The sequence below is a fragment of the Clostridium vincentii genome (assembly GCF_002995745.1).
Lineage (GTDB): Bacteria > Bacillota > Clostridia > Clostridiales > Clostridiaceae > Clostridium > Clostridium vincentii.
Genome location: NZ_PVXQ01000021.1, coordinates 1 through 57,671 on the forward strand (window position 1 = coordinate 1; position 57,671 = coordinate 57,671).

Annotated in this window: 52 protein-coding genes, 1 rRNA gene, 1 pseudogene and 1 riboswitch (1 of these 55 running past the window's edge); of the genes and pseudogenes, 48 read left to right on the plus strand and 6 right to left on the minus strand. The window is 30.2% G+C overall.

The annotated features are described in order from the left end of the window. Positions 1-10 precede the first annotated feature (10 nt). Both rrf and CLVI_RS10140 read left to right on the plus strand, forming a co-directional pair. Positions 11-127: ribosomal RNA gene (rrf, locus tag CLVI_RS10135) — 5S ribosomal RNA — on the plus strand. Positions 128-292: 165 nt separating this feature from the next. After that, positions 293-760: a hypothetical protein gene (locus CLVI_RS10140; RefSeq protein ID WP_106060016.1), complete on the plus strand. Its 468-nt coding sequence runs from the start codon at positions 293-295 to the stop codon at positions 758-760. 66 nt (positions 761-826) lie between these two features. Here the strand turns inward: CLVI_RS10140 and CLVI_RS10145 are convergent, their stop codons facing one another. Further along, complete coding sequence (locus CLVI_RS10145; protein ID WP_106060017.1) at positions 827-1,540, minus strand: EcsC family protein; 714 nt, start codon at positions 1,538-1,540, stop codon at positions 827-829. 360 nt (positions 1,541-1,900) lie between these two features. Here CLVI_RS10145 and CLVI_RS10150 point away from each other — a divergent pair, with 360 nt between their 5' ends. From CLVI_RS10150 to CLVI_RS17280, 4 genes and pseudogenes are all read left to right on the plus strand, one after another. Further along, positions 1,901-2,491: a sugar O-acetyltransferase gene (locus CLVI_RS10150; RefSeq protein WP_106060018.1), complete on the plus strand. Its 591-nt coding sequence runs from the start codon at positions 1,901-1,903 to the stop codon at positions 2,489-2,491. A gap of 40 nt (positions 2,492-2,531) precedes the next feature. Continuing rightward, a complete protein-coding gene (locus CLVI_RS10155; protein WP_106060019.1) occupies positions 2,532-4,007 on the plus strand; it encodes a protein adenylyltransferase SelO in 1,476 nt (491 codons plus the stop codon). Positions 4,008-4,287: 280 nt separating this feature from the next. Then, a complete protein-coding gene (locus CLVI_RS10160; protein ID WP_106060020.1) occupies positions 4,288-4,764 on the plus strand; it encodes a glutathione peroxidase in 477 nt (158 codons plus the stop codon). 32 nt (positions 4,765-4,796) lie between these two features. Next, a pseudogene (locus CLVI_RS17280) lies at positions 4,797-4,856 on the plus strand (thioredoxin domain-containing protein); the annotation flags it as partial. A 342-nt stretch (positions 4,857-5,198) separates the two neighbouring features. On the opposite strand, the gene CLVI_RS10165 reads toward CLVI_RS17280, so the two are convergent. Continuing rightward, entirely contained in the window at positions 5,199-5,987 is a 789-nt protein-coding gene (locus CLVI_RS10165) for an alpha/beta fold hydrolase (RefSeq protein WP_106060021.1), read from the minus strand. A 378-nt stretch (positions 5,988-6,365) separates the two neighbouring features. On the opposite strand from CLVI_RS10165, the gene CLVI_RS10170 reads away from it, so the two are divergent. From CLVI_RS10170 to CLVI_RS10230, 13 genes are all read left to right on the plus strand, one after another. Further along, complete coding sequence (locus CLVI_RS10170) at positions 6,366-6,902, plus strand: YczE/YyaS/YitT family protein (RefSeq protein WP_207655355.1); 537 nt, start codon at positions 6,366-6,368, stop codon at positions 6,900-6,902. Positions 6,903-6,987: 85 nt separating this feature from the next. Beyond that, positions 6,988-7,674 (plus strand): cytidylate kinase-like family protein, encoded by a 687-nt coding sequence (locus CLVI_RS10175; protein ID WP_106060068.1) that lies wholly within the window; start codon positions 6,988-6,990, stop codon positions 7,672-7,674. Between the two features lie 328 nt (positions 7,675-8,002). Then, on the plus strand, positions 8,003-8,767 hold the full coding sequence (locus tag CLVI_RS10180) for a DUF2089 family protein (protein ID WP_106060022.1): 765 nt from the start codon (positions 8,003-8,005) through the stop codon (positions 8,765-8,767). Between the two features lie 119 nt (positions 8,768-8,886). Continuing rightward, positions 8,887-9,777, plus strand: coding sequence for a GumC domain-containing protein (locus CLVI_RS10185; RefSeq protein ID WP_106060023.1), 891 nt, complete (start codon positions 8,887-8,889; stop codon positions 9,775-9,777). 70 nt (positions 9,778-9,847) lie between these two features. Next, positions 9,848-10,582 carry an MEDS domain-containing protein gene (locus CLVI_RS10190; RefSeq protein ID WP_106060024.1) on the plus strand — a complete coding sequence of 245 codons (735 nt, stop codon included), beginning with the start codon at positions 9,848-9,850 and terminating at the stop codon, positions 10,580-10,582. Between the two features lie 21 nt (positions 10,583-10,603). Then, positions 10,604-11,221: a hypothetical protein gene (locus CLVI_RS10195; protein ID WP_106060025.1), complete on the plus strand. Its 618-nt coding sequence runs from the start codon at positions 10,604-10,606 to the stop codon at positions 11,219-11,221. 76 nt (positions 11,222-11,297) lie between these two features. Next, positions 11,298-11,501, plus strand: a complete 204-nt coding sequence (locus CLVI_RS10200; RefSeq protein WP_106060026.1) for a hypothetical protein — start codon at positions 11,298-11,300, stop codon at positions 11,499-11,501. 327 nt (positions 11,502-11,828) lie between these two features. After that, positions 11,829-13,088: a dynamin family protein gene (locus CLVI_RS10205; RefSeq protein WP_170065640.1), complete on the plus strand. Its 1,260-nt coding sequence runs from the start codon at positions 11,829-11,831 to the stop codon at positions 13,086-13,088. A gap of 24 nt (positions 13,089-13,112) precedes the next feature. Beyond that, a complete protein-coding gene (locus CLVI_RS10210) occupies positions 13,113-15,395 on the plus strand; it encodes a dynamin family protein (protein WP_106060028.1) in 2,283 nt (760 codons plus the stop codon). A gap of 9 nt (positions 15,396-15,404) precedes the next feature. Continuing rightward, positions 15,405-15,926, plus strand: coding sequence for a hypothetical protein (locus CLVI_RS10215; protein WP_106060029.1), 522 nt, complete (start codon positions 15,405-15,407; stop codon positions 15,924-15,926). A 150-nt stretch (positions 15,927-16,076) separates the two neighbouring features. Further along, on the plus strand, positions 16,077-19,295 hold the full coding sequence (locus tag CLVI_RS17865) for an ATP-binding protein (protein WP_106060030.1): 3,219 nt from the start codon (positions 16,077-16,079) through the stop codon (positions 19,293-19,295). Then, positions 19,292-19,942, plus strand: coding sequence for a DNA/RNA non-specific endonuclease (locus tag CLVI_RS10225; protein WP_106060031.1), 651 nt, complete (start codon positions 19,292-19,294; stop codon positions 19,940-19,942). The genes CLVI_RS17865 and CLVI_RS10225 overlap by 4 nt, the downstream gene beginning before the upstream one ends. Before the next feature lie 2 nt (positions 19,943-19,944). Next, positions 19,945-20,388 (plus strand): immunity protein YezG family protein, encoded by a 444-nt coding sequence (locus CLVI_RS10230; RefSeq protein ID WP_106060032.1) that lies wholly within the window; start codon positions 19,945-19,947, stop codon positions 20,386-20,388. 61 nt (positions 20,389-20,449) lie between these two features. On the opposite strand, the gene CLVI_RS10235 is transcribed toward CLVI_RS10230, so the two are convergent. Continuing rightward, a complete protein-coding gene (locus CLVI_RS10235) occupies positions 20,450-23,410 on the minus strand; it encodes a DEAD/DEAH box helicase (RefSeq protein WP_106060033.1) in 2,961 nt (986 codons plus the stop codon). A 337-nt stretch (positions 23,411-23,747) separates the two neighbouring features. Between CLVI_RS10235 and CLVI_RS10240 the strand changes: the two genes are divergently transcribed. Next, a complete protein-coding gene (locus CLVI_RS10240; protein ID WP_146127323.1) occupies positions 23,748-23,960 on the plus strand; it encodes a hypothetical protein in 213 nt (70 codons plus the stop codon). Between the two features lie 405 nt (positions 23,961-24,365). On the opposite strand, the gene CLVI_RS17690 is transcribed toward CLVI_RS10240, so the two are convergent. After that, positions 24,366-25,997 (minus strand): DUF2075 domain-containing protein, encoded by a 1,632-nt coding sequence (locus CLVI_RS17690; RefSeq protein ID WP_207655356.1) that lies wholly within the window; start codon positions 25,995-25,997, stop codon positions 24,366-24,368. Between the two features lie 187 nt (positions 25,998-26,184). Between CLVI_RS17690 and CLVI_RS10250 the strand changes: the two genes are divergently transcribed. The 9 genes from CLVI_RS10250 to CLVI_RS10285 all read left to right on the plus strand — a co-directional run bounded on the left by CLVI_RS10250 (position 26,185) and on the right by CLVI_RS10285 (position 34,911). Then, positions 26,185-26,499: a nucleotide pyrophosphohydrolase gene (locus CLVI_RS10250; RefSeq protein ID WP_106060036.1), complete on the plus strand. Its 315-nt coding sequence runs from the start codon at positions 26,185-26,187 to the stop codon at positions 26,497-26,499. A gap of 152 nt (positions 26,500-26,651) precedes the next feature. Further along, the gene (locus CLVI_RS10255) at positions 26,652-27,203 is read left to right on the plus strand and encodes a GIY-YIG nuclease family protein (protein WP_106060037.1); all 552 of its coding nucleotides are present in this window, start codon (positions 26,652-26,654) and stop codon (positions 27,201-27,203) included. Positions 27,204-27,356: 153 nt separating this feature from the next. Beyond that, positions 27,357-28,115, plus strand: a complete 759-nt coding sequence (locus tag CLVI_RS10260; RefSeq protein ID WP_106060038.1) for an NERD domain-containing protein — start codon at positions 27,357-27,359, stop codon at positions 28,113-28,115. A gap of 115 nt (positions 28,116-28,230) precedes the next feature. Then, positions 28,231-29,358 (plus strand): YecA family protein, encoded by a 1,128-nt coding sequence (locus CLVI_RS10265; RefSeq protein WP_106060039.1) that lies wholly within the window; start codon positions 28,231-28,233, stop codon positions 29,356-29,358. Between the two features lie 319 nt (positions 29,359-29,677). Beyond that, positions 29,678-29,806, plus strand: a complete 129-nt coding sequence (locus CLVI_RS17980; RefSeq protein WP_278320519.1) for a hypothetical protein — start codon at positions 29,678-29,680, stop codon at positions 29,804-29,806. Between the two features lie 86 nt (positions 29,807-29,892). Next, positions 29,893-30,999 carry a DUF362 domain-containing protein gene (locus CLVI_RS10270; protein WP_106060040.1) on the plus strand — a complete coding sequence of 369 codons (1,107 nt, stop codon included), beginning with the start codon at positions 29,893-29,895 and terminating at the stop codon, positions 30,997-30,999. Positions 31,000-31,266: 267 nt separating this feature from the next. Continuing rightward, entirely contained in the window at positions 31,267-31,917 is a 651-nt protein-coding gene (locus tag CLVI_RS10275) for a hypothetical protein (RefSeq protein ID WP_106060041.1), read from the plus strand. Positions 31,918-32,167: 250 nt separating this feature from the next. After that, entirely contained in the window at positions 32,168-32,983 is an 816-nt protein-coding gene (locus CLVI_RS10280; protein WP_207655357.1) for an FTR1 family iron permease, read from the plus strand. Between the two features lie 254 nt (positions 32,984-33,237). Then, positions 33,238-34,911 carry an oleate hydratase gene (locus tag CLVI_RS10285; protein ID WP_106060070.1) on the plus strand — a complete coding sequence of 558 codons (1,674 nt, stop codon included), beginning with the start codon at positions 33,238-33,240 and terminating at the stop codon, positions 34,909-34,911. 56 nt (positions 34,912-34,967) lie between these two features. Here the strand turns inward: CLVI_RS10285 and dhaS are convergent, their stop codons facing one another. Further along, positions 34,968-35,522 (minus strand): dihydroxyacetone kinase transcriptional activator DhaS, encoded by a 555-nt coding sequence (gene dhaS, locus CLVI_RS10290; RefSeq protein ID WP_106060042.1) that lies wholly within the window; start codon positions 35,520-35,522, stop codon positions 34,968-34,970. Positions 35,523-35,908: 386 nt separating this feature from the next. Here dhaS and CLVI_RS10295 point away from each other — a divergent pair, with 386 nt between their 5' ends. From CLVI_RS10295 to CLVI_RS10320, 6 genes are all read left to right on the plus strand, one after another. Beyond that, complete coding sequence (locus CLVI_RS10295) at positions 35,909-36,625, plus strand: transaldolase (protein WP_106060043.1); 717 nt, start codon at positions 35,909-35,911, stop codon at positions 36,623-36,625. 13 nt (positions 36,626-36,638) lie between these two features. Beyond that, on the plus strand, positions 36,639-37,097 hold the full coding sequence (locus CLVI_RS10300) for a PTS sugar transporter subunit IIA (protein WP_106060044.1): 459 nt from the start codon (positions 36,639-36,641) through the stop codon (positions 37,095-37,097). Positions 37,098-37,111: 14 nt separating this feature from the next. Next, positions 37,112-37,402, plus strand: coding sequence for a PTS sugar transporter subunit IIB (locus CLVI_RS10305; RefSeq protein WP_106060045.1), 291 nt, complete (start codon positions 37,112-37,114; stop codon positions 37,400-37,402). A 3-nt stretch (positions 37,403-37,405) separates the two neighbouring features. After that, positions 37,406-38,776, plus strand: a complete 1,371-nt coding sequence (locus CLVI_RS10310) for a PTS ascorbate transporter subunit IIC (RefSeq protein WP_106060046.1) — start codon at positions 37,406-37,408, stop codon at positions 38,774-38,776. Between the two features lie 66 nt (positions 38,777-38,842). Continuing rightward, positions 38,843-40,933, plus strand: coding sequence for a BglG family transcription antiterminator (locus CLVI_RS10315; protein ID WP_106060047.1), 2,091 nt, complete (start codon positions 38,843-38,845; stop codon positions 40,931-40,933). Positions 40,934-41,133: 200 nt separating this feature from the next. Further along, on the plus strand, positions 41,134-41,931 hold the full coding sequence (locus CLVI_RS10320) for a hypothetical protein (protein WP_106060048.1): 798 nt from the start codon (positions 41,134-41,136) through the stop codon (positions 41,929-41,931). Positions 41,932-41,989: 58 nt separating this feature from the next. Here the strand turns inward: CLVI_RS10320 and CLVI_RS10325 are convergent, their stop codons facing one another. Beyond that, positions 41,990-42,448 (minus strand): helix-turn-helix domain-containing protein, encoded by a 459-nt coding sequence (locus tag CLVI_RS10325; protein WP_106060049.1) that lies wholly within the window; start codon positions 42,446-42,448, stop codon positions 41,990-41,992. 344 nt (positions 42,449-42,792) lie between these two features. Here CLVI_RS10325 and CLVI_RS10330 point away from each other — a divergent pair, with 344 nt between their 5' ends. The 13 genes from CLVI_RS10330 to CLVI_RS10390 form a co-directional block, all read left to right on the plus strand. Then, positions 42,793-43,017, plus strand: coding sequence for a hypothetical protein (locus CLVI_RS10330; protein WP_106060050.1), 225 nt, complete (start codon positions 42,793-42,795; stop codon positions 43,015-43,017). A 240-nt stretch (positions 43,018-43,257) separates the two neighbouring features. Then, positions 43,258-45,582, plus strand: a complete 2,325-nt coding sequence (locus CLVI_RS17870) for a PAS domain-containing sensor histidine kinase (protein ID WP_242980651.1) — start codon at positions 43,258-43,260, stop codon at positions 45,580-45,582. Positions 45,583-45,608: 26 nt separating this feature from the next. Next, positions 45,609-46,226, plus strand: coding sequence for an NUDIX hydrolase N-terminal domain-containing protein (locus tag CLVI_RS10340; RefSeq protein WP_106060051.1), 618 nt, complete (start codon positions 45,609-45,611; stop codon positions 46,224-46,226). A 143-nt stretch (positions 46,227-46,369) separates the two neighbouring features. Next, positions 46,370-50,029 carry an efflux RND transporter permease subunit gene (locus CLVI_RS10345; protein WP_106060052.1) on the plus strand — a complete coding sequence of 1,220 codons (3,660 nt, stop codon included), beginning with the start codon at positions 46,370-46,372 and terminating at the stop codon, positions 50,027-50,029. Then, entirely contained in the window at positions 50,022-50,630 is a 609-nt protein-coding gene (locus CLVI_RS10350) for a TetR/AcrR family transcriptional regulator (protein ID WP_170065641.1), read from the plus strand. Before CLVI_RS10345 ends, CLVI_RS10350 begins: the two co-directional genes overlap by 8 nt. Positions 50,631-50,742: 112 nt before the next feature. Then, positions 50,743-50,822: riboswitch (cyclic di-GMP riboswitch) on the plus strand. 147 nt (positions 50,823-50,969) lie between these two features. Then, complete coding sequence (locus tag CLVI_RS10355; RefSeq protein ID WP_207655359.1) at positions 50,970-52,196, plus strand: ice-binding family protein; 1,227 nt, start codon at positions 50,970-50,972, stop codon at positions 52,194-52,196. Positions 52,197-52,684: 488 nt separating this feature from the next. Then, positions 52,685-53,140, plus strand: a complete 456-nt coding sequence (locus CLVI_RS10360; protein ID WP_106060054.1) for a LytTR family DNA-binding domain-containing protein — start codon at positions 52,685-52,687, stop codon at positions 53,138-53,140. Between the two features lies 1 nt (position 53,141). Then, positions 53,142-53,840, plus strand: a complete 699-nt coding sequence (locus CLVI_RS10365) for a LiaF transmembrane domain-containing protein (protein ID WP_106060055.1) — start codon at positions 53,142-53,144, stop codon at positions 53,838-53,840. A gap of 247 nt (positions 53,841-54,087) precedes the next feature. After that, positions 54,088-54,567 carry a DUF6323 family protein gene (locus CLVI_RS10370; protein WP_106060056.1) on the plus strand — a complete coding sequence of 160 codons (480 nt, stop codon included), beginning with the start codon at positions 54,088-54,090 and terminating at the stop codon, positions 54,565-54,567. A gap of 6 nt (positions 54,568-54,573) precedes the next feature. Further along, a complete protein-coding gene (locus CLVI_RS10375) occupies positions 54,574-55,929 on the plus strand; it encodes a DUF6179 domain-containing protein (protein WP_106060057.1) in 1,356 nt (451 codons plus the stop codon). A 296-nt stretch (positions 55,930-56,225) separates the two neighbouring features. Continuing rightward, positions 56,226-57,098, plus strand: coding sequence for an aldo/keto reductase (locus CLVI_RS10380; protein WP_106060058.1), 873 nt, complete (start codon positions 56,226-56,228; stop codon positions 57,096-57,098). Between the two features lie 157 nt (positions 57,099-57,255). Continuing rightward, the gene (locus tag CLVI_RS10385) at positions 57,256-57,585 is read left to right on the plus strand and encodes a PadR family transcriptional regulator (RefSeq protein ID WP_106060059.1); all 330 of its coding nucleotides are present in this window, start codon (positions 57,256-57,258) and stop codon (positions 57,583-57,585) included. Beyond that, on the plus strand, positions 57,582-57,671 hold the 5' end (the start) of the coding sequence (locus CLVI_RS10390) for a DUF2812 domain-containing protein (protein ID WP_106060060.1). 453 nt of this gene lie beyond the right edge of the window; 90 of the gene's 543 nt are visible here — the first part of the coding sequence; the start codon lies at positions 57,582-57,584; the stop codon falls past the right edge of the window. Before CLVI_RS10385 ends, CLVI_RS10390 begins: the two co-directional genes overlap by 4 nt.

Genomic DNA, 57,671 nt, shown 5'->3' on the forward strand with positions numbered 1-57,671 from the left:
TTTCTGAAGATCTGGTGATGATGGCATAGAGGAAACACTCCTTTCCATTCCGAACAGGAAAGTTAAGCTCTATTGCGCCAATGGTACTGCATGGGCAACTGTGTGGGAGAGTAGGACGTTGCCAGGTAAGATAAAAAAGGATAGTTTATACTATCCTTTTTTTGTTGTATTAAATTATATTAAATGGAAAAAAGATAATAATATATTGACATGAAAATATGTTATAATTACTTTTGGCTGTTAAGGCGAAATATAATTTATTATGGATAAATAATTTTTTGGGAGTGATGTCATGGGATATAACGTTATAGATTTGATAAATAAAGCTATAAATATTTCAATTAGAAAAAAAGCTATATATGATAATATAAGACAACAAAAACGTGATATTCCCTATATGGAAATAGTATTAACGGTTTTAATAAAACAAATTCAGAAGACCATTGAATATTATGAAACATTGAAAAAAGAACTAGTAAATGAAAATTTTGAAGAAATTGATTTCGGAATATATGATAGAATTTCCTTTTTAATAAATGAATTCAATCAGAAGTTAAGCGAACCTCAAATTAATAATGTTAGAAATTTCTTAGAGTTTTCCCTCAATTTAGAAAAAAATACATATGCTTTGCTTATTGATATACAAGGCAGATTTGTTAAGAATACGAGTGATATAAATACAAAGACATATACAATATTATCGAATATGATTAGTAATAAAGCTGCTTTCATTTCAACTCTTGAAAAGATTATGAAATAAAGTTAACCTTCTCTGGCAGGAATATTAACTATAATATTGCAGCCAGAAGCCGGGTAGAAGTATTGCTTATAATATTCTCATACGATAGGCTTGAATAGCAGTTTCACTAAGTTTATCAATAAATTTAGCATTAACATAAGCCCCTACAAATGCTCCTATTCCAGGAATCATTTGTAAAAGTTTTGCTAGATCAATGTAATCTCGATATTCTTGCTGAAAATTCCTCCAATCAAAAGCATCAAAATCCTTAGGTAATGTACGATAATATGCTTCAAAATCTTCCACTTTATCAAATACTTTATTTACATTACTTTTACTAGAAAAGGCAAGTTGGAATATATATAATATATAAATTCTTTCTTTATAATCATCAGCATCAAATCCATAAATTGCAGCAATATCATAAAGAAATTTGATTTTAATGCTTAAGAGCAAAGGTAAGTCTGCAAGTGCTAAAAGGATTCCCCCGGCACCTGTTCCTGCGCCTTCTATCATAGCTGTATTTTTGTATATCTTAGCCTTTTGCGCAACTAATTCTTCTCTTTCTTCAAGGGATAGATTCATATAGGGCTTCTTAGTAGTATATTTGGAACCAAGTAAAACTACTTTAGTCATGTTTTTTATGGTTGAAGTCATCATTTCATGATATTTTTCAGGTAATATCCCATTAAATTTGTTTTGAATACCCTTTGATGCCTTTTCAACTATTGAAGATTTTTCTCTCATTTTTTTCTTCCATTTATTCAGTTCTTGCATAGCCATGTCATTATATAAATTCATAAAAAGCCTCCATAATAATTTATCTATTTTTTATAAAATATCTTTAGTTACAACTCTACCAGAGCTTATCACTATAGTATCACTAATAGAAATATTATGCCCATAGTCACATTGAAATAGTGGTTTTATTTAGAAATTATCAATAACTAAACCTAACAATTTTCTTATTCTCGCATCTATTTATGAGGTAGTACTTGCTTAGTTGTAAATTGCGGTAAGAATAAGATAGTCGTAAAAGCAGCACAATAAACATATAGACTGCTTAAGTTTAAATATTGAAATTGAATAATACTATATTTACAAAATATGCTACAATAAGGATATATTATAAGACAATAAAGTATATTTGGAGGTTATCTTATGAATTTGGAAGAACAAAAACAAGTAATTTTATCTGGAAAAATGTATAATGATTTAACTCAAGAATTAGTTCAAGCAAGAGAAAATACAGTCTTTCTTACAAATGAATATAATAATAATTTTGGTAAAACCACATATGAAAGAGAAGAAATATTAAGAAAATTATTGAAAAGCATTGGAAAAGGAGTTCATTTTGAACCGAATTTTAGATGTGAATTTGGTTTTAATATTACAATAGGAGATAATTTCTATGCCAATTTCGATTGTATAATGTTAGATGGTGGAGAGATAGATATCGGGAATAATGTTTTATTTGGGCCACGAGTTGGAATTTATACATCGAATCATGCAACTAATGCAAAAGAACGAGTAGCGGGTGGCTGTTATGCGAAATCTGTAAAGATAGGTAATAATGTATGGATTGGGGCAGGAGTGAATATAAATCAAGGTGTTACTATTGGAGATAATTCAATTATAGGGTCTGGTAGTGTTATTACAAAAAGTATTCCAGCAAATGTAATAGCAGCTGGAGTACCATGCAAAGTAATTCGAGAGATTACAGAAGAAGATAGGACTGGATTTAAAAGTTAATAGACAAAAGTTAATAGACAAAAGATGAAAAGGAGATAGAATGACAAATAGAAAAGAACTAATAGAAACAGGATGGAACTTAGAGAACAGTTATGCTTGTCTGCCGAAAATATTTTTTAGAAGTATTAAACCAACTCCTGTAACATCACCGAAGTTGATTATTTTCAATAATTCCTTGGCAACATCACTGGGGTTAAATGTCCAGGCGATGCAAAGTAAAGATAGTCTAGAGGTGCTTGCTGGCAATCAGATTCCCAAAGGTGCTTTGCCTATTGCTCAAGCTTATGCAGGGCATCAATTCCAGCATTTTACCATGCTTGGAGATGGCCGCGCTATGCTACTTGGTGAACAGATTACTCCCTTAGGCCAGCGGGTTGATATTCAACTCAAGGGTTCAGGTGAAACGCCATATTCCCGTGGCGGTGATGGTCGAGCAACACTTGGAGCGATGCTCCGTGAATATATCATTAGCGAAGCCATGTATGGCCTTGGTATTGCTACTACCCGAAGCCTAGCGGTGGTAACAAGTGGAGAGTCAGTAATTCGTGAAACTGATTTATCTGGTGCAATTCTAACTCGGGTGGCTGCAAGTCATCTGCGCGTTGGCACCTTTCAATACGCTTCAGAATGGGGGACTGTCGAGGATCTACGAGGCCTTGCTGACTATACATTGAAACGACATTTCCCAGACATTGACTCTGGTGAGAACCGCTATCTTTTCTTACTTCAGGAAGTGATCAAGGGTCAGGCTGCACTGATTGCTAAATGGCAGCTTGGTGGATTTATTCACGGGGTAATGAATACCGATAATATGACCATTAGTGGAGAGACCATTGATTATGGCCCTTGCGCCTTTATGGATGCTTATGACCCGACAACGGTATTTAGTTCTATTGACATTAAAGGTCGATATGCCTATGGCAATCAGCCTCATATTGCTGGGTGGAATCTGGCTCGATTTGCTGAAACTTTATTACCTTTGCTACATGCCAATAAGTCAGAGGCTATAAAGCTAGCCCAGGATGCAATTTCAGGTTTTACTGAGTTATATCATTATAATTGGCTAGCGGGAATGAGATCAAAACTTGGGATATTTAACGAAGAGCTACAGGATGAATCCATTATTGAGACTCTACTTAGTATGATGAAGAAGTATAGTGCGGACTATACCAATACCTTTCGTGCATTAACTTTTGATAAACCAGAGGATACGGTCCTATTTGGCACCCTAGAATTTGGTCAGTGGCATGAGATGTGGCAGGCGAGACTAAGCAGACAACAGGAACCAAAATCTTCCTCGAATCAGTTGATGAGGAACAGTAATCCTGCGATAATCCCTCGTAACCACCGGGTAGAAGCCGCATTAGAAGCTGCAGAGAAACAAGGAGATTACAGCGTAATGTACCAGCTTCTTGATGTTCTTGCAAGTCCCTATGCGCACTCCTCCGAACAGACTGATTACTCTACACTGCCTGAGGTATCAACTCATCCTTACCAAACCTTTTGCGGTACCTGAAATAGAACAAACAGGTTGAAATCAAAGTGTTTAGGTGCTTGTGAGTTTAAGTAAGATTAGAAATTTGCCTCTCAGACTTCGGTCTGAGAGGCTTTTTAGTGCAACCAGCATGGGCGCAGTAATCAAGAAAAAAAGACCTTTATTGATTATCTAAATATTCTAGTAAATAAAATTTATGTTGACAGCGAAAACAATAAAGTATAAGATAAAGTTAGAAATTAGATTGAGTACAATTAAATTTATAACAATGTTAAATTAAAATAAAAGGAGAGTAATTAATATGAATTTTTATGATTTTTCAGCAAAGAACATGAATGGACAAGAAGTTAAAATGGAAGAATATAGAGGCAAGGTAGTTTTAGTAGTAAATACTGCAAGTAAATGTGGCTTAACACCTCAGTTTACAGAGTTAGAAGAATTATATAAAGAATATAAAGAAAGAGGTTTTGAGATTTTAGGATTTCCTTGTAACCAGTTTGCAAAGCAAGATCCATCAAGTAATAAGGAAATTAGTCAGTTTTGCTTAATAAATTATGGAGTAACTTTCACAATGTTTGAGAAAATAAATGTAAATGGAAAAGATACACATCCATTATATGAATATTTAAAAAATGAAGCTAAAGGAATTTTAACTAAAGAGGTAAAATGGAACTTTGCAAAGTTTCTAATAGACTCAGAAGGAAATGTAGTAGATAGATATGCACCTACAACAACTCCATTAAAATTAAAAGATGATATTGAAAAGCTGTTAAAATAATAAGCTGCAGCTTATATTGATTAAGAAAAAATGAAATCAAAGAGGGTCTTGTTGTAGTAGACTTTTTTGCAGAGTGGTGCTCACCTTGTTAGATGTTAACTCCGATATTTGAAGACATACGCCCGTTCTATTAGATGTAGTTTAATAGAACGGGCGTGTGTCTGCTTTTTTATACTAGAATTAAGTAATTAAGTAATTAAGTAATTAACAGATTAAACAATTAAACAATTAATAAATTAATAAATTAAGAAGTTGTAGTAAACATCAGGCTTTGTGAGTTTTCGGTGGAGATTGGGAGTTAATAATTCATCTTGCAGTCTGATATTTTGGAAGTGAAATATAAGGACTGTTTAGTTAAAAATAAAGTTTAAAATGATTTAAGGGTTGGGAGAAAAATTTTTTCAAGAATGGAAGCTATAGATGGCAGAGAAGTTTCAATCACAGTTATCAAAAAAATCTTTCATTACTTCATTGAATTCCTCTGGAACATCCATATTAACACAATGACCGGCACCTTTAAACACAACTTTCTTGCTTACAGACTCACTTTTATGCCACATATCTATCGCTTCTAATTCCATTGGTATATCATGTTCACCGCATCCTATTAATAATCTATATTGTCTGGTCTGTAATTTGTATTTATTCACCATTTTATTCAAAGAAGCTAGATACATAAAGGATTTTTTAGGAAAACGAATATTCATTTGATAAAACTCTTCTTGAGCTCTTTCTGTAAATGCTATTATTTTTTTATTGCTTTTTGCAAACCACTTTATAGAAAATATAGCCTTTAGCATCATAAGTGACTGCTCTTTATTGTTACCTTTTTGCATAGCAAGATCAAAGTTATTAATATCATATCCTCCAAAGCAAGCTAAAGAATTAACTTTTTCAGGAAATTTATTCGCAAAATCCTGAATGATAAGAGAACCTAGTGAGATACCAATAAGATGAACTTTGTTTACCTGTTCCTTCTCTATAATTTGCAAAATCCAATCTGCCATATTCTCAATGCTGTCACCCTTTTTGGTTTTTACAGATTGTCCGTGTCCTATTAAATCCATGGTAACAATCTTATACTTATCTTTAAAGTATTCTACTTGCGTATCAAACATAGAATGATCAACAAAAGCGGCATGTAGAAACATCAGACATTCTCCTTGCTCATTTCCTGTTACATAATAATGTATTGGGGACTCATTCAATCTTTTTGCTTCCATTATAATTTACCTTCTTTCATATCTTCAAATACTTGTGTATACCAATCAGCATGAAATTTTAGAGCATCCACTCCATATTTTCTTCACTTTTTTATATTACTAATATTAACATATCGTTTAGTAATAAACAAAATTCCAGAGCAAAATAGTGGGACAAGTTTAGTTAAGTATAATTAAAATACAGAAAATTTCCAGATAATCAGAAGTTTGTATTAAGGTTCAGGATGTTTCTTTGATTCACTTTTTATTTAGGTGTATGATTATAGTAGTTATATTTCTAAAAAAAATTCTTGATTATTTATGAAATTAGAAATAGAACAATGGAAAAGGTAAGGAGAGTGAAGATTTAGAACGTTAATTAAGGAGTGAAGATTTGGAATGTCAATTAAAGAGACAATAAAACGTTATTTATTTTTTACTGCGGGGCTATTCATGATGGCAGTTGGGGTTGCGTTATCGACGAGATCTAATTTAGGAACGTCGCCTATTTCATCTGTTCCATACGTGTTGAGTTTAGGATTGCCTATGACAATTGGGCAATTTACTTTTATAATGAACTTAGTACTTATTGCTTTTCAAATTATTTTATTAAGAAAACAATATAAGCTGATTCAGCTACTTCAAATTGTGGTAGCTATTGTATTTAGCTATTTTACCGATTTTACAATGGAGTTATTTTCATGGATAAATGTAACCAATTATCCTGCCCAACTAGGAGTGTTTGCACTTAGTTGTTTAATCCTTGCTATTGGAGTAAGTATGGAAGTGACTGCTAATGTTGTTTTAATGGCTGGAGAAGGAGTCGTTAGTGCCATCTCAACCATTAGCAAGAAGGAATTTGGAAAATTAAAAGTCGCTTTCGATTTTACACTTGTGATTACTGGGTGTATTTTATCTTTCATTTTTTTTCCATAGACTAAATGGGGTAAGGGAAGGGACAATTTTAGCTGCTTTATTAGTAGGAACTATTGTTCGTGTTATAAACAAGCATTTGGAATTTATGGAGTCTGTATTTAAGGGACAACCTATAATGGTGAATACCGGTGAAATTGTAGAGAATACTGAAAAAACTCATGAAAATTTAGTTGTGACCATTAGCCGTGAATATGGCAGTGGGGGTCGTGAAATTGGTCAAAAAATAGCAGATGATTTAGGTATTACTTTCTACGATACCCAATTATTAAAAGTGGCTGCTAAAGAAACAGGATTTCCAGAAGAATTTATTGCAGAAAATGATCAATCCATACCCAATTTGTTATTAAATGAGTTAATAGCACAAGGATATGCATTTTCTAAACAGGAGAAAGCACCTCTAGATGCTATTTATGAAGCAGAAAAGAAAATCATTATAAATTTAGCAAATACCGAATCTTGTGTGATTATCGGATGTTGTTCAGATGTAATTCTAAAAGATTTACCTGGTAGTTTTCACTTGTTTATCCATGCAGATAAAGTAAAACGAATGGAGCGTATTCAATATGAATATGGAATACCACAAAAAAATGTTGAAGAAACACTACATAAAAAAGATCGAGCAAGAGAAGATTACTATCAAATGTATGCAGAACGCAAATGGGGACGAATTAAGAACTATGACTTAACAATTAACAGTGCAGCCTTTGGCATAGAAAAAACCACTGAATTAATTGAAGAAGCCATTAATAAGACTAAATTTAGATGTAATTAGCGCAGTAGGGTATAGAGTTGATGAAGATTTTAATATATTAATTTTAAGAGATATTTTTGCGATAGGAGGAATGGTATGTTGAGTAAAGATTATATTTAGTAAGTATGGAAAAAGAAAAATACCATAAGATAACTCCTCAATTTAAGGGGGTATCTTATTTTTAAGGAGAAAAACATGAAATAATACTGAAAACTAATGACCAGCTGGAGTGATAATCACTTTGGCCGGTCATTTTTGTTGTTGATGAACTAGTTGTGAATAAAATTACAAACTACATTGACAACTATAATACAAATGGATATTATAACCATATAAGAGGAGGGATTTTATGGTAAATGAATTAGTAGCTGTATGCCCAAGATGCAATGAAAAATTAATTGCAACACGACTTAGTTGTGGCAAATGTGACTTAGAGTTGAATGGTGACTTTCCTCTAAGCAAATTTGACTACCTTTGTGCTGAAGAACTTAATTTTGTGGAGTGCTTTTTAAAGGCTCAAGGTAATTTCAAAACAGTTCAAATTGACAGAGAAATGTCATACCCAGCCGTGAAAAAGAAGTTCAATGAAATTTTAGATAAATTGAATTTATCCCCTATAAAAAATGAAGAAAGGAATGAGGTTATTATGATAACAACAGGAGTTGTTCCTATCAAAGAAACCGATAAACTTGTTGTTCGTAAAATCAAAGAGAAGCTTAATGAAAATAAAGGAAGAGTATCCATTCCCCTTTATAATGGTGATCTGTGTAAAATTGGTTATGATCCAAATGGTAAAGGGCTAATTTCTCCAAAGATACCTGTTCCAAATCATCTTATTTGGGAAGTATTCGAGGCTGCTGTTGAAGTTGTCATTGAAAATGGTGGAAAGGCTATGAAAGGAAAAGCTCGATCAGGAGCAAAACTTGGAAGTGATGATTTACCCCTTGATTCTGTAGAAGGTTATATTGCCTATAAGGTGCATGGAATAGAACTTGGAAAGACTGCATTTGGACCAGGATTTGTAGTTGCAGCAATACTTGACTGGGCTGGAATTTGCAATAATGAACGAGGATTTCTAACAATCAAACCTGGTTTTATGATGGAATTGAAATAATAGTGAAAACCTCTCAAGCAAGGGGGAAAGTTCAACAATTCGTATTCAATCTTATTTATAATATGATCTTAAACTCAGTCATATAATATAAAATAAATTTAAATACTAAGGGGGTATATATGAAACAGTTAAATAATAAAAAGAAAATTATAATAGCAATTGCTATCATTGCTATTATTGCAATTGGAGCTGTTGTTTTTGAGGGTCAATATAGTAAGAGAAAAGCTGCTAATGAGTTTAATGATTACTTAAATACTGTAGAGGAAAATGCTGAAAATTATATTTTGGGAGAGTATGAAGAAGAATTTAATACATTAATAGTAAATTCTCAGAGGGCTATAGATATCAAGAATGAATGGCTAATAGGTGAGTTGCAACAAGAATTAGGGGCTCTAGAGGCTAAAATCATTGAAGAGAATCAAATTGAACTTGGAAAAACTTTAGAAGAATTGAAGGCAATTGATATATCAAAGTTAGGTGAGGATAAGACTAATGAAGTTTCGACTGGAATTAGTGAGATAGAACAATTATCTGAAGAAAATAAATTCAATGATGCTAATAAAATAGTAATTGAAGTGAAAGAGAATCTTGAAGTTCAGCTAGCGGCAATAGCTGAAACGGAAAATCAAGCAGAAATAAAAAAGGAAGCTGAAAGGCAAGCAGAAATAGAAAAGCAAAATGAAATAAATGCTAATTTAAGCAAAAGTAAGGAAATTACAGTTGATGAAGCTATGAATTTAGTAATGAAAGAAGACAAGGCTGGGTTAGATTGGGCTAATGAAAATGGTGCGAAGCTAATTTATCTACCTAATTGTTTTCCCTCATCTAAAGATTTTGGAATAACAGAGGAAACATATAATGCTTTTGTATATGATCCAGGGGACTCACCAGCACCTTATTTTGTTGGCAAAGAGACTGGAAATGTTTATAAAGGCCCAACTAATGGTCCGCTATATCTAGATGTAATTAAAGATGGAAAAGCTATTAAAAGATATATAGGCAAAGAGTAAAATATTAATTAAATAGAGATAGAAACAAGCGATAAAATAAGAAGAATAACTATCAGGATGAGGTGAATTAATGAGCATTTTATGTATAAATTGTAATCTAAATTCTAGTATAGAAGAATATAGGGAGCATTTGAATAATATCATAGTTAAAAAAAATCATAATTTATTAGATGATGAAGTAATTACTTTAAGTCAGGCACTTGATGATTTAGTGTATAAGTGTATCTTTTGCAATAGAATTATAAAGAATGTATCTAAATTAGATCTTAAAAATATATTTGGAAGACATACAAGTCTATATTACTATGGAGAGGAACATTTATTTATCAATCTGTACTTTTATATAAAGGCGGGGATAGAAAACAATGAACTTATTTATCTGGCTATGGAAGAAAATATTTATAATAAATTATTATGTTTTCTAAGGATTAATAATATTGAGACTGAACATATTAAATTAAGTATTGCAAAAGGATTAATTAAAATTAATAAAGATAGTGGATTAACTGGGTTAAAAGAACAAATCAACAAGATGGGTTTAGACAATGAAGTTAAAAAACATAATGGTGTCAGATGGATTGGACAATCCTCTTATTCTATTGAAAATAATTCGCAAGAGGATTTTTTAGATTATGAAAAAAACTTAAGCAAAGCTTTAAATAATGTTAATGCATCAGTACTTTGTATCTATGATGCTTATGACTATATGCATGAGGGTAAAGTAATTAATAAAACTGTAATGGAAGAATCATTAGAGACTCATTCTTATATTCTAAAGAATTTAGAGTTAGAAGGAATCCATTAAATTACTATAGGGGGTTAGGATATGCCTAAGAAAAAATGCCCAGCTTGTGGATTAACTGACACAGTGAAAATTATATATGGTATGCCAACACATGAGGCTTTTGAAGCAGCACAGCGTGGTGAATTTGTATTAGGTGGATGCTGTATTTCAGGTAATGATCCAAGTAGACATTGTAAAATTTGTGGACAAGACTTTGGTGGTAATGATAATTCTGCTTTACTTGAAATGACTCTCTTTGAGTTTTATGTGGGGGGATACTCTGGAATATCTCACTATATATTCGTTGATGGAAAACGAAAAAATAAAACGATAAAATATGCAGAAACTCCAGGTGGAATGTATGTTGATTTGAAACATCCAAAAAATGAAGTGAACCTTAATCCAAATATAATATTTAAAGAAATACAATTGAGTCCTGAGCAGTGGTTTACTTTTATAACAGAATTAACTAGGTTGGACATAACATGCTGGAAAGATAAATATTATGATAACGATGTATGTGATGGAACACAGTGGAATATAGTGATTAAGTTGCCTAATAATAATAAAATAAGTAAATGTGGCAGTAATGAATATCCGCCATATTGGACTAGATTTATTAAGATTATGAAGAAATATGTAGATGAAGATATAGAGTGAAAAGGAATGGAACATGCAGACTTGATAGTGAATACTATATAAAAATAGAGAAGAATTAACGTGAAAGGAGGACAAATTGAAGACTAAAAAGATTCTAAAATTATTACCTGGCGTAGCAATGGGTAGCCCGGTAGTTTGTGGAGTAGTATTTGCATCCAGTATTCCAGCTGCAATATGCATTGGAACTGCAGGATTATTATTAGTAGGAGGGTGGCATACTGTTACTAAAATAGGAAAAAAATTAATATTGAAACATACTAAAGAAATACCTAGCATTTAAGGTGATTGGTAAGAGATTTTAAATGAATCTAAGATATGAAAGTGCAAAACGCTTATCATATCTTAGATTTTTTTCAATTGTAATAGTGATAAGATTTTGAAAAGGCGAGTTCTTTGAAGCTCGTCTTTTTTTGTTCGCAAAGTTAAGCTTTTGTGGATGGAATCTATGGCAAAATATTGTTATTTTAGGTATAATTTAAATATGTTTTGTACCTATGTAAAAACTAAGGAAGATTAACAGAAATTAATGAGTATTATGGCTATAACCGAGACTATGAGGGCGATTTAGATTAAAATAGTGGCGAAATAATTAAATAAGGAGATGCAAATGTTAAAAAAGTATGGTATAGATGATTCGAAATTGTTTAAAGTTGTAGTAGTTGCAACCATGAGTAGTGGAAAATCAACTTTTATAAATGCATTAATTGGACAAGATATTTTATCAACTCAGAATCAAGCATGCACAGCTAGGACTATACAAATATTAGATAATGATAAATTAAGTACGTATAGGGCCTATGTTGAGTATAATGATGGAAAAAACCTGATAGTTGATTTGAAAAATAGAGATATAATAGACAGTTTTAATAATGACGATACAATAAAAGATATCCTCATTGAAGGAAACATAAAAAGAATAAGAAATAGAAATAGAGCTGTTGTATTAATTGATACTCCCGGAACTAATTTTTCAGGTGATGATACTCATCAAAAAGAAACATACAAGTTTATAAGTACCCTTGAAGATGGACTTATTTTATATGTTATAAATGCAACTCAATTTGGTGTAAACGATGATTTTAAACTTATGACTCATATAAAAGAAAGAATTGAATCATCAAATAAAAAATTGAAGATATTGTTTGTTGTAAATAAAATTGATGAATTTGATGTAGAAAAAGAAAGCGTTCAGGAAGCAATGAATTCAATATATAAATATATTGTAAGCAATGGAATTGAAAATCCTACAATAATTCCAATATCAGCATTGGCAGCTAAGCTGTTTAGACAAGGTATTAACGGAGAGAAATTGACTAGAAAAGAAATAAGAGAGTTTAAGGATTATTTTGATTTATTTAAATCAAATGATTATAACTTAAGCAAATTTTCAAAGATAGATAGTATAGAAAAGAAACATGTAGATATTGGTGGAGAGAGTTTCTATGAGGATGATTTATTAAGTGCTATTGATAATACAGGAATTATATTGGTCGAAAAAATTATTGAAGATTTGCTTGTTGATGAAACTAGTACATATATTCCTAAGGTTAATTTTTATGTAAATCAAAATAATTCTTACATAGATGATATTATTCACGAATTACTTAAAGTATATAATGATATTGAGGTTTTTGATGAAGTGATAGAACTTAAATCATATATTGAAAATAGGAACATTAATTATTCAGCATATGAAAAAATACAAAAAACTTATGATGAGGCACATTTGAAAAGTAAAGAAATAATGTTGAAATATGATATTAATAAAGGTGAAAATTATTATGAAGTTCCTAAAATAATAAAGAATGCTATCAAGGGAATTAAAAGAATTATTAAAGAGGATAGTAATATTATTTTTAATATATAGAAATTATGCGAGGAGAGGGAACATATGACAGAGATATACATAAAACATAATCCATATACAGTGGAAACAGAATTTAAAATAAATAATGAACCTGTAAGGAAAAATAGTGCATTTTCATCACAAAGCAAAAAAAGACTTCAGTATTGGCTAGAGAAAAGTGACAATAATTGGAATGGTATTGTAGAGGAACTTAGAAAAGCTACTAATGATACAGATTTCAATATAACTTTTAAAGGAAGAAAAATAGACTTTGAAGATTTAAAGCTTACAATTGAGAAAAATAAGGATACATTAAATATAAATTTAAATCATATTGAAACTAAGAATGATAAGGATATTCTAAAAAAAATTGATGGATTGATAACTGTGTTTAATAGTGGGCCTATTAAAGAATTAAAATCTGATGATGTAAGGAAGGCTTATGAAGAAGTTCAATCATCGAAATTCAAAGTTAATGTTATAGCTACTATGAGTAGTGGGAAATCAACATTAATAAATTCATTTATAGGGTATGAACTTTTACCATCAGAAAACCAAGCCTGCACTGCAACTATTGCAAGGATTACTGATAATGATGAATTAGAAAACTTTATTGCAGAATGCAGAGATGAAAGTGAAAAGATAATCTATGAAAAAAAAGTAGTAAAGTTAGAAGATATACAAACCTATAATAAAGATGAAGAGGTAACTTACATCGATATTGAAGGACCAATACCTAATATTTCATCAGAAAGTATGAATCTATTAATTGTTGATACTCCAGGACCTAATAATTCTAGAAATATAGGTCATGGAGAGTTAACTAAAAGTATAATAGCTGATAGAAAAAAAGGTATAGTTCTTTATGTAATTAATGCAACTCAATTTGGAATAAATGATGATAGTGATCTTCTGGAAATGATTGCAACAGCTATGAAAAAAGGTGGAAAACAATCTAAAGATAGATTTATATTTGCCATAAACAAATGCGATCAATTTGATTGCGAAAAGAAAGAGTCCATTGATAATTTGTTGATTTCAGTAAAAGAGTATTTATTGAAATATGAAATTAAAGAACCAAATTTATTTCCTGTATCAGCACAAACTGCAAAACTTATAAGAATGTATCAAAATGATAGAGAACTTACAAGAAAAGAGAAAAAGGATTTAGCTGCATATGAAGATTTTATAGAAGTAGAAGGATATCATTTTGATGAGATGGCTTCTCTTTCAGAAAGTTGTAGAATAAATTTAAAAAAGAAATTAGAAAAAGCTCAAAAAGATGAAAACAAATATGAAGAAGCACTTATACATACTGGAATACCTGCTATAGAAGAATCAATAAATGAATATCTAGAAAAATATGCTTATCCTATGAAAATAAATGATGCAATAAGTGAATTTAAAGGTATTGTTGAAGAACATAGTATGAAAATGAACTTAGATGAAAATTTAGCAAAGGATAGCAAAGAATACGAAAAAGTTAGAGAACAAATTAAGACTGCTAAGAAGAAAAAAGTTGATGGAGAAAAGGCGAGAAAGCTAAAAGGGAAAGTAGACAATTTTAAAATAAATAAGTTGATATTTAAATCAATAGAAAAAAAGATTGTAATTGCTTTTGAGAAGATTACAAGGAACTATAACGAGAAAGAAAATATAGAAGAAGAATATGCAAAAAGGGATATTGAAAATTTTAAAAATGAGATAGAAAAACTACAAAAAAACTTTGAAATCAATTTAAACATTGCGATTAAAGAATCTGTTATTGATGAAGGGGAACTTCTTGTAAATGAATATCAAAAGTATCTAAGTGAGTTAAAAGCGGAACTTAATATAGAAGGGTTTAGTTTTGAGAAAATAAGAAGCATACAAAAAATAGAAATTAATGATGTAGATAAATTAATGGATGATTATGAAAGAACTGAAGATGTAATGCAAGAAAATACATATAAAAATCAAAATATAAAGTGGTACAAGCCTTGGACCTGGCTACAAGATGCATATTATACGGTAAATGAAAAAGTGGGAGAGAAAAAACTTGTAAATTTAACCGCACTAATACAAGAATATATGCCTAAATTATTAAATTATATTGATAATAATATTGAAATATCAAAAGTAGAAGCAGAAGAAAAACTTGTGAAATTAAAGACTTATTTTAAAGAAGAATTAAATAAACTGGATAAAATTCTAGAAGAGATTATAGACGAATTAGATAAAAAAACCTTGAATGAAAAGGAAATACAAAACCGTGTTAAAGCAAATAAACAGATAAAATTGTGGGTCGACGATGTTAATGAATATATAAATAATATAATGAGCATATAGGAGGATATTATGAGTAATTTTAAACCAAATAACTTAGTTAAGGAATGCATAAATAATAAAGATATAAAGGGGTTAAAGGGAGCCTTAGTTGGTATAATTCTTAGTGATAGAAATTTTTCGAAAGGATATTTTGATAATACAGTAAGCTATATTATAGATAATTGTGGATCAGATATGATATATGAAAAATTTGATGGAGAAGATATTTTAAGCGTTAATATCAAGAATAGTAAAATTACAGAAGATGATTTTGCTGAAGCTGTATATAATTTAAAAGATAACTTTTGCCAAGAGAGAATTAATGATGTTAAAGCTATAAGTAAAGAAATATATGGGAATAAAGCCATTGGAGCAAATAAAAAAGAAGTTATATTTACAGAAGATAAGGATGGAAACAATCCTATAAAAAAACAGATAAGTCACCAAAGAGAAGTGAATCAAAAAGAAGAGAACAATTCGATAAAAGTTGTAGTAGGCATTGCAGTGGTGGCAGCAATTGCAGTAGCAATAGCAATGAAAGCCATGAAGTAGATAAAAATAAAATCTTAACTGCTGGTGATGAACTTAAAAAGGCACATAAAAGAGCTAGGGAGAAGAAAGAACAAAAAAAATTTCTTGAAGATGAACAAAAGAAGGATAGGAAAATTGGTGAAGATACTAATGAATTAACGGGGTGTGGATATGGAGTTAAAGGGACAAAATAAGAATGAATTGGATATAAGAAGAAATGAGGATCTAATTCAAGCATTTGCTAATGCAGATAACGTATTAAATAAAAACTATTTAAGAGTTTTGAATCAATTAGAAGTTGAAGACTTACCCATTGAACTAAGTAATATTAATATTATATCTAAAGTAAGATTTATGAGGATAAATAAACTTGTTTATAATAAGAATGAAGATGGATTAGACAAGCTAAGTACAGTTTTAAATTCAGCGTCTTTAAGTAGGGCATCAATCGCAACTATTATTTATAGTGATGGAAAAAAGATTGACTATTATATTGGAGTCATAAACAAAGATGAAGAAAATGATTTAACTCTTCAAGCGGAAATATTAAATGGGACATTTAAAGCGAATTTTGCAGGTAGTGAATTAGATAATCTAACAAATAGAAAACTTGAAAATTTATTTGATGATATTTTTGATGTTGAAGGCGAAAGTAAGATTATTACATCTGTATCTGGAGTAGCAGCTCTTAAATTAAATGACAATAAGGAAGCAGAAAATTATATTCAAGGGCTTGAAAAATTTGTTGATTCCATAAAGGATAAAAATTATACTGCAATTCTTTTAGCAGATCCTGTAGCTAGTGAACAAGTTCAGATAATGAGATCAGGATATGAAAGTTTATATTCTCAACTTACACCTTTTCTAAAAAGTGAATTATCTTTTAATGAAAGCGATGCTTTAACATTAACTGATGGAAATACTACAGGAATGACACAAACAGTTAATACAAGTATTAGCCACACACAAAATCACTCCGAATCTAATGGATGGAGTAAATCTGATAGCGTTGGCAATTCAAAAACTAAAAACGCAGGAGGAGCATTAGCTGCAGGTGGAGCTGCAATTGGAGCAGTAACTGGTACAATTCTTGGTCCAGTAGGCACAATGGCAGGAGTAATGATTGGCGGTGCAATAGGTGGAGCTGTTGGGGCTATAGGTAGCGCAATTGTTGGAAGTAATACTGCATCAAGTAATACAACAACTGGAGAAACACAGAACACTTCAGATTCCACTGGAGAAAGCACTCAGGAAGGGAATAGTAATTCTACATCTAATCAAAATAGTATATCAACAAGCGAAGGTAATACAAGAGGAAGAACTATACAAATAAGCTATGAGAATAGAAGTGTTAAGGGCCTGCTTGAAAAGATAGATGAACAATTAGAGCGTATTAAAAGATGTGAGGATTTTGGAACATTTAGTTTTGCAGCATACTTTATTTCAAATGATGCAGCTGTTAATGAGAGAGCAGCAAGTTCATATAATGCCTTAATGAGAGGCGAAAATTCATCTGTAGAATCATCATTTATAAATACTTGGTATGAGGGAAGATCTAATAAAAAGGTATGTAAATATCTACAGAAATTATCCCATCCCATATTTAAATTGAATTTATCAGATGATGAGCACATTAAAATATCACCAGCTTCTATAATTAGCGGAAAAGAACTTGCAATACAATTATCTTTACCTAAGAAATCTATTGTAGGATTACCAGTTGTCCAATGTACTGAATTTGGAAGAAATATATTTACATTATCTAACAGAAAAAGTGATGATAGTTTTAAGCTTGGAAACATATATCATATGGGACAAAGTGAAGCTACATCAGTGGATTTGGATAAGCAAAGTCTAGCAATGCATACTTTTATAACAGGCTCAACAGGCTCAGGTAAATCAAATACAATCTATAATATGTTAGAAAGCTTAAATAATAAAGATGTTAAATTTTTAGTAGTAGAACCAGCTAAAGGAGAATACAAGAACGTTTTAGGACATAGAAAAGATGTTACTGTTCTTGGAACAAATCCTTATAAAACGAAACTACTGAAAATAAATCCCTTCAAGTTTTCTAAAGAGATACATGTATTAGAACATATTGATAGATTAATTGAGATATTTAATGTTTGTTGGCCTATGTACGCGGCAATGCCAGCTGTACTCAAAGATGCAGTAGAAAGAGCTTACGAAGATTCAGGGTGGGATTTAGATCTATCAGAAAATAAATATAATGAAAATTTATTTCCAACCTTTGCGGATGTTTTAATTAAGCTAACCCAAGTAGTAAATGAATCAGCATTTTCTGACGAAGTAAAAGGAAATTATGTAGGATCCTTAGTTACAAGAGTTAAATCTCTTACTAATGGGATTAATGGAAGAATATTTGCTAGCGATGAAATAGATAATAATATTCTTTTTGATTCTAATGTAATAGTGGATTTAAGTAGAGTTGGTTCAGTGGAAACAAAGTCGATGATTATGGGAATACTTATAATGAGGCTTCAAGAACATAGAATGTCACAAGGTGGAATGAATTTACCATTAAAACATATTACAGTTTTAGAAGAAGCACACAATATATTAAAGAAAACTTCGATTGAGCAATCAGCTGAAGGTTCTAATATGGTTGGTAAATCAGTTGAAATGATATCAAATTTGATTGCAGAGATAAGAACTTATGGAGAAGGATTTATAATTGCAGATCAATCTCCAGGTTTGTTGGATATGTCAGCAATACGTAATACAAATACAAAAATAATATTAAGATTGCCAGAACAATCTGATAGAGAACTTGTAGGTAGAGCAGCTGGATTAAATGATGACCAATTAGTAGAATTAGCAAAACTTGAGACCGGAGTAGCTGCAGTATATCAAAATAATTGGTTAGAGCCTGTATTATGTAAGGTAGATAGATTTGAAAGCAAAGAAAAAGAATTCATAGAAAGAGAAGAGTCTAGTGAATTTAATAAATCCTTTAAGAAAGAATTAAGTAAAATATTACTGTCTAATCATGTAGGCGAAAAAATTGATTATGATATTGATGAATTAGAAGAAAGGTTATTAAAATCAAATTTTACGTCCAATTTGAAAATTAGTGTGATAAATATACTAAAAACGAAGGATTTATCTGAGTTAAAACATGTATCAAGAATAATTTCAATGTTATATTCTAAAGAAGAAGCATATAAATTAGCTAAAAACACAGAAAATATAGATGAATGGAATCAGATTGTTTTAGATAATATTGATCCTATTGTATATGAAATAAATGAAAATTATAGAAATGGTATTCTTCAATGTCTAGTAAGAGAAAATGCTAAGGACCATAAAGAATTAGAAAATTTCTATTTCAACTGGAGTAATTACATGAGGGGGAAGGTATTATGATAGAAGGACTTAGCATGGCATTAAAAGAAACTGTACAAGACGAATCATCTTTTACAGATTTTACACCTAGCTTTGATAAAGAATTACAATCTGATGTAATGTCTTTTGAAGATGCTGATAGACCCTTCAATTATGCAAATGATACTAACGATGTCTATGAAGAAAATGTTAGCAGGTATGATACGGATGATAATGGTAAGACTTATAAAGAGAATGGAGAATTATTGGCTAATGATACATATGAGATAAATGAATATAGATATGTAACAGATGATAAAGCCAGGATTATTAGTGTAGAGGGAGACCTACATCTAAGTAACACAGAACGAAAGACAATTAATGAAGATAATGTTGGTGGAGAAGACAAGAGGGAAACTGATGATAGAGGACATCTAATTGCTGATCGTTTTAATGGCTCAAACAAAATTGAGAATTTAGTTCCCATGGATGCAAATCTAAATAGGGGAGATTTTAAAAAGAATGAAAATTTACTTGCCGATGCACTTTCTGATGGAAGGGAGGTTACATTAAAGGTTGAACCGACTTATGAAGGAGACTCAAAAAGACCAACTTCTTTTACTGTAACTGACTCAATAGATGGAGCACAAAAAGTGGTTGTGTTTGCAAATGAAAGGAAAGGTGTCTAATAATGAATGAAAACAATTATAAATTAATTATTAATGAACTTATAAAAGTTATTCCAGATGGATGGGGAGATATTATTTTTTATGGAGAATTTGGAGAAGGTTCTTATTCCTTTGAATATTATGTTAAATTTGAGGATGAAGAATTTATTCAATGCTTTAAATTAAAAGATATTTCAAAAACCGATATTATGAGTGCTTTTGATAAGATAAATACGATTTTGAAACTTGAAAGAGTTGTATTAAGTGATGAAAAAAGATGGACAAATTGTACTTTGTTAGTAAACAAAAGTGGTAAATTTAAAATGGATTATGACTATACTGATTTAACAGAGAAGGCCTATGCTTATCAATCAGTATGGAAATTTAAGTATTTAAATATCACCCCCAGCTCAAATAATAAAAAAGCAAAAGAAGCTGTGGATGAGTATCTAAAAATAAATAAATAATTTAAAATTCCTTGTGAAAGAAGCCTCTATATTATAGAGGCTTCTTTAATATTATATAATCTTATGAAATAATGTAATCAAAAAGATCTTCGCGTATAGGGGTATATAAATGATACTGAATTTCCACTGCAGCCCTATTTACATTTTTCATGATAGTAGGGTTAGGAGATCCTATAGCAGTGATTTTCCCTAGATAATAAAATTCTTTTGATATTGTATCCTTTTTATCTTTTCTTACAAATAGACTCATTTCAACGCCATCTTTTTCGGCAGTATATACTTGTACAACATCAGCAGATTTCACAGTTCTTCCTGGCTTAGATATTGCGATTAATTGGCCTGAAGACTCAAATCTATCTTCATAATTTATAGAATCACTAATATCTGGAGCTTTATCATAATTAATAAATACTGGATAGGTTTTGGTTTTCTTATTGAATTTGTAACCCCCAATATTGGTGGCAACTTCGTTTCTTTCCCATTCTAATAATCTACATACATCCTCATAGGTATATTTATTATATAATTGAAAGCTTGTACCCATATAACGGTCACTATAAAACTTTTTGTATCTAACTATACCAAACTCAATTAGTTCTACAACAATTTCCTTAAAGTCTGGGTATTTCAGGCTCTCCATAAAAATATCTGAGATTTTATAGTCTAAGTTATGTTTTTCTAAGAAAATACACTCCTTATATGTGTCCTTACCAGTCCCACTAGGAAACTGATTTGTTAGTACGTTAACTACTGATATCTCTGTACTATCCTTAAAATCTATACCATATTCTTCTTTTAGAATATGTTTTAGCCTAAATATTAGATCAACATTATAATTCATGGCACATTTAATCATTTCTAATTCATGGACACGCTTTCCAGAAGCAAGCTTTTTAGAAATAAATTCTATAAATATTTCTTGGACAGGGCTAAGTTGAATAGTATATTCTTTTTCATACTTTGTTAAAAACTTGTGATATGAACCTAAGCTACTATTTTCAAAAATTCTTATAGGGTCAATAGAATCAAACAGATCAAAATCATTTAATTTAGGAATTCTACCTAACTTCTGTTTTAAACTGATATAGTTTTCCTTAATAAGTTTAATACCATTAAAAGTAGCTTTATCAATAGATTCAAAAATACGCTTTTTAGTAATCTCATCAAAATTTACAGTAGAGCAGCCTGGAATCACTCTAGTTCCCTCCATGACATATTTGCGAACTGTATCTTTATTATAGGTTTTGTCACCTGAAAGTGCGATAGGAATTAAAAAGTTACTATTATAATTTCCAACAAAATCTATAATAACTACATATTCTTTAGCGTTATTTTTCCTAAGACCACGCCCTAATTGTTGTACGAAAACTATGGTTGATTTAGTAGCCCGTAGCATAACAACTTGATTAACTGTAGGGATGTCTACTCCTTCATTGAAAATATCAACCGTTAATATATAATCTAAACAATTAGCCTCTTCATCTTGTTCTAAGCGCACAATGGCATCTTCACGCTCTTTTTGAGTATTATCTCCTGTTAATGCTACCGTTCTTAAGCCGTGTTTATTAAATTTATCAGATAATTCTTTAGCTTCTTTTTTATCACTACAGAATATTAGTCCTTTTACTCTATCTCCACAATAACCATAGAAATTAATTTTATGAAGAATATGATCAACTCTTTGGTCATCCACTAAATATTTAAAATCTGTATTATCATCTAATTCATTACCATCTACAGATAAATCTGTAATTCCAAAATAGTGGAATGGACAAAGTAAATCTTCCTCCAAAGCTTGTTGCAGACGAATTTCATAGGCTACGTTATAATCAAACATTTTAAAGATATCAAATTCATCAGTTCTTTCTGGAGTAGCTGTCATCCCAAGCAAAAATTTAGGCTTAAAGTAATCTACAATTTTTTGATAGCTTATAGCACCAGCTTTATGAACTTCATCTATAATAATGTAGTCAAATTCATCCTCAGAAAAGCTTAATAAAACTTCATCTTTAGATAAAGTTTGCACTGTTGAGAAGATGAAATCTTTATGTATATCTTTTGAACTACCTGAGAGGATGCCCATACTTTTAGTATCACCAAAAACATCTCTATAACTATCTAGGGCTTGTCTTGCAATTTGTTCTCTATGTACAATAAATAAAGCTCTATTTGGATTAAAATTTCTAATATCAAAAGCTGATAAATAGGTTTTCCCAGTACCAGTAGCTGAAATTAACAATGCTTTTTCAATTCCTTCTTTTCTTATATTGTCTAAAGCCTGAATTGCAGATACCTGCATCTTATTTGGCTTTAAGACATATTGAGAAATTCTTGGAACACTACTTTGTCGTAAAGACTCCTTTTGCTTTAAGTATATTTGCTCATAAGTTTCAAGCCACTCTAAAGTCAAATTATCAGCATCATCCCACATATCTTCAAATTCATTTAACACTACTTCTGTTAAAGAGCCTTCCTCTAAAGAAGATATTTTTAGATTCCATTCTTTATTTTTAGTTAATGCCGTTTGAGTCAAGTTAGAACTACCAACAATAAGGTCATAATGATCACTGTGTTTGAAAATATAGCCTTTAGTATGAAAATTATCTTTGCAATACATTTTGATACTAATATTAGAAAACTCTAAAAGCTTTTTTAATGCTTTTGGTTCGCTAAAATTTAGATAATCTGTAGTTAGAATTCTGCCTTTAACTCCATTTTGTTCTAATTGTTTAAAGGTTTCTAAAAGGGGAGTTACGCCACTACTTGTAATAAATGCAACAGATAACATGAACTCATTACATTTTGTAAGTTCAGACACAATATCACTTAAAACTTTATTTCCTTTTTTATAATCATTAATAAGAAGTTTAGGTCTAAGTGCTAAATTAGAGTCTACCAAATAATCTATTAAGCTGGTTTCATTCGCCTTTAAAATATCATTGGCAATGGGATGTTTGTTATTAGAGTTTATCTCTATAGATTTAGAAGTTATACTGTCTTGTATCTTAATTAAATTTGCCATACTTACACTTCCTTGTGGGGGCGGTTTTTGTAAATATTATAACATATGTGGGGGATTTTTACTTGGGAAATTATATGAAAGTATAGTATTATAACAATTAATATGATATACTAAAACTGTAAAAATTAAACATCAATCTATGAAGATTTAGGGTAGAGATTTAGCTCTATGACCCTATACCAACCTGCATTATGTAAGGTGGTTCAGCTAAAAACGATAAGGAGGTGAAAATAGTGAATTACTATCTTCTTATTTTAGGTAAGGAGATTTTTTGTTTTGTAAAAATTTAAATGAGGGAGTGGTTGTATTGAATACATCAGGAATTAACAGGAGTTATATGGCAAAGAATTTAAAATCAGAGGAATTTATTAATAGAGTTGTAGATATTTTAAGTAGGGAATTCGAAAATAATGAAGTTAAATTAGAAAAGAGAGATAAAAATAATTTTAAAATATCATTAGATAAGTATGAAGTTAAAATGACCAAGGGACTACTAGATAAGCTTAAAAGTCCTTATGGGATAGATAAATTTATACTGGAGGAACTTTAAAGGCAAGGGTTTGAAATTGATAGGAATAGAAGCCAGTATATTCAGTATTGCTTTGGGGTTTATTGAGAGGATAGGAGTGGTTGAAATACGGTATCTGTAGATGATATGTTTAGATGAGTTTGTAGGGACTTTAATAGTAATTTTGGATTCTAGGGCTACAGGCAAACATGAATGAATCAACACATGGGAAAATAATCATACTGTTGGCTGGTTTGTTCAGGCTAATGGGATTCAGAATAGAAATTTGATATTTGTTAGGCAGGTTGTTAGGGCTAGATAAGTGGTTTTTAAAGTTAAATAAGTAAGTAAAAACCCATCATACCTTCTGGAGTATGGTGGGTTTTTATATGTTTTATAGATTGAATTATTACATTATAAAGAAGGCCAGTGATTAGTTTATTTAGTTTATTTAGATTTTTCAGTTATAGTAGAGTCAATAATATCTTTAAAGTCAACATCAAGATCTGAGCTATACGTAGCAATATAGTTTTTGAAATATTCTTTTAATTCACTATCACAAATATAAATATAGGTTCCTCTTATTCCCCTTGTTAAAATAGTCTTATATATATTTAATATATAATTTTTAAGTTCTTCAGGATCACTAATGGTTCGTTTACCATTCTTATCATAATAATTATCACGATTTATTTGTATTTCGCCATTAGTAAAGGTTACTTCATTTCCAATAATTATACCAGCATAGTTAATATCATAACCTTGAGTTGTATGAATACAGCCTATTTCTTCTAAAGCATTAGGTGAATTGATCCAATCTTTTATTTTAGAATTCCATTTGAATTTAGAGTTTTCAATGATGATATCATATTCACTTGAATTTTTTTGAGATTTCCATTCCCAAGCATAACCAGCTATCATACGACATAATCCGAATTTTTCATCTTGGTCTTTTATTCTTTTGTGCATTTCATTTATATTATTAAATATAAACAATTCATATTCACCAAACTTTTTAGCTTCTTTTTGAGTTTGGTGCAGAATATTCTGTATGTATTCGATATAGTCCTCACCAGCTAAGACTCTCATTTGAGATTGTATTATATGCTTTTTAAATTTAATTTTTTCGAACTTTTCAGGCTTTACATCTGAAGGTTTTATTGATTGATTTTTATCATAGCATAATATCATATGTTTACATGATAATCTGATCCAATCTAGTTGATCCCCTTCCTTAATATCTAAACCTAGCTTTATGTTGCAGTCATCAAAAGATTTCATATTTACAATATTAACTCTTCTATTTAAACGGTGGGCTTCATCAACAATAAGAATATCAAAACTTTTACCAACAACCTCAGATGGACCTAAAACCATATTTGCTTTTAGACTTTTAACAGTTTTAAAAACTTTTTTTAATGTTGACCTTAATGATGTCATAGGAATAACTAGTCCGATTTTAAGATGTTTAGTTTCTTCCAACTCCATTAAATACTTCATTAAATAAATAGCAACAATAGTTTTGCCCGTTCCAGGCTCTCCTTGAATTAAGTGATTACTCTTTTCGGCATTTAGAATACTATCCACAATGTCATATACTACTAAAGATTGTTCATTAGTAAGAGCTTTATATGGAGAATATTTAAATAAATCACTATTACGTATTTCAAATAATCCATTAATCACAACACCCTTTGCTTTAAGTTCATCCCAGATCAGATCAAATTTTCTTTTATAATTATCTTGATTATAATAGTTATGGTTACTAAGACCACCATTACCATTTTGAAGAGCATATTTCCCATCAGCTGACATATGTTCAATTAGGAGAGATTCAATTTCTAACGTTGCAGATTTATTAAAATCGGCGTCTGAAATAATATCAATTAAAGTAAGCTTTTTTCTTATATCAATTTTATAATGCTCGTGGCTACGATGATAAACCCTTGTAGACTCTCCAATATAAGCCTCATTATTATCTCTGAGAATATAAACAACAGGCCAGTTAAGACCATACTTATATTTCTTTATTTCATCTAAAAATTCTTCTTTGTAATCAAAGGTCTTTATTAATCCCATGTTTCCCCCTAGAAAATTATTTATACCTTCATTATATAACTATTGGGTAAATTTTTCTAATATTAAATATTAAAGGAAAAGTTTAAGTGCATAAATAAAAATATGAGAATTATATTATTTTATAAAAAGTAATTAATGAGATATAATTGTATTAATATGATTATTAGATTAGAAAGGGGATAGAACAATGGAGGATATTAAAAAGAGAATAAGAAAATTTAGAAGTGATAGGGAGTGGGAACAATTCCACACACCGCAGAACTTAGCAAAGGCAATAAGTATTGAGAGTGGTGAGCTTTTAGAGAATTTCTTGTGGAATAATAATTTTGATAAGGATGCAGTTAGTGAAGAGTTAGCTGATGTGGTTATATATTGCTTATATATGGCTGACTCTTTAGGCGTAAAGATAGAAGATATAATAAATAATAAAATAGATAAAAATGAGAATAAATATCCAGTTGAAAAGGCAAAAGGTACAAGCAAAAAATATACAGAATTATAGTTGGATTGATATGATGAACCACACCATAAATAAGGGTTCAATCATCCGGAATTTTCGGATATCTAAAAAAGAAGGTAAGTAACTTTGATATATACAATAATAAAATGGCTTTTATTAAATGCTGCTAGTTTTGATTAAAAAGGAGGTTTAGTATGGATTCTAAAGATTTGTTAAATGAATTAGTAGGAAATATATTTTTACCAGAAACAGACTTGCCAACTAAATTACCAGATACAGCAGGAGCCTATCTTATATGTGTAAAAGGTGTTGATGTATTACCTTCAAAAATGAAAAAATTAGATTATTCACATATTAATGAGTTACCTGTTATTTATGTAGGAATTGCAGGTAGACCAACTTCAAGGGTCAAGAGTCTAAGGAAAAGAGATTATAAAAATCATTTTAGTGGAAAAGCTAGAACATCTACATTAAGGAAAAGCTTAGGAGTACTATTTGGTTTTCAAAAAGAGCATGAGAGTGAAGCAAACAACTTGAAATATAAGTTTATTGCTGAACATGAAGAGAAGCTATCAAATTGGATGAAGAATAATTTAGTAATGCATTTCGTTATAATTGATAATCCTATGGAGTTTGAATTATTTTTGATTAATACTTATGAACCACCATTAAATTTAAAAGATAATAATAGTAAAAAGAATAGAGCTTTTAGAAAAGATTTAATTCAATTAAGAACTACTAGATAGTGGTAGGCTATTAGTACAATGAAACCATAAGAGCTGTGGACAGAGTAATCCTGTTTAACTGCCCATCATTAGTGTCGTTTAAGATTGTATGAACATAGTGAACTTGTTAAGAGAAGCTATAAAATATTAGTGCAGTTAAGGAGAATTCACAACATGCCCACAATAATTGAATTACTAAAAAACTTCTGGTACATAATCCTCATAATGATAGTAATTGCCATATTAGACATCTTCAAGCCTAAAATTAAGGGTGTTTTAGGTGAGAAATCTGTAGCACTTATATTATCAGGTCTTGATAATACAAACTATAAGGTAATAAACAATATAATGCTACAAGTGGGTAATAGAACTACCCAGATAGACCATATCATAGTATCTAACTTTGGTATTTTTGTTATAGAAACTAAAAATTATAAAGGCTGGATTACTGGAAATGACTATGATGATTATTGGAGACAGACAATTTATAAGCGTAAAGAAAAGCTGTATAATCCAATAAAACAGAATTATGGGCATATCCAAGCTTTAAAAGAAGTTTTAAGGGATATACCAGATATAAATTATATTTCCATAGTAGCGTTTACTACAAATGCTGATTTGAAAGTTACAGTTAAAACAGATGTAGTTTATACTATCAATCTACTTAAGACAATTAGGAATTACAATAGTAAAACAATAAATAATTTAGGAAAAGAACAAATATATAGAAAACTAATTTCTTTAAATGTTGATAGTAAAGATACAAGGAAATCTCATGTGGAAGCAATTCACAAGAATGTATCTGAAAAGAATAATAAAATAAAAGGTAATATTTGTCCAAGATGTGGAGGCCAAATACTATTAAGGAAGGGGAAGTATGGCCAATTTAAAGGCTGTAGTAATTTTCCGAAGTGCCGATTTACAATAAAATGATGTATTAGAATTGTTAATAAACAACGTAATTATGCAAGATTGTAAATGGTGTGGTAAAATATAAAACAACTAATGAAAAAACATAATATATAGGATTAGAGAAAAGAGGTAGAAGATGAAGGATTTAATAAATGATGAATATACTAAATTGAGAAAAGAGATAATGATTTTTGCACAGCCGGTGGAAGAGATTAGATTATGCTTGAGTTTTTATACAAAGCCACAATTATCTGATATTGCCATTCGTTATGGAATTACAAATACAAGGGCAAAGAAGGCTATTGTAATTGACACTTTGGCAGATGCCATCGTAGAATTGTTATGTAATGACTTAAAGTATGAAAATATTGATGAAATTAAAAGGTTGTATACATTTTGTACAAATAAGGTGAAAACCGATGATATAGACACCGTTACGGATATGCTTAAGTATCGATATAAAGGATGGATGTATTTATTTACAACAAAGGGTAAGAAAGAATTCAATATAGTAGTTCCGGATGAAATACGAGTACATTTAGCAGAGCTCTTAGAAGACGAAGAAAAAATGAATGTGAATGCAAAATATCAGGAAATGTTAAAATATTCGAAAAGTTTAAATAACTTATATGGAGTTTATCAAAGGGAGCAGTTCCTAACAGTTTGGAATAAGTATCATGAGGAAGCACTGAATGTTTCAGAACTAGAAGACTTTTTAGTAGAAGCACAAGATCGTCTTGGGTTCTTTTTTACAGAAGGAGAATACTTGATAGATGGAGGCTTTTCTGATAACAGTGAGTATGAAAACTTACTAGATGAGGCGAAGAATAAGCCATATTACATGCCTGAAAAATCAGAAATAGATATGTATGAAAATGAAATAGTTGATGTTAACTCTGATTATTATAAGGCGGTAAAACAATACTTGAGGAAGAAAATTAAAGATGATGTAGATCTTGATGATATTCTTTTTGAAATGGAAACTGTTTGTGTATTTGAAGCTAGTACAAGTGAAATTATGAACTTGATTGATGAGTTTGGAGTTACCTTCCATGATCTGAAGGATGGGAATAATTTTATGAAATTGTATGTTGCTTGGCATAATCATACAAGGGTATGGTCAAATAGAGGATATACGCCAGCAGAACTAAGTGATTTATTAAAAAATGAATCCGGTGTACAGGTTAGTCAGACTAAAGTTGGAAGAAATGACCCATGTCCATGTGGAAGTGGAAAGAAATATAAAAAATGTTGTGGTAAATAATATAAATACATATATAAATGTACCAAACACCAGAGATTTTCTCTGGTGTTTTTTTTGCATAGAAGGGACTGCATTATCTTCGATTCAGTTAAGGTTTATTATATTTAGTTCAAAAGAGGCAAGAAGAATAGAAGATATCTTGAAAAGAAGATAAGATGATATCTTGAAAAGAAGATAAGAAGGTATCTTGAAAAGAAGATAAGAAGGTATCTTGAAAAGAAGATAAGATGATATCTTGATAACAAGATAAGAAGATAAGAAGATATAGGAAACTTCAGGCTTTGTGATTTTAAAGTAGCAAAAAATATCTCCAGGGCATATGAACATTGGCAGTGATATAACTGCTTATAGGATGACAATTGATTCTATTGGCGATATATCAGAGCTAATAGGAAGTATCGATGCAAACTTGACTAATGTCACAATATTAGAGAATATCAAGCAATAAAAATTTGACTTAGTGTTAACTCTAAGGGATATAATTAAATTAAATAGATTTTAATTAATTTATAAAGATCTTGGAGGTATTTTAATATGGAAAAATCAAAGGTGTATTTTACTAGTATGAAAACAACATCTAAGGAAAATTTGTTGCAGAAATTAAGACGTCTAATTAAAACAGCAGGAATTAGTGAAATTGATTTCGAAAAAAAATATGCAGCTATTAAGATTCATTTTGGTGAACCTGGAAACTTAGCTTTTTTGCGTCCGAATTTTGCTAAAGTGACAGCAGATATTGTTAAGGAATTAGGTGGTAAACCATTCTTAACTGATTGCAACACTTTATATGTAGGTGGAAGAAAAAATGCCATTGATCATATGGATTCTGCTTATGAAAATGGATATAGCCCCTTTTCAACAGGTTGTCAAATAATAATTGGAGATGGACTTAAAGGAACTGATGAAGTTCTAGTTCCAGTTGTTGGTGGAGAATATGTAAAAGAAGCAAAAATAGGTCATGCTATTATGGATGCAGATGTGTTTATTACTATGAATCATTTCAAAGGTCACGAATTGACTGGTTTTGGTGGTGCATTAAAAAACATAGGTATGGGTTGTGGCTCACGTGCAGGAAAGATGGAGATGCACAGTAGTGGAAAACCTAATATTTCACAGGACAAATGTGTTGGCTGTGGCATGTGTGCTAAAACTTGCGCACATAGTGCAATTACAATAACAGATAAAAAGGCTTCCATCAACCACGACAAATGTGTTGGTTGCGGACGTTGCATAGGTGTTTGCCCAATGGATGCTGTTAAGGCTGCTTCAGATGAGTCTAATGATATATTGAACAAAAAAATTGCGGAATATTCATGGGCTGTATTAAATGGACGTCCAAACTTCCATATTAGTTTAGTAATTGATGTATCCCCATATTGTGATTGTCATCCGGAAAATGATGTGCCTATTGTACCTGATGTTGGTATGTTTGCATCTTTTGACCCGGTTGCACTTGATGTTGCTTGTGCAGATGCAGTAAACAAACAGCCTGTAATTAAAGGAAGTCTTCTTGATGCGCATGGATGTAAACATAATGATCATTTTACAGATGTTAGCCCTGAGACAGATTGGAAAGTTGCAATTGACTATGCTGTAAAGATAGGCCTTGGTAGCAAGGAATATGAGTTAATTACAATTTAGTCTGGATATTTATTCATTAGAATAGGTAAACTATTCTTTGTGGTATATAACATATAATAAAGTATGCCCCCCTTAAAGAAAGGGGGGCATACTTTATTATGGTTAGACGCGATTGTTGCTTTTACATTTACTCAAGATATATAATCTTTAGAATAAAATTCAGATAAGTGACAATAGTAAAGACAGGGCTATCAAATGGCGGCGATGAATAAGAATATATGTTATTATAGTAATTAATCAAAATTTATTTTATAGAGGTGATTTAATTTGAAAAAAGTTATTAAAATATTATTAGGCCTTGTGGCGGTAGTTGCCATAGCGGTTATTGTATACATGGTTATTCTGTTTCCAGTACATGAATACAAAGAAGATACAGCTCAAACAGAATCCTTTGATGTGAATGATATGCTATTAAAATCCATGCCAAAGAATTTCTCTCTTGAGAATAAAAAAATTCAAACAACACTTAGTTTAACAGAAGATGAATTAAAAAGTTTGATTTTACCAGAAATCAAGAAGATGGGAAATGTAGATGATGCAGATATAATTATTGGGAGTAATACGATAGAAATATATGCTACTCAAAAAGTATTGAAATACTTTCCTACTGAAATAAGTTTGTTATTGAAGTCAGAAATGGAAGATGGCAAATCAAAACTTGTTTTAAATGATGCTAAGCTTGGAAAAATTGATTTAGATAAAGAAAGTATTTTAAATAAAGTTAAAGATAATAAGATTATGTTTTTTGATGTTCAGCCCTCAGATAATGAGATTATATTAGAGGATGAGGATCTAAAGGATTTAATTACAGTAACTGCAATTAGACTTGAAGATAAAAAAGCATCTGTTGATATTGAAGTAGAGTTAAATAGTATGGAAGATTTAATGAGGTTAATGAATTTAGTATCTGAGAAATAGAAGTGGGGTAGATCTTAAAAATCATACTTCCCTAAAAAACAATTAGCAAGTTAAGTCGGCCTATGGATTCCAGATACTATGGGGTTTTTATAATATCTTTTTTTTAGGAAAGGAAGCTACAATATTTGTAGCTTCCACATTTTTTTGTTCAAATAAACATATGATATATATATTGACAAAATTATAGTTGCCATTTATAATGAACTGATAACAATAATCAATAGCATACAAAAGAAGGAGCACAATATTTATGGAAAATTTTTTACCAGGACTAATTATGGGATTTAGGGAAGGCCTTGAAGCTTTCTTGATTGTAGTAATTATACTTCAATATTTGAAAAAGAGTAGCAATACTAGTTTTAGAAAAAATGCTTTTTCAGGAGCTTTATTAGGAATTTTTGCTTCACTAGGAATTGGCGGCATTTTATTTTTAATATCAAAATCTGTTAATAAAATGGATGAAGTATCTAAGCTATGGGAAAGTTCAGCAAGTATTATCGCACTAATATTAATAACTAGTTTTATCTACTGGATGATAAAACATGGAAGAAATATGGTTACGGAAGTTCAAAATCAAGTTAAATCTAACCTTTCAGCAATAGGGATCTTTAGTATTACCTTCCTTATGGTTGCTCGTGAAGGTGCTGAAATTGCTATATTTGTTTTTGCTGGTAAATATACTTTACTATCAATACTTACAGGTATTTCTGCAGCATTACTTTTCTCCATATTAATTTATTTTTCTTTAATAAAGGTAAATTTAAAGATATTATTTAATATAACTTTAGTATATTTAATCTTACAAGCTGGATTTTTGCTAGGTTACGGCATTCATGAAGGATTGTCTGCCTTAAGTTCCCTAAATATTATTGAAAGTACAAATCCTATATTTACTAAAGCTTTCGACGTTTCAGAAACTATATTCTACCACAAAGAAGGTATAATAGGACTTCCACTTTACGTTTTATTTGGTTGGTATTCAAAACCGGAAATAATACAATTTGTTGTTCAATATGTTTACACCTTCTTCATGTTTTTTGTTTGGCATAAAGAATTAAAAAAATAGTAATAAATATTAAGTGCCACTAGAGGGAGCTTAATATTTCAGGTTGTAGACAAAGCCAGTATAATTTTTAATTATACTGGTTTTCTTTATACCTAGTTATTTATATAATATAAGCAGTGTGTATGGTTTTAAGACAGTTCAGCAAAATTGATTGTACTAATTGCCTTTGTTTGGATTTATATTATACATATAGCAAGCAATTAACTTGTTAAATAAAAATTTCTGTAGGTTCATAGCTTATGGTATATTTTCAAATGGAGGCTTTAAAAATGAAATTTAATTTTGATCAAACAATTGATGTAGAAAAAACAAATGCTTATATGGTTGGTGCTGGACTTGCATCAATGGCAGCTGCAATATTTTTAATTAGAGATGGACATGTTCCAGGAAAAAACATTCATATATATGAAGAGTTAAACATCACAGGTGGAAGTATGGATGGAAATGGTAATACTGAGGATGGTTATGTAATCCGTGGTGGAAGAATGTTTGATAGAGAAGCATATACTTGTACTTTTGGAATAATGGAAAGTATTCCTTCGTTAACTGATCCTAAAGTTTCAATACTTGATGAATTTAATGCTTTTAATAAAAAAATACATACTCATGCAAAAGCTAGACTAATAGATAATGATGCTAACATATTAGATGTGTCAACTTTGGGGCTTGACCGCGAAGATAGAATGGCATTAATGGATATAATGATTAATTCTGAAGATTCTTTGGGCACAAAAACTATTAAAGAGTGTTTTCCAGAAGCATTCTTTAAAACAAATTTTTGGCTTCAGTGGACTACACTCTTTGCATTTGAAACTTGGCATAGTGCGGTTGAACTCAAGAGATACCTTCATAGGTTTATACAAGAATTACCACGCTTAAGTGATTTATCTGGAATACGTCGTACACCATACAATCAATATGATTCAATGTTATTACCTATGACAAAATGGTTAAAAGAGCAAGGTGTCAATTTTGAATTAAACTGTAGAGTACTTGATTTAGAATTTAAACCATCAGATACTGAAACTACAGTTACAGCATTCAAATGTATAAAAGATGGAAAAGAAACTAGAATAGAAGTGGGAGAAGGAGACCTTGCTTTTGCTACTATCGGTTCATTAACAGCTGGTACTAGTCTCGGATCAATGACTACAGCTCCAGTAATTAATGATAAACACGTAGGTGGAGCATGGGATTTATGGGAAAAAATAGCTGTTGGACGTCCTGAATTTGGTAATCCAAAGGTTTTTGATGAACGTGTTGAAGAGTCAATGTGGGAGTCTTTCACAGTAACACTTAAAGATCCAACAATGTATAAAAAAATAATAGAATTTTCAGGTAATCAGCCAGGAACTGGGGCTCATATGACATTTAGAGATTCTTCATGGCTCATGACAATAGTTCTGCATAATCAACCACATTTTCTTAGTCAACCTGATGAAATACAAATTATATGGGGCTATTCTTTGTTCCCATATGCAAAAGGTGATTTTATAAAGAAAAGAATGGTAGATTGTACTGGTGAGGAAATATTATCTGAGGTATTATATCATCTAAACTTTAAAGAGGATATGAAGAAAATTATTAAAACATCTATTTGTATACCATGTATATTACCGTTTACAACAGCACAATTTTTAACTAGGGTAAATGGTGATAGGCCTAAAAATATTCCAGAAGGTTCAACTAACTTAGCATTACTTGGACAGTTCTGCGAAATAAAAGATGATGTGGTATTTACTATGGATTATTCTGTAAGAGGTGCACAAATTGCTGTTTATAAATTCCTAAATCTAAATAAAAGACTTACACCTATTTATAAAGGACAGAATGATGTACGTGTACTACTTAATTCTGCACTTGAAATGATGAAGGATGATAATCTTCGCGAAGAAATAGGTGCAATTAAATCTATGCTATTAAAATAATTTAATAGAGGTTATCCTCCAGGTTTCCATAAAAAGAAACTGCAGGATAACCTCTATTAATATCTAGATAAAATACCAATCAAACTGCCTTCAACAACGTTTTGAATCTTGGAATCCATGATTTGTGGTGACTCTTTCATGCCAGTTTTAATCCACTGAACGATTACACCTACAAAAGCATGGGTATAAAAATCCACAAGAAATTCTTTATCCTCCTCTGAAATATTCTTCGCTAATGATACATCATTAACAACTCCCATAATAAGTTCGCCACTAAATTCAAAGAAATATTCATCAAAAGCATTTTGACCAGGTGTGTTAAGTGCATTAATATAAAAGGATTTATTCTCTATTAGGTAGCACAAGGTTCGGTGCATTCCATCAGTCCAATTTTCATAATGCCTGCAGTTAGCGATACATTCTGTAACTTCAGTGTAATAAATCCAATTCACAAGGTCGAATTTATCTTTAAAATGATAATAAAATGTTTGCCTATTAAGGTTACAGTTGCCCGTAATACTTCGAATAGAAATTTTTGACAAAGGAACTGTTTCCATTAACTTCTTTAAGGATGAAGCAATAGCCTTTTCTGTTACTGTAGATTCAGACATAATAATCACCTACCTAAATTAGTTTTAATAATAAGTATAGCAAAATCTCGCTATACATTTTAATCTTTCCTTATAAATAATCTTAAAGAGGTTAAAACGCCCCAATCATGAAAATAGAAGCTGTAGTTATTATATTATGACCAATTTTATAACTTATCCTATTATACAATAGGGTAGCAGATAAAGCTATTTCACATACTATTCCTAATTTTTTTGTTCTAAATTTAGTATATATCTTAACTAGTTTGCCTCGTAGAATATAACTACTATTGTTCAATATCATTGATGTTTTCTATTTCCTCTATAGGGGAAATGATTAGAACTTTTACAGACGGCATTATTATCATATAATAAATTAAAGAAACAGATTAGAGGAGGAATTTTAAATGATTAAAGATTTAAAAGTTAAAGTATATGCAGATGGAGCGGATTTACAATCAATGGTTGAAGAGTATAAAAAAGGATTGGTAAAAGGATTTACTACAAATCCTTCATTAATGAAAAGTGCAGGGGTTACTAGTTACAGAGACTTTGCTAAATCAGTTTTAAAAAACATTAAAGATATGCCAGTTTCATTTGAAGTTTTTGCAGATAGTAAGGAAGATATGATAAAGGAAGCTAATGAAATTGATAGTTGGGGAAAAAATGTTTATACAAAGATTCCAGTTGTCGATACAAATGGAGTTTTTAATGGAGAAGTTATCGAAGTATTAAATGATTCTAGCGTTAAGGTAAATATAACTGCAGTATTCACATTACAACAGGTAGAAAATATTTTGAAAATTATAAATAAAGAAACTCCAGCTATAATTTCTATATTTGCAGGCAGAATCGCAGATACAGGAGTAGATGCTTGTAAAATAGTAAAGAAAGCTGTTGAGATGTCAAAGGAATATCCTTATGTGGAAATACTATGGGCAAGCTGTAGAGAGGTGTATAATATATTCCAAGCGGAAGAGGTAGGCTGTCACATAATAACAGTTCAAAATAGTTTGCTTAAGAAAAATAATCTTTTAGGAAAAGACTTAAACGAGTATTCTGTAGATACTGTAAATGACTTCTTTAAGGATGCAAATAGTTTAGGATTTTCCATTTTAGAATAGAGAGGATTATATTATGATAGAAGAATTATTAAAAGAAGAAATAGTTGATTTAAATGTCCAAGCTATAGATTGGGTTGATGCAGTTAAAGCGGCAGGAAATTTACTAGTTAAAGACGGTAAAGTTGAGGAAATGTATGTAGATGCCATGATTAATACAGTTAAGCAAATGGGAGCATATATTGTTATGGCACCTGGAGTAGCAATGCCTCATGCAAGACCAGAAGCTGGGGTTAAGGAGCTTGGCATATCTGTTATAACATTAAAGACGCCAGTTCCTTTTGGAAATGAAGGGTTTGATCCAGTAAAGCTAATTTTCTCAATTTGTGCTAAAGATAGCAAAGAACATATAAACTTATTACAGGACTTGAGTTGCATTTTAGATGATAGTGAATTAATAGAAAAATGTGATACATGTAGAACAAAAAAGGAATTAATTGATTTAATTATAAAAGTATATAAAAAGAATAAATAAAAGGGGTGACGAAAATGAAAATAATAACTGTATGTGGAAATGGGATAGGAAGTAGTCTTATGCTTGCCATGAAAATACAAGAGATATGTGATGAGGAAAACATAAAAGTGGATGTGGAATCTTGTGATGTTACTGCTGCCACAGGAAAAGTGTGTGATATGTTCGTAACAGTAAAAGAATTAGCAGTTCATTTTCAAGCTGATAAGACTGAGATCGTAAGAAGCTATATAAATAAGAAAAAGATAAAAGAAGATGTTTTAGACGCTATTAAGTTGAAATACGAAATAATAAATGGGGGGGAATAGAATATGGAATCTATTTTAAGCTTTGTAAAGGATTTCTTGAGTCAACCGGCATTATTAATGGGGATTATGGCTTTTATAGGACTAATGGCATTGAAAAGACCAGCACATAAAGTTATGACTGGAACATTAAAGCCTATTCTAGGATATTTAATGTTAGGAGCTGGAGCAGATTTTATAGTTGCTAATTTAAATCCATTAGGAGAAATGATTCAAAAAGGATTCAATATAACTGGTGTTATACCAAATAATGAAGCTATAGTATCAGTTGCACAAAAAATACTTGGTGTTGAAACTATGTCAATACTTGCACTTGGTTTAGTAGTAAACCTTTTAGTTGCTAGATTCACAAAGTTTAAATATATATTCTTAACTGGACATCATAGTTTCTTTATGGCTTGCTTATTATCAGCAGTTTTACAAACAGCTGGATTTACAGGTGGGGTATTAGTTGCTATAGGTGGAGCTTTCTTAGGAATAATAAGTGCTATATTACCTGCAATAGGGCAGAAGTATACATTAAAGGTTACTGATGGTGATGATGTAGCTATGGGTCATTTTGGTAGCTTAGCATACTATATTTCTGCTTGGATAGGTGGAAAAGTTGGTAATCCTGAAAATGATACAGAAAAAATTAATGTTCCTGAAGAATGGAGTTTCTTAAGAGATACAACTATTTCAACAGCTTTAACTATGATGGTGTTTTACGTAGTTGCTGCAATAGCTGCAGGCCCTGAAGTTGTAGGCGAATTATCTGGTGGAACTAATATGATCTTATTTGCATTAATGTCAGCAATGAAATTTGCAGTAGGAGTGACTATTGTTTATGCAGGAGTTAGAATGATATTAGGAGATTTATTACCTGCATTCCAAGGAATTGCAACAAAGATAATTCCAAATGCAGTTCCAGCAGTTGATTGTGCAGTATTCTTCACATATGCACCAACAGCTGTAGTTATTGGTTTTGTTGCTAGCTTTATAGGCGGAGTTATAGGTATGGTCCTCATCGGATTTGCTGGAGGAGTATTAATAATTCCAGGACTAGTTGCACATTTCTTCTGTGGAGCAACCGCAGGAATATATGGGAATGCTACTGGTGGTAAACGTGGTGCTGCAATTGGGGCTTTTGTAAACGGTCTTTTAATAAGCTTTATACCAGCATTGTTATTACCGGTACTTGGAAGCCTAGGTTTTCAGAATACAACATTTGGAGATTTTGACTTTGGTGTTATAGGTATAACTATTGGAAAGTTATATGAGTTCTTTGGTAACTTTGGAGTATTAGCATTATTAGGTATACTTATATTAGTAGTAATTGTTCCTAATTTTATGAAAACAAAATCAGAGGTAATAAATAATAACAGTATTGAAAATTAAGGTAAGAAAATTATAATTTAAAGCAAGGTGTAAAATCCTTGCTTTAACTTGGTTAGGAGGTATTTAATGTTAAATAGTAGATGTATTGAAACATTAGAATTATTGTTAAATTCTGAAGAATTAATAACAGTTGATGATTTATCAAATAGATTTTCTATATCTAATAGAATGATTAGATATGACATAGATGGAATAAATGATTTTTTAAAAGAGAACAATATAAGCCCGGTAATTAAAAGACCTAATTTTCCATTAAAATTAATTATTAGTAAAGAGGAAAAGGATAAGATATTATATTTAATTAATAACTTAAATACGCAGATATATATTTTATCTACAGATGAGAGAGTTGGAATGATTTTATATGAATTATTAAGTTCAGAAAAAGAATGTACTTATAGTATTTTGCAAGAAAAATTATCTGTTAGTAAAAGTACTATAGTGTCTGATTTAAAAAGGGCACGAGACTGGTTAAAAAATTATACTATAGCTATAAATAAATATAGTAACAAGGGAATTCTTATAGTGGGAGAGGAAAAGGATATTAGACATGCACTTACTAATTTATTAATATCTAATAGTGATTACAATATAATAGAAATATTAGAGAAAATTTATTGTAGAGAAAATACGAGTATCTTAAATAAAATTCAGAGTACAGATCTATCTACAGATAATATAGATTACATAAAAAGAATAATAGAGGCCTTAGAAGAAGAGTTTGGATCATTTTCAGATGATGATTTCATGAGCCTTGTAATAAATCTATTTATTATAATAAATAGATCTAAAATTAAGAAAACAAATACCAATAGCGGTTTTTATAATGTAATAGAAAATGATTATAGGAAAGAATTCTTAGCAGCATATAAAATAGTTCAACAATTAGAAGAGAAATTCAGGATTGATATAGATAAAGAAGATATTAATTATTTAGTTACTAGAATATTATCCTGTAGCAATAATAACAATAGTGATATATTTAATTCCATAGATTATTATGAAGCATGTCTAATGGCAGATTCAATTATTATTAACATAAACAAAGAATACAAGGAATCCTTTAGTATGGATATGAAGACATTTGAATCATTTTTAAATCATTTAAAAGGCCTAATATTTCGATTGAAATTTAAAGTAAAGACAAAAAATCCTATAATGGATCTGATATTAACAAATTATAAAGATGAATTTAATTTAGGAAAACGTTGTTGTGAATTTATAGAGAAAAAATATAATTGTGAGTTAAGTGAGGATGAATTAGGATATATAGCTATGTATATATGTGCCACTTTGGAAAGATGCAAAAAAACATCTAAGGTGAGAAATATATTAATAGTTTGTTCAACTGGATTTGCAACTGGAAGATTACTCGAAGCTAGAATTAATAAGAATTTTGATGTAAATGTAATAGGTGTTACCGCCATACACACAATAGATAAATACTTAGAGAATGAAAATATAGAACTTATAATATCTACGATAAAAATAGATGAGAATTACAGAGTTCCAACAGTTGTAATATCTCCAACATTTAGCAGGGATGATATAAATATTTTAACAGAAATTTTAGATTATAAGCCTAAACAAGAAAATACAGGAATAACAAAAGATATACTAAATATAATATCTGATAATTGTATAATAACAGATAAAGACAAGCTTATAAAAGATCTAAATGACTTTCTAAATGTGGAGACTAAAAAGGGTATAAAGCTGAGTGAATATTTACAGGTTTCTGATATTCAACTAAATTTAGTAGCTAGTGACTGGAGAGACGCGATAAGATTAAGTGCTAAACCTCTCCTTAAAAGAGCAGTTATATCGAATGACTATGTGGATGCAATAATAGAAAATGTAAATAGATTAGGTGCGTATATAGTAGTAGACGAAGGAATAGCAATTCCACATGCAAAGCCAGGTAAAGATGTTACTGCCTTCGGTATTACTATAACTACATTTAAAGAACCTATACAATTAGGTGACCATAAAAATGTAAGATTATTTATTACTTTAGCGACTATAGATAAAGAAAGTCATATTGAAATAATAACTCAAATAATGAAATTGATAGAAGATGAAGTTTTTGTTCAATATTTATTAAATAGTGATGATGAAGAAGCGGTTTATAGAAAGATACAAGAATTGAAGATATAATATTGAAAAGCAATAATCGGATAAAGTGTATGTCACTTTTACCGATTGTTTTTCTTTGTACATTTAGATTAGGATTAGGTGAAATCTCAAGCATAACAAGGTAGATGGTGAAAGTTATGTTATGATTAGCATGTAAATGAAACATAATATAGTACACGATTAAAAGTAATAACTAATTAAAAGGGGACTTAGCTAAAAATATGTCTAAAGAAGAGGTTGAAATGAATAAGAATAATAACGATAATACTGATGTTGATCAAGATAAAGGGTACACCGTTAAAATGGAAAAAATTATAGAGGAAGATTACCCTATCACAGAGGAAGAAGAGATACAGGAAGACTATACGATTAGGATGGAGAAAGTTATAGAGGAAGATCATACTGATAAGATAGATAAAGAGACTAAATGGACTAAATTTAAGGAACTGGTTGGCAAAGGGCTTACTAATTGTGCAAAGAAAATCGGGAAATATATTGCTATTTGTGGAAAGAAAATTAGGAAATATACTATTATTTGTGCAAAAGAAGTTGGAAAATATACAGTTATTTGTGTGAAAAAAGTTTCTGAATTTACTTCTGCTTGTGCAAAAAAAATATCTGAAACTAAATTTTCAGGTATCATGAATGCTAAGTATAATGAAGTATATGGTAAAGTGCGTGAGGCCTTAATTAAGATTGATTGCAGGTTAGATCGCACCAATGAGACTAAAGAAGTAAAAGTAGTAGAAGAACCTAAAGAATCAGAAGACTCTGTTACTACCTTAAAAGCAAAGAATGTAACAATTAAAAAGACTAGTACCTTATTTATATTGATTTTAAAAAAGACTTTTGCATTAGTTAAATGTATTGCTGTGTTCATTTTGAATACTGTTATTATACTTTGTATTTTAGTTGCAAGAGTTATATATTATCTTGCTAAAGAAATCATTTATGCTATTAAAGAAATAGTGCTGAGACTCAAAGATGATGTTACTACATGGTATCAATCAAAGGTATAATAATGCAGAAAATAAATTAAAGAAGAAAAAATAACAAGGATATATATCTTTGTTATTTTTATTTTTTTGTATTTCTCTTTTTATTTGTAAGTTTTGCTACACCTAATGCAAATTCTATGGCAGTTAGAAAACTATCAACTGCTGCAGGTGAAAGCTCACTGCCATCATTAAAGATAAAAGCTGAAGGGTTGTTTTCTAATTCAGATTTTATTTCGTCCATCCTTTGGTCTAATGATATCTTGTCTGTTGTAGTCAGATTTTCTTCAAATTCTTTTTTATCAAATTGATTTATTGGAATGTAATCAGCTGCTACCATTAATTGTTCAAGAGTTATATTGTTTTGTGCATTATGTGCGATTTTTTTCAATGTGGCAGGAGTTGGAATTTGGGAGTTTTCATTGTTTAATATCTTAGATAAGTTCCCTGGACTTATACCGCATGTTTTAGCAAACTTAGTTAAAGATCGGGTTCCTCTGGCTAGTTTAATTAATTCTATTAGCTCAGGAAAAATAGGCATATAAGTTCAACTCCTTCTACATTATAGGTATATTATATAGCAGGAGTTTCATCTATGCAATATTAATTACTAAAAAATGGAAAAATAACTCTTGCATTTATTAATACATAGGCGCTATACTTGGTTTATAACAGAAACGTTTCATTGATGAAGGGGAGGAGGAAATTATTGATAAAGGTAGATAAATACTAAAAAGCCTGTATATAGTAACTTTAAAGAGAATATGACTAGATAGAAAATACAATGAATATACCTATTATTAGAGTAGATAAAGTAAATAATTGCTAGATTCTTGTATGAATGAAATGGGTGTATTCTGTATTTATTTGAGAGGGGTAAAGATTATGGGAGATAAAAAAGCTGCTATTTTTAAAATTGACAATGAGATGGAACTTATTAAAACTAATATTGCTTTAGGACATAGAGATTATAGGTTTGATATGGAGAGACGGGAGTTATTAAAGAAGAGTTCAAAGACACAGGATAATATAATTAACAAGATAGCTAAAGCTAATAGGGAAAAAGACTTTTCCATGATTTTGTTTAATGATAATACCAGAGAAAATTAATTATGCAAAGAGGAGATAGTGGAGACGTCTTAAGATAACTGGTGTTTTTTGATGAATTAATATCAAATATCTTTTGATCCTCTACTATTTTGGGAAATAGCAAATAATTTGCACAATATGAGTATATTTGTTAGAATTTAGTTATTAAGGTAATTTAATTAGAGGTAAGCATTATATAGATAATTAAAAAAAAGGCACTAGCGCTTGATTAAATTAAAAGAAAAAAATGGGGGCTATATAGTGAAAAATACTTTTAATAACGGAATAAAACAAGCTTATTTATATTCGTGTAATAGCATTATAACAAAGGTTAATAAAAATTTTATTGATTTAACGGGCTTCACAATAGATGAGGTCCTAGGTAAATCGCTTATAGAAATAGAGGTTATGCTGAAAATTAATTCGCAAATTACAATTGATAATATAGATAGTAAGTATTCAGGATATATATTCACAAAGTCTCATGCTCCAAGAGAAGTGACTATATCACTTTTACAAGGCAGAGAAATAAACGAAAAAATATACACTTTTGTTGAGAAATTAAATTCCAGACTTGAGGACAAGCTTATTTTTGTGGAACAAACATTTATGGATAACATTTCAGGGGCAGCTATTTATAGTGTCCCTGATTTAATATTACTTAAGGCTAATAAAAAATATCTTAATTTTATGTATCCGCCTTTTAATAGAGAAGGAAATAGTATAGGTAGATATATTAGTGAACTTGTAATTGGATTTATAGGAAGTAAATCTGAAGTTGTTTGGAATGATGTTCTTAAAACACAAAAGACTAGCCACATAAAAGAATTTGAATTTCATAGGTTTGCAGGAGGCATAGTTTATTTTGATTCCTGGAAAACACCTATATTTGAAAAAGGAAAGATGAAATATATATTTGCAACTGCTATTGATGTTACGGAAAGAGTTTTAAAAAATCAAAATATAGAGACCAAAAATAAGATAATAGAGGAACAAAAAAATGAACTTGAATCTATCATAGAAAATATATCTAATGCTATCTCTATTTTCAATAAAAAAGGACGGTTTATATCATTTAATAAATCAGCAAAAGAGATGTATCCTAATTCAAATAAATATCTAGACAAGGTAAGTGATGGCTATACCAAAGCTGAAATTCATGATATCTATGGAGAGAAAATTGACCTAAAAAATACCCCAGCTTGTAGAGTTATGAGGGGTGAAAAATTTAAAAATATGAGAACAGTAATAAATTTCCCACACAAAACATTACAATTAGATGTTAGTGGAATACCTATTTATGATAGGAAAGAAAAATTTGCTCTAGGGGTGCTCTGTAGTCGAGATATGACAGATGATTTTAATAAGCAAGAAGTTATCATAAGCAAGTATGAATTAATGAACAGAATAATAGATACTTTTGATTTGCCTGTTGTTAGGGTATCATGCCCAGAATTAAAAATTGTAGGTATTAATAAGAAGGCATTTAGTATAACTAAGTCGCTAAAGCCTGATATTATATCAATGGATCAATTAAAAGGAAGTACCATTGAAGATTTATATAAACCGTTAAAACCATTTGATATAAGTAAATATCACAAGTATATTGATCAAGTGTTAAAAGAGAAGAAAACTAAATATTTGAATAAAAAAAGTCATTTAATAAATGGAAAACAGGTATATTGGAATATTATCCTTGAACCTATTCTTGAAGTAAATGAAGAAATACAAGAGATATTAATTGTAGTAATAGATGTTACAGCTGAAACAAATTCTAATTTAGTCATGGAAAACACATTGAAATTACAGGGAGAATTTCTTGCGAATATATCCCATGAACTTAAAACTCCACTAAATGTTATATACTCAGTAGTTCAGTTATTTAGCATGTATTGCAATAGTGATTCGCTAGATAAAAATAAGAAGCCAATTATTAAATATATAGAATCAATGAAGAAAAATTGCTATAGATTATCTAAGCTTATTAATAATATAGTTGATTCATCAAAAATTGAAGCAGGTTTCTTTGAATTGAATTTATCAAATAATAATATAGTAGAAGTTATAGAAGAAATAGTGATGTCTGTAACTAATTTTACTGAGATTAAAGGCTTAAATATTATTTTTGATACTGATACAGAAGAAAAAATTATTGCGTGTGACCCAGAGAAGATAGAGAGAATAGTATTAAATCTTATATCAAATGCAATAAAATTTTCAAATCCTGGTGATGAGATATTAGTAGATATTAAGGATAAAGATGAATTTGTTGAAATATCAGTAAAAGATAATGGGATTGGTATTAAAGCCAAAAACTTGGGGATAATATTTGATAGATTTAAGCAGGTAGATAAATCTCTCTCAAGAAATGCAGAAGGCACAGGGATTGGATTAAGTTTAGTTAAGTCTATTGTAGAATTACATGGCGGTAGTATATCTGTTGAAAGCGAATTAGGGAAAGGAAGTAAGTTTACAGTTTTACTTCCTACAAAAGAAATGGGACAAGAAAATATGTTGCCTCTTAGTAACCTGAAAAATATAAATGAAACGATAAAAGTGGAATTTTCAGATGTTAATTTATATTAAAAACAATATATTAAGGAGGGATAAATGTGGAACCAAAATGGCTTAGTTGGGCTAAACAGCTACAATCAATATCACAAGCAGGATTGACATATTCAAAAGATAAGTATGATATCGAAAGATTCCAACAGATTAGAGATTTATCAGCGGAGATATTAAGTGAATATACCGGAATTAACAATGAAAAAATAAAAGATTTATTCTGTAATGAAACTGGATATCAAACACCTAAAGTAGATGTTCGAGGGGTTATTTTTAAGGATGATAAGATATTGTTAGTTAAAGAAAGTGTTGATGGATGCTGGTCAATGCCTGGGGGATGGGCAGAAGTTAACTTATCAATAAAAGAAAATGTAATAAAAGAAGCAAAAGAAGAGGCAGGAGTAAATGTAGTTCCAAAAAAATTAATAGCAGTATTAGATAGAAATAAAAATAATGTGCCTGTATTTGCTTATGGAATATACAAAATATTCGTACTTTGTGAGTTAATAGATGGTGACTTTGAAAAAAATATAGAAACTGAAGAAAGTGGATTTTTCTCTTTAGCAGATTTGCCACCACTATCGTTAGAAAGAAATTCAAAGAAACAAGTAGAGATGTGCTTTGAGGCAAAATCACAAGATAACTTTTCTACCATGTTTGATTAGCAATATTAAATTAATTAGGAGGGGTTAACCTTACTTTTTTTTTCTTTGAATTCAACAAATTTTATTGAATTATCATATTTTACATGGTAATATATACAAATACCGACTGGTCAGTCGGATTGTATTTATTAGGGGGAAATGTGATGCTTTCAAAGTTTAGTGTAAAAAAACCTTTAACTATTGTTGTTTCTGTGATATTAGTTGTTATTTTAGGTATAATATCTTTTACTAGTATGACTACTGATTTACTACCAAAAATAGATTTGCCTTATGTAGTAGTTATGACAACGTATCCAGGAGCAAGTCCTGAAAAAGTTGAGATTGCAGTTACAAAGCCATTAGAACAAGTTTTATCAACAACTAGTGGTATTAAAGGAATTAATAGTGTTTCAAGTGAGAATTCAAGTATGCTTATTCTAGAATTCAATCAAGAGGTAAACATGGATAGTGCAATGATTGATCTTAGTGGAAAAGTTGATCTTGTTAAAGCTCAATTAGATGTTGAGGTTGGATCACCAATGCTTATGAAATTAAATCCAGATATGCTTCCTATTATGGTAGCTAGTATTGATGTAAACAACCTAGATATTAATGAGACATCTAAGCTAGTTAAAGAAGAAATTATGCCGGTATTTGAGAGAATTGACGGAGTCGGTTCAGTTGAAGCTACAGGTTTATTAGAAGAGAATATTAAGGTAACATTAGATAGCAAAAAGATTGATGATCTTAATAATAGAGTTTTAAAGTCTGTTGATTCTAAGCTAGCTGAAGCAAAAGCTCAAATAGATTCTGGAAAGGCTAAGGTAGCTGATGGAAAAATTCTATTAGCTAAGGAAAGTGCAAGTAAAACTGAGCAACTTGTAGATGGAAGTATGGCTTTAGAAACTGGGAAAGATCAACTTGAATCCGTACTTACAGACTTACCTAAACTACAACAGGATTTAGAAACTCAAAGGGCTGAGTTAGTAATTCAAAAAACTACACTGGAGGCATTAATTAAGTGGCAAGAAGAAAACGAAATACCTGTAGTGGAGGAAGAGAAAACTGCTTTAGCTCAATTTAACGATGGAATTAAAGCTATAGATGAAGGTTTAGTATCAATTAAAGAACAAAAACCTACTTTAGATGCAAAACTCAAAGAAATAGTATCCAATGAAAAGAAACTAGAAGTTGGAAAACTTACTTTGAATCAAGAATTAACTAAGGCTGCTGTAACTTTATCTACTGCTGAAGCAGAGTTAGAAAAGGCTACAAAGGAATTTGAGAGTGCACGAGATGAAGCATATGAAAAAGCTAATTTAAGCGGTACCATAACTAAAGATATCATAAGTAAATTATTAATGGCTCAAAACTTCTCTATGCCAGCAGGTTATATAAAAGAAGGAAATGAACAATATATTGTAAAAGTTGGAGATGAATTTACAAGTTTTGAAGAATTAAAGAATTTAGCACTTTTTAACATAGATGTTGATGGAATAGGGGAAGTTAAGATTGAAGATATAGGGACAGTTGAATACGCTGATAATGCAGAAGAAATGTATGCTAAAATCAATGGAAATGATGGAATTATTCTTTCTTTTCAAAAGCAAAGTACTGCATCTACCTCAAAAGTTTCTAAGAAAATAAATGAGAATATAGAGACATTAATGAATGATAATAAAGATATGCACATTACCCCTTTGCAAGATCAAGGAGTATATATTGATGTTGTTATCGATTCTGTTTTAAACAACCTTTTGCTTGGAGGAATTCTTGCAGTTATTATACTACTTATTTTCCTAAAGAGTATAAAACCAACTATTATTATAGCTTTCAGTATTCCTATAAGTTTATTGTTTGCTGTTACTATGATGTATTTTAGTGGTGTTACTATGAATGTTATATCTTTAGCAGGACTGGCCTTAGGGGTAGGAATGTTAGTTGATAATAGTATAGTTGTAATTGAAAATATCTATAGATTAAAGAATCAAGGAATGAGCTCGGCAAAGGCATCTGTAAAAGGCGCAACACAGGTGGCAGGAGCTATTGCTGCATCAACACTAACTACTATTTGCGTGTTTTTACCAATTGTATTTACACAAGGTATTTCTCGTCAATTGTTTAGTGATATGGGACTAACTATAGCATATTCACTTATAGCAAGTTTAATAGTAGCTTTAACTTTAGTACCAACCATGGCATCAACAGTTCTTAAGAAAGATATAGAAAATGAAAACAAATTTTTCAATAAGATTGTTCATGTATATGAAAAGGTATTAGCTGTATCGCTTAAACATAGAGCTATAGTATTAATTACAGTTGTAGTTTTACTTGCAGGTAGTGCCGTATTAACTATTGCGAAAGGAACTATTCTAATGCCAGAGACAGATAGCACTCAAATTTCAGTTTCTATGGAAATGCCTAAAGGTTCTGATTTAAATGAAACTAGGGAAATGAGTAATACTTTAGTAGATAGAATAACTTCCATCCAAGACGTTGAAACCGTTGGAGCTATTCAGTCTGGTGGTATGGATACTGCATTACTTGGTATGTCAGGTGGAAAAAGAAATGTATCATTATATGTATTACTAAAGGAAGATAAGGATTTATTAAGTAAAGAGGTAGGGGAATTAATCGCAAACGTCACTTCGGATTTAGATTGTGACATAACAATAAATACATCAACAATGGATATGTCTGCACTAGGGGGATCTGGAGTTGAGGTGATAATTAAGGGAAATGATTTAGATAAATTAAGAGAAATAAGTAGAGATGTTACAGAAACAGTAGAGGGAACAGAAGGAACTAAAGAAGTTTCGGATGGATTAGGAGAATCAACCGCTGAAACGCGTATAACAGTAGATAAAAACAAGGCCATGAGTTATGGATTAACAGTAGCACAAGTATATCAAGATATAGCCATTGCAATTAAAGATGAAACTAAAGCAACTACATTAAATGTTTCAGAAAAGGAGTATCCAATCATTTTAATAGATGATCAAGAGAGCAAAATAAACAGAGAAAGCTTAAAATATCATACCTTAACTGTAACTAAGGATGGTGTGGAAGAGGAGATATCATTAAGTGATATAGCTACAATAGAGGAAGCAGAGAGTCTTTCGTCAATTAGGCGTGAATCACAGGTTCGTACTTTATCAGTTAAAGCAGCTATAGATAATGATCATAATGTTGGGCTAGTAAGTGATGAAATCGAGAGAAAATTAGAATCCTATGATGTACCAGAAGGTTATTCAGTAGAAATCGGTGGAGAAAAAGAATCCATAAATGATGCATTTACTGATTTAATTAAGATGATTGCATTAGCTATAATTTTCATATATCTAATTATGGTCGCACAATTTCAATCACTATTATCACCATTTATAGTACTGTTTACAATTCCATTAGCTTTTACAGGGGGATTCCTTGCACTACTTATTACAGGATTTGAATTAAGTATGATTTCTATGCTTGGATTTTTAATGCTCTCAGGGATTGTAGTTAATAATGGTATAGTTTTTGTAGATTATGTTAATCAATTAAGGCTTGAAGGTATAGAGAAGAAAGACGCATTAATTCTAACTGGAAAAGCTAGAATTCGTCCCATTCTAATGACAGCTTTAACAACTATTCTTGGATTATCTACATTAGCCATTGGAATAGGCATGGGGGCAGATATGATTCAGCCTATGGCTATAGTAACAATAGGTGGATTAACTTATGCAACTATGCTTACATTATTTGTAGTTCCAATAATGTATGATTTACTCCACAGTAAAGAACTGAAAGTAATAATAATAGAGGAGGAAGATAAACGTGTATAATACTAGCTACTCTGAAAAAGAAATATTGATATTTAATGGGGTAACTAAGTTAATAAATGAAGGGGTAAGGCTTCATGCAATTAAGGTATCTGATATTGCTGAAGCTGCAGGAATAGGTAAAGGAACAATTTATGACTATTTTAAATCGAAGGAAGATATTTTAAAAAAGTCATTAATATATAGTATGGATATGGGGATTTCTGAAGTGTTAAGTAAAATTAATAGGGTAGATGGATTCGAAAAAAAATGCTACATACTTTTTGAAATAACAGAAGTCTGTGTACGAGATTATCATTCTGCCGCTAACCCCTTATTTTCCAGTATAAGCCCCTACGAATTTAATGAATTAATAAATAATGATATAGAATGGGTAGATGAAAGAGATAAACTTTTAAGAGAGATTGTAAAATCCCTTGTATTATTAGGGTTTAATGAAGGATTTATTAAAAAACAAGAGGATAAAGAATATGCAATTACTGTTTTTGTAAGTGTATTTATGGGGTTTCAGAATATAATAAGTTGCAATACTAAAAACACTAGAGACGATATTGAAGCAGCTAAAAAGAGATCTTATAAGCTACTTATAAAAGGATTAAATTAAATTCACAAATAAGCTTCAAAAATTATTAGAATATATAAACAATGTGACAATATATTGCAATATACTCCAATATATAGTATGTTTAGAGTGTCTTAAGATTATCTTAAGCTTTTCCGATCAATAGCAAACTTATCGAAAGGTAAGGACGCAAAGCTAAAGGGCCTTTCAATTGAATGGTAGCCAGCTGCCGAGCTAAAGCTTTTTTTTCTTGCCCAAAAATAAGAATTTTAGCTCCATAGAACGGTTGAGTTTTAATTTAAGGTTGAAAGGAGTGAATGCTAACTTTACAGAAATCTAGAATTACAACTTTTTAAAGAAAAACAACTTAGGAGGAGAATTATGAAGAATAAAATATTCAAGAAATTATTAACAACTTTTTTAACGTTAGGTATGGTATCGCTTTCATTTAGTTCTGCATTTGCTTATGTGCCAACAGTTCTTACATCAGGAAACACAGGGACTGAGGAAAATGATACACAATTAGTGGTGACAAAGCCTGTAAACCTTGGTACTTCTGGAGATTATGCGATTCTAGCAAAAACAGGAATTTCTACTGTACCTAATTCTGTTGTTACTGGAAATATAGGAGTTAGTCCAATTGATTCAACTGCAATTACTGGATTTTCTCTAACTTTGGATGCAACTACTGAATTTTCACATTCAGCTCAACTTATAGGACAGGCGTATGCTCCGGATTATGCGTCTCCAACTCCTAGCAAACTTACTACAGCAGTAAGCAACATGGAAACAGCGTACACAGATGCTGCTGGACGAGCTCCTGATTATACTGAATTGTATACTGGGGACATTAGTGGTCAAACACTTACAGCTGGTGTTTACAAATGGGGTACCGGTGTTTTAATAAATTCAGATGTTACACTTAATGGTGGAGAAAATGATGTTTTCATTTTTCAAATAGCTGAAGGAATCACCCAAGCTAGTGGAACTAATATTATCCTAGCAGGTGGAGTACAAGCCAAGAATATATTCTGGCAGGCAGCTCAAACAGTTTCTATTGGCAGTGATTCACACTTTGAGGGAATAATACTTGGTAAAACAAATATTTCTTTAGGAACTAATGCATCAATAAATGGTAGACTGCTTGCACAAACTGCAGTTACTTTAATTAAGAGTACAGTTGTAGCTCCCGCCAATACTGTAGATGTAACTACAATGTCACAATTAGAAGAAGCATTAGCAGCTGGCGAAACAGACATTACAATTGCTAAATCAATTCCTAGCGGTATGTCTCAAGTTATAATTCCATCAGGAACTACACTTAGAGATTACTGGAAAATTGGTTTTGGTAATGTAGTTGTAGTAAATTCAGGTGCTAATTTAAGATGGGGTGCTGGAACAGTAGACAACCTATTAGTAGGTGATGTTAACAGTAGTGCACTTATAAAATTAACAACTGGATCAACTCTTACTATTACAGGTGCAGAAAATGATAAAATTGAACTATATGTAATTAATGGAACGGCAATATATAAGGGTTCTATAATAACTGGTATAGTTGAAATTCCTGATGAAAATCAAAATGTAACTGATGTTACAACTATATAAGTAAATACTATTATTCGTAAATTAGTATATTAAGAGAAGCTTGCCCTCGATATGGGGGACAAGTTTTTTTAGTGTAATAAAAACAAATACAATTTATTACATTACATAATTGGTTTATAAGAACAGTTATGTAATGTTGAGAATATAATAAAGTATAAAGTAAAAAAGGGGGTAAATAATATGTCAGGTAATAGATGTTGTAGATGTCGTAGATGCTGCAGGAATTGTAGGTGTCGTAGAGGTTGTGGATTCTTCCCATTTTTCCCGCTTTTCCCACTTTTATTTTTCTTGTAATTCATAACTTCACTAAAAATAGTGGCTCCCAATTACGATGGAGCTACTATTTTTTTATATTATATTGAAGAACAATTATTTAGCAAGATCTGTATAAAAACATACCACTTATAAGCAATAACTAACTACTTACTGTTATTATATTTACAATGGAAAAAATAGTTAATATAATAGAAAATGTGGAGAGTGAAAATATGAAAATACGAATTGAAGTAAATAATAAAATTAAAGAAAATGAAGTTATTATTAGATGTAGTGAATTAAGTGAAGATGTCAAAAATATTAAAATTATGCTTGACGATATGTTATCACACAAGAAAAATATAACTTTTTACAAAGGTGATGCTGAGTATTATCTGTCCTTGGAAGAAATTTTATTTTTTGAAACTGAAGAAAAAGGGATTTGCGCACATACCATAAACAATATATATGCCGTAAAATATAAGCTTTATGAACTTGAAGAATTCTTGCCAGGATATTTTATGAGAGTTTCAAAATCAACAATTTTAAATACAAATCATATTTACTCCATAACACGTAGCATATCATCATCAAGTAAGGTTGAATTTCAAAATACTCATAAACAGATATTTGTTTCAAGATATTATTATAGACCATTAAAAATTAAATTATTAGAAAGGAGTAAATAAGATGAAAAAAGAGAAGGCTTTTTGGGGATTGGTACTTATATTAGGAGGGATTTTCTTGATTATAAGTAAGCTTGGATACTTTCCTGATGTAAATGTATTTAGTATATTGTTAACAGTTTTTTTAGTAGTAGTTATTGTGAAAAGTTTGCTTAAAATTAATTTTGCAGGTATTCTATTCCCCATTGCATTTATTTGTATAATATATGATAAACAATTAGGGATTACAGATATTACACCTTGGACTGTATTGATTGCAGCACTACTTGGTAGTATTGGTCTCTCTATGATTTTTAATAAACATACTAAATGGTTTAATACCAAACATAATGATGATGATTATAAGTTTGAGAAAATTGATGTAGAAGACGAAAGTAATGTTAGATTTAAGACTTCATTTGGTGCTAGTATAAAATATATAAATACAGATGAATTTGAGCAAGCAGATTTTAATTGTTCTTTTGGAGCTATGAAGGTATATTTTGATAATGCAACTATGAGTAACGACAATGCTATAGCTAGGATTAATGCTTCTTTCTCAGGAATAGAATTATATGTACCAAAAACCTGGAATGTTGAGAATAAAACTAATGTAACTTTAGGCGCTGTTAGTGAAAAAAATAAGAATGATCAAATACCAACAAATACTTTAATATTAGTTGGTGATATTACTTTTTCAGGAGTAGAAATAATCTATATCTAATTAAGAAGAGGGAAAAATATGATTTTATAATAGAATGTTATTATGTGGAAATATTTGAGCTTAATAGGGTAAAACTTAAAAAAAAGAGTATCTTCGAAATTGAAGATACTCTTTTTACGTTAAACTACATTGACAATAAAAATTGCCAATGCTATAATAAACTATTGTGACTGCAATATGAGCGTATTTATTAATTATAGCATACTTGGAGTCACATGTCAATAAATATTTTAAAGGGGTTTTGAAATTGAAAGAAATTATCAATTTATTTGAAAATAACTTACTAGAGACGCAAATATTTAATGAAATATTTAATGAAATATTTAAGTGTAATGAACTTACAAGTGAATATGGATTAATGCTTCATGATGAGGATGTAAAAGAAATTGTTAAAACAAGAAATAGAGCACTAGAAAAAAGTGGGAGAATAGAATTTAATGGTCAAATCATAAATAAAATTATTATATCCTTTCGTGATTCCCCATATATATCACAATATAATTACAGTGATACAATAAACGAACTTGTAGAAATTTTTTATAATTATAAAAATGAAACTTTAGATTATATAAGTGATGATGAATTAATAGAAATCATGAAGGAGCATTTTGATAACTATTGCCAAGGATCATTAGAACTTTTAGAGGGAAGAGTATTATATAAAATCTCTGATAATATAAGACGTGGAGTGAAAGATTATACAAATATTGATAATGAAAAGGACTGATAAGTTATGGGTAAGAGTAAAAACATTCAAAAATATAGTTTTTCTATAGAGAATAACGTCAGTCAGGAATATTTTTTTAAGGATATTTTGGTGATTTGTTATGAGAAAAAGTTATTAGATGATATGAGTTTAAATAGGATATCTTATGAAAGAATAGAAATTTTAAAAGTGCAATTGAAATATTATACAAAAGATGAAAGCAGTTCAGTTATGGTAGAGGTAGTAGAAAGTATAATGCAGTGTATTGATTATACAATGGGAATTTATTTGAAAACTTTCGATAGTATAGAATTAATAATAGAGGAATTAAAGAACTTAAGTTTAGCTTATATTCTAAAAATGGGGCACGATTTAATCAAGAAAAAGACAGTAGAGAGCAAAAAGCTGCTAGATAAAATTCATGATAATAAGCTTAAAGTTGATAATTATTCATATAACGATACTATAGATTATGGTATTCCATTGTTTTTCAAAGAATATGAAGACTGTTTTGCAGCTCATGAGACTCCAGGATCAATAGATTATCAACTTTACATAGATAATATGAATTATATAGGTATTGAGTATATAAATAATTATTTAGAGACATTAACCTTAGAAAATGAGTTTTGTTATAACTTTGATATTTATGAAATTAATGAATTATTAAAAGGATATGATATAAATTGCGAATTATTACTTATAAACATATTTGAACTAGTATTGATTAATGCAGTAGGTTTAATAATTTGTGGTAAATCTTTAAAAAATCTTAATATTAATAGTATAGATAGAGAACAGATAAGTAATAAGTTAGGCAAATTATCCTTAGAAGAGTTAGAAGGAGAGTTGTTAAAATATGCAAAAAGATGCTGTGAAAGTTTAGAGATTAAAAACGAAGTATTAATAGATTATATTAGAAACTCTACATTAAAAATAACTTCATTGATAAATAAAAGCATTGAACTTAATAAATTAGAAACAGTATTTATATCATTTTATGAAGATAATGATAATGAATTTATTGAATATATAGATGGTAAAAAATTAAGCAACCCTGTATTTAGAAAATTAATTAGGAAAATTAGAGAATGTTCTTCAATTCAGGATAAAGTTGCATTAATTAAAAATAATATTAAGAGTCTAGAAGATTTAGCGGATATGTTAGATGCTGAATGCTTATTTGAAGATGAATATATTATATGCTTCAAAAGCTTATCACAAATGGAAATTATTCTTCTATCAAAATATGTATCTAATTTAAGTTTGGAAAATGAATATGAAAGAGAATGGTATTTTGAATTCACTAAGTATATTTTAAGTTTAAGTGAAAAAGAACAAGTGACAATTATAAATCTTAAAGAAAGAATACACTTAATTTAAGTAGATAAAACTAAAGAAATCGTAGAATATGAGAAGGGGCCTGACAAATAATTTTAAATTGCAGCAGTAAAATATGCACCGGTGAAGGAAACTTGCAAAATTGGCGTTTTACAGGGATTCAAATTTTTTTGGAGAAGCTCTTGACTTAGAGTTAACCTTATATGTTATAGTTTACATGAGAATAAGGTGGCAGAGTCAATAATAAAAAAATAAATATAAAAAAGGGAGGATTAACTGGTTTAAGTGATGATGTGAAAAATTGATTTTATTCGATTTTAGAAACCAGGATTGATTTTATGGATAAAAGAAAGTTTGGTAATACAGGTTTTGAGATTACCCCAGTAGTATATGGAGGGATTGTTTCAATGAGAGATGGTCAGGAGGCGTCTGACCAATATGTATCATGGGCTATTGATCGTGGAATCAACTATTTTGATGTCGCTCCAACCTATGAAGATGCGCAAGAAAAACTAGGGATTTCACTTATGCCCTATCGTAAAAATATACATCTTGCCTGCAAAACAGGTTGCAGAATGAAAGTGGATGCGCAGAAAGAATTTGAAAAGTCTTTTAGTTTGCTTCACACTGATTATTTTGATGTATATCAGATGCATGCACTAAAAAAAGAAGAAGACGTGGATAAAGCATTCGGTGTTGGTGGCGTTATGGAAATGATGGTAAAAGCAAAGGAACGTGGCTTGGTACGAAATTTAGGAATTACCTGCCATAATGAAGCAGTTGCTCTAAAAGCAATGTCACTTTATGATTTTGATACTGTGCTATTTCCTTTAAATTGGCATATGAATATAGGCCATGATATGGGAACACAATTATGTAAAACGGCAAAAGAAAAAGGTATGGGTCTGCTTGGTATGAAAGAATTGATAGAACGTGCCTGGTTTAACCCAGATGAACGGGAAAACTCAACCTTTCAAAAATCTTGGTGCAAACCAATAGATCTCGAAAATAAGGAATTGCGCCTTGCCGCAATGAAATATACACTTAGTCTTGGAGTAGACACCTTGATTCCACCCGGAGATTTTACGAATTTTTCATTTGTTGTTGAAAATATTGAGGAATGTTTGAAGAATCCTTTGACTGAGGCTGATTTAACATTTTTAAAACAATATTATGAGAAAGTTAAGGATCATCCTTTCTTTAAAGTATAATTTTACCCCAGAGGTGTTTATGTAAAATAAAATAGCAATAGGAGCAGTACTAACCATAAGCGGTTTTACTGCTCTTATTTTTTGGAAACTATTGACAAGTATATCGGTGCCCGTTACAATACATATATCGGAAGATGATATAACGGAGGAAGATATAATGAGCAATATTAAAGGGAATATAGTACTAACTGAAGCTGTTTATTACATTCTTTTATCACTCTATGTTCCAATGCATGGATATGGAATAATGCAAAATATTATTGAATTAAGTGAAGGCAGAGTTAATCTCGCAGCCGGAACGCTTTATGGTGCAATTAACACTTTGCTTGAAAAAGAATTTATAATAGCACTTGCTGGCAAAGTCAATTCACGTAAAAAGGAATATGAAATTACTGAATCTGGCAAAGTGGTTATAAAAAATGAAATTGAAAGACTGCGTGAACTTATTAAAAATGGCAAAAAAATTGCAGGGGGCATAGAAGAATGAGATACACAGTGCATAAATGGTTTTGGGTATGGGATTTTGAAAAAGAGGAGAACTGGTTAAATGAAATGTCAGTAAAAGGACTACAA

Bases quoted from the DNA above. Each gene is read 5' to 3' on its own strand.
- CLVI_RS10260 (WP_106060038.1), top strand. From the start codon at position 27,357: ATGCCCACAATAATTGAATTACTAAAAAACTTCTGGTACATAATCCTC.
- CLVI_RS10355 (WP_207655359.1), top strand. From the start codon at position 50,970: ATGAAGAATAAAATATTCAAGAAATTATTAACAACTTTTTTAACGTTA.
- CLVI_RS10170 (WP_207655355.1), top strand. From the start codon at position 6,366: ATGTCAATTAAAGAGACAATAAAACGTTATTTATTTTTTACTGCGGGG.
- dhaS (WP_106060042.1), bottom strand. From the start codon at position 35,522: ATGTCTGAATCTACAGTAACAGAAAAGGCTATTGCTTCATCCTTAAAG.
- CLVI_RS10210 (WP_106060028.1), top strand. From the start codon at position 13,113: ATGACAGAGATATACATAAAACATAATCCATATACAGTGGAAACAGAA.
- CLVI_RS17865 (WP_106060030.1), top strand. From the start codon at position 16,077: ATGGAGTTAAAGGGACAAAATAAGAATGAATTGGATATAAGAAGAAAT.
- CLVI_RS10175 (WP_106060068.1), top strand. From the start codon at position 6,988: ATGGAGTCTGTATTTAAGGGACAACCTATAATGGTGAATACCGGTGAA.
- CLVI_RS17690 (WP_207655356.1), bottom strand. From the start codon at position 25,997: ATGGGATTAATAAAGACCTTTGATTACAAAGAAGAATTTTTAGATGAA.
- CLVI_RS10305 (WP_106060045.1), top strand. From the start codon at position 37,112: ATGAAAATAATAACTGTATGTGGAAATGGGATAGGAAGTAGTCTTATG.
- CLVI_RS10380 (WP_106060058.1), top strand. From the start codon at position 56,226: ATGGATAAAAGAAAGTTTGGTAATACAGGTTTTGAGATTACCCCAGTA.
- CLVI_RS10345 (WP_106060052.1), top strand. From the start codon at position 46,370: ATGCTTTCAAAGTTTAGTGTAAAAAAACCTTTAACTATTGTTGTTTCT.
- CLVI_RS10225 (WP_106060031.1), top strand. From the start codon at position 19,292: ATGATAGAAGGACTTAGCATGGCATTAAAAGAAACTGTACAAGACGAA.
- CLVI_RS10215 (WP_106060029.1), top strand. From the start codon at position 15,405: ATGAGTAATTTTAAACCAAATAACTTAGTTAAGGAATGCATAAATAAT.
- CLVI_RS10365 (WP_106060055.1), top strand. From the start codon at position 53,142: ATGAAAAAAGAGAAGGCTTTTTGGGGATTGGTACTTATATTAGGAGGG.
- CLVI_RS17980 (WP_278320519.1), top strand. From the start codon at position 29,678: ATGAACATTGGCAGTGATATAACTGCTTATAGGATGACAATTGATTCT.
- CLVI_RS10155 (WP_106060019.1), top strand. From the start codon at position 2,532: ATGACAAATAGAAAAGAACTAATAGAAACAGGATGGAACTTAGAGAAC.
- CLVI_RS10150 (WP_106060018.1), top strand. From the start codon at position 1,901: ATGAATTTGGAAGAACAAAAACAAGTAATTTTATCTGGAAAAATGTAT.
- CLVI_RS10325 (WP_106060049.1), bottom strand. From the start codon at position 42,448: ATGCCTATTTTTCCTGAGCTAATAGAATTAATTAAACTAGCCAGAGGA.
- CLVI_RS10300 (WP_106060044.1), top strand. From the start codon at position 36,639: ATGATAGAAGAATTATTAAAAGAAGAAATAGTTGATTTAAATGTCCAA.
- CLVI_RS10185 (WP_106060023.1), top strand. From the start codon at position 8,887: ATGAAACAGTTAAATAATAAAAAGAAAATTATAATAGCAATTGCTATC.
- CLVI_RS10280 (WP_207655357.1), top strand. From the start codon at position 32,168: ATGGAAAATTTTTTACCAGGACTAATTATGGGATTTAGGGAAGGCCTT.
- CLVI_RS10250 (WP_106060036.1), top strand. From the start codon at position 26,185: ATGGAGGATATTAAAAAGAGAATAAGAAAATTTAGAAGTGATAGGGAG.
- CLVI_RS10315 (WP_106060047.1), top strand. From the start codon at position 38,843: ATGTTAAATAGTAGATGTATTGAAACATTAGAATTATTGTTAAATTCT.
- CLVI_RS10360 (WP_106060054.1), top strand. From the start codon at position 52,685: ATGAAAATACGAATTGAAGTAAATAATAAAATTAAAGAAAATGAAGTT.
- CLVI_RS10265 (WP_106060039.1), top strand. From the start codon at position 28,231: ATGAAGGATTTAATAAATGATGAATATACTAAATTGAGAAAAGAGATA.
- CLVI_RS10375 (WP_106060057.1), top strand. From the start codon at position 54,574: ATGGGTAAGAGTAAAAACATTCAAAAATATAGTTTTTCTATAGAGAAT.
- CLVI_RS10160 (WP_106060020.1), top strand. From the start codon at position 4,288: ATGAATTTTTATGATTTTTCAGCAAAGAACATGAATGGACAAGAAGTT.
- CLVI_RS10190 (WP_106060024.1), top strand. From the start codon at position 9,848: ATGAGCATTTTATGTATAAATTGTAATCTAAATTCTAGTATAGAAGAA.
- CLVI_RS10205 (WP_170065640.1), top strand. From the start codon at position 11,829: ATGTTAAAAAAGTATGGTATAGATGATTCGAAATTGTTTAAAGTTGTA.
- CLVI_RS10235 (WP_106060033.1), bottom strand. From the start codon at position 23,410: ATGGCAAATTTAATTAAGATACAAGACAGTATAACTTCTAAATCTATA.
- CLVI_RS10165 (WP_106060021.1), bottom strand. From the start codon at position 5,987: ATGGAAGCAAAAAGATTGAATGAGTCCCCAATACATTATTATGTAACA.
- CLVI_RS10385 (WP_106060059.1), top strand. From the start codon at position 57,256: ATGAGCAATATTAAAGGGAATATAGTACTAACTGAAGCTGTTTATTAC.
- CLVI_RS10240 (WP_146127323.1), top strand. From the start codon at position 23,748: ATGGCAAAGAATTTAAAATCAGAGGAATTTATTAATAGAGTTGTAGAT.
- CLVI_RS10195 (WP_106060025.1), top strand. From the start codon at position 10,604: ATGCCTAAGAAAAAATGCCCAGCTTGTGGATTAACTGACACAGTGAAA.
- CLVI_RS10295 (WP_106060043.1), top strand. From the start codon at position 35,909: ATGATTAAAGATTTAAAAGTTAAAGTATATGCAGATGGAGCGGATTTA.
- CLVI_RS10285 (WP_106060070.1), top strand. From the start codon at position 33,238: ATGGAGGCTTTAAAAATGAAATTTAATTTTGATCAAACAATTGATGTA.
- CLVI_RS10330 (WP_106060050.1), top strand. From the start codon at position 42,793: ATGGGAGATAAAAAAGCTGCTATTTTTAAAATTGACAATGAGATGGAA.
- CLVI_RS10270 (WP_106060040.1), top strand. From the start codon at position 29,893: ATGGAAAAATCAAAGGTGTATTTTACTAGTATGAAAACAACATCTAAG.
- CLVI_RS10230 (WP_106060032.1), top strand. From the start codon at position 19,945: ATGAATGAAAACAATTATAAATTAATTATTAATGAACTTATAAAAGTT.
- CLVI_RS10180 (WP_106060022.1), top strand. From the start codon at position 8,003: ATGGTAAATGAATTAGTAGCTGTATGCCCAAGATGCAATGAAAAATTA.
- CLVI_RS10320 (WP_106060048.1), top strand. From the start codon at position 41,134: ATGTCTAAAGAAGAGGTTGAAATGAATAAGAATAATAACGATAATACT.
- CLVI_RS10255 (WP_106060037.1), top strand. From the start codon at position 26,652: ATGGATTCTAAAGATTTGTTAAATGAATTAGTAGGAAATATATTTTTA.
- CLVI_RS10310 (WP_106060046.1), top strand. From the start codon at position 37,406: ATGGAATCTATTTTAAGCTTTGTAAAGGATTTCTTGAGTCAACCGGCA.
- CLVI_RS10145 (WP_106060017.1), bottom strand. From the start codon at position 1,540: ATGAATTTATATAATGACATGGCTATGCAAGAACTGAATAAATGGAAG.
- CLVI_RS10140 (WP_106060016.1), top strand. From the start codon at position 293: ATGGGATATAACGTTATAGATTTGATAAATAAAGCTATAAATATTTCA.